This is a genomic window from Paraburkholderia sp. C35, assembly GCF_003121405.1.
GTDB lineage: Bacteria > Pseudomonadota > Gammaproteobacteria > Burkholderiales > Burkholderiaceae > Paraburkholderia.
In genome coordinates, this window is record NZ_QBUY01000013.1 from 56,505 (window position 1) to 114,175 (window position 57,671).

Genomic DNA, 57,671 nt, shown 5'->3' on the forward strand with positions numbered 1-57,671 from the left:
CGTTGCCCGTGTCGGCGCCATTCCATTCGTCGCTGCTCAAGCCCGCGTCGGATCAGCTGCGCGAGTATCTGGCGAGCGTCGATGTGCAGGTGCCGTCCATTCCCGTCATCAACAACGTCGATGTCGCCATCGTCAACGAACCGGCCGGTATCAAGGACGCACTGGTGCGTCAGGCAGCAGGTGCCGTGCGCTGGGTCGAATGCGTGCAGTCGATCGCGCAGCAGGGCGTGACCAATGTGATCGAATGCGGTCCGGGCAAGGTGCTGGCGGGTCTGACCAAGCGTATCGACGGCAATCTGGTCGGCGCGTCGATCGTCGATCCCGCTTCGCTCGATGAAGTGCTGAAAGTCGTCACGGCTTAAACGTCTATCTGACAGCAGCAAAGAATCAAACAGCCCTGCGTGAACGGGGCATTGTGGAAAGCAACGATGGAAAAGACTCTCGACAAACAGATTGCGATCGTGACGGGTGCCTCGCGTGGCATCGGTCGGGCAATCGCGATCGAACTCGCGCGTCAGGGCGCGATGGTGATCGGCACGGCAACCAGCGAAAGCGGCGCGAACGCCATTACGGAAGCGTTCAAGGCTGAAGGCCTGAACGGCCGTGGCGCGGTGCTCAACGTCAACGACGCGGCTGCGGCTGAAGCGCTGATCGATGGCACCGTGAAGGAATTCGGCGGGCTCAACGTGCTGGTGAATAACGCCGGCATCACGCAAGACCAATTGGCCATGCGCATGAAGGACGACGACTGGGACGCTGTCATCGACACGAACCTGAAGTCTGTGTTCCGTCTGTCGCGCGCCGTGCTGCGCCCGATGATGAAGGCGCGTGGCGGCCGCATCATCAACATCCCGTCGGTGGTCGGTTCTGCGGGCAATCCGGGTCAGGCGAACTACGCTGCAGCGAAAGCGGGCGTGGCGGGCATGACGCGTGCACTGGCTCGTGAAATCGGCAGCCGCGGCATTACCGTGAACTGCGTCGCGCCGGGCTTCATCGACACCGACATGACGAAGACGCTGCCCGAAGAACAGCAGACGGCACTGAAGACGCAGATTCCGCTCGGCCGTCTGGGCAGCCCGGAAGATATCGCACACGCCGTAACGTTCCTCGCATCGCCGCAGGCCGGTTATATCACCGGCACGACGCTGCACGTGAACGGCGGCATGTACATGTCGTAATCAAATTCGGTTACTATCCGCGCCGCGATGCCTTTCGAAGCGTGGATTGACTGGCTTTACAGCAACCAAGTGCGTCGCTTTTTTACAGATGCAAACCTGATAAAATGCGCGCACCTGTATTTATGAACTTTTTTCCCTTGGAGGGGTAATGGACAATATCGAACAGCGCGTCAAGAAGATCGTTGCGGAACAACTCGGTGTTGCCGAAGCGGAAATCAAGAACGAAGCATCGTTCGTGAACGACCTCGGCGCTGACTCGCTCGACACGGTCGAGCTGGTGATGGCTCTCGAAGACGAATTCGGCATGGAAATTCCGGATGAAGAAGCCGAGAAGATCACGACGGTTCAGCAAGCGATCGACTACGCTCGCGCTAACGTCAAGGCCTAAGGTCATTCGCGCCTGCCTGGTTGCTTCGGCTGCTGCGCAATACGCAGCGTCCGTCGTGCCGGCAGCCCTGTCGCGCCGTCTGTCGGTGCAAACAGGGCAGGCGTCAATGCTGATGCGCATGCGCGCAAGCCTGACGGCGTCGTTCAAGGCGCAACGGCCGATGCAGCAGATATCGGCTCTTTCGCCATTGCGCTTACTGGTGCATATCCCGGCGTTTTCGCCAGTGCACTGGTCAGCGTATTCGTCAGCGCCCTGGTCAGCGCGTTCGTCAGGTTAAACAGCCACAGGGCACACAGGGCACTTTCCTGTGCGCTGCTGTGGCTTTTGTTTTGTCATCTATGGAAAAGGGGTTACCGTGAGCCGTCGTCGTGTTGTTGTTACAGGCCTGGGGCTTATTTCGCCTGTTGGCAATAATGTTGCCGACGGCTGGGCCAATCTGGTCGCCGGCAAGTCTGGCATCGCCAACATCACGAAGTTCGACGCGTCGAACTTCTCCACGCGTTTCGCCGGCGAGGTGAAGGGCTTCAATATCGAGGACTACATCCCCGCCAAGGAAGCGCGCCACATGGATACGTTTATCCATTACGGCGTGGCAGCCGGCATCCAGGCGATGCGGGATAGCGGCCTCGAAATCACCGACGAGAACTCGGAGCGTGTTGGCGTGGTCGTCGGCTCGGGCATCGGCGGTCTGCCGATGATCGAAGTCACGCAGACGGAACTGCTGAATCGCGGCCCGCGCCGTATTTCGCCGTTCTTCGTGCCGGCATCGATCATCAACATGATCTCCGGCCATCTCTCCATCAAGTTCGGTCTTAAAGGCCCGAACCTGTCGATGGTGACGGCGTGTACGACGGGCCTGCACTGTATCGGCGAGGCTTCGCGTCTGATCGAATACGGCGACTGCGACGTCATGATCGCGGGCGGCGCGGAATCGACGGTGTCGCCGCTGGGCATCGGCGGCTTCGCGGCGGCGCGTGCACTGTCGCAGCGTAACGACGATCCTTCGACGGCGAGCCGTCCGTGGGACAAGGACCGCGACGGTTTCGTGCTGGGCGAGGGCGCGGGCGTGATGGTGCTCGAAGAGTACGAACACGCAAAGGCACGCGGCGCGAAGATCTACGCGGAAGTGGGCGGCTACGGCATGAGCGGCGACGCTTACCATATGACGGCTCCGCTGGAAGACGGCGACGGCGCACGCCGCTGCATGATCGCGGCGCTGAAGAACGCCGGTGTGAACGCTGATGCGGTGAACTACCTGAACGCGCACGGCACCTCGACGCCGCTCGGCGACCTCGCGGAAACCCCGGGCATCAAGCGCGCATTCGGCGATCACTCGAAGAAAATCGTCGTGAACTCGACGAAGTCGATGACGGGCCACCTGCTGGGTGGCGCGGGCGGGCTGGAGTCGGTGTTCACGGTGCTGGCCGTGCATCATCAGGTGTCGCCGCCGACCATCAACATCTTCAACCAGGATCCGGAATGCGATCTCGACTACTGCGCAAACACGGCGCGGGAGATGAAGATCGACGTCGCGCTGAAGAACTCGTTCGGGTTCGGCGGCACGAACGGCACGCTGGTTTTCAAGCGCGCCTGAGCCTTTGACGGCGGCATCACAGCAGCCGGCCCCGCCGGCATCCGCTTCCGATACCGCACTGAACGGCGGACCCTCGCAGCGCATCGCGCTGCGGCGGTCCGCCGCGTTGTATCTGGCGGCTGCGTTTTTCATTGTGATTGCCGTCGCGGCCGTTTGCATGACGCTCGGACCCCGAATTGGCGCGGTCCCGACTGTGGCATGTGGAGCGGCCGTGTGCGCGTTGCTGGCGATGGCAGCCGTCCGTCATGCGCACAATCTGCCGGGCACCCTTAAAATCGGGCCGGAAGGCCTGTCGGTGTGGAGCAAGGCGGGAATATTACGCGCTCAGGGCCGTATTACGGGGTGCAGCCAGTGGAGCGGCAGCGCGTTGATGGTGTGGGGCGAGGAGGATGGCGGCAGGTTGCATCGGCTCCTGATCATGGCCGACATGCTCGAGCGTGGCGTTTTTCGCGAGCTCGCCGTGCTCGCCAGACGCAGTGCGCACGCCTGAGCGGCTTGCCTGGCGCGGCGGCGAGCCTTGACTGTAAAGACTGTAACGGCTGTTACGCGCGTAACGTGTCGCGTTGAAGGGGACGCTACAATGGTGCCCCGCTACACGCGCAAAAGTTAACGGATTTATCAGGTGAGCGAAAAAGAAATAGATCAGGTGCTGGTTGAACGCGTCCAGAACGGCGACAAGGCTGCGTTCGAGCTTCTGGTCTCCAAGTACCACCGCAAGATCATCCGCCTGATCTCGCGCCTCGTGCGGGATCCCGCCGAGGTCGAGGATGTGGCCCAGGATGCCTTCATCAAGGCATACCGGGCGCTGCCCCAATTTCGCGGAGAATCCGCGTTCTATACGTGGTTGTACCGGATTGCCGTCAATACGGCCAAGAATTACCTTGCCACCCAGGGTCGGCGCGCACCCACTTCGACGGAAGCAGATGCTGAAGAAGCGGAAACTTTCTCGGATGCCGACCAACTAAGGGATATCAACACGCCTGAGTCGATGTTGATGAGCAAACAGATCGCAGAGACGGTCAATGCTGCGATGGCGGTTTTACCGGAAGAGCTGCGCACCGCCATAACTCTTCGTGAAATTGAAGGTCTGAGCTACGAGGAAATCGCTGAAATGATGGGTTGCCCGATCGGCACCGTCAGATCAAGAATTTTCCGCGCTCGCGAAGCCATTGCGGCAAAATTGCGTCCGCTGCTTGACACACCTGAGGGCAAGCGCTGGTAGCAGCTGTTGGAAGCAGCGGCCAGCCGGCCTCACGGACGGCGGCGCAGTCTCTGGGTCAAGTGGTGTCACAACGGGGTGTCTGTAAAGATGGGGAGCATCATGGGGTCGGTTTCGATGCCAATGCAAACAAATGCGCAAGCAAGCTCGCAAGCCGAGCGTCTGTCTGCTTTTGTCGACGGCGAACTGCTCGACGGCGAGCATCCGAACACAATTCTGGCCGCGATGGGTCATGAAGAGCGCACCAGCTGGTCGTGCTATCACCTGATCGGCGACGCGCTGCGTTCCGACGATCTGGCTGTTAGCCCTGCCACGAGCAGTGCGTTTCTGGCGGGTTTTTCGGCACGCTTCGAAAGCGAAGCGCATGTGCTGGCGCCGGCGTCGATACCTGCCACGCGCCGTCTGCTTGCGTTGCGCCGCCGGGTGATTCCGGCGTTCGCCGTGGCAGCCGCGGCCGCTACGCTCACGTGGATCGTCATGCCGCAGCTGTCGGGCGTGGGCACGGGCGCGAGCGTATCGCAGGTCGCATCGGTCGCACCTGCGGATTCGCTGCAGCGCGTGGCCATGGCGTCGATGCCTGCCGCGACCACGGCGCAAGCCAATACGTCGGACGGCAACATCATTCGCGACGCGAGCCTTGATCAATATCTGGAAGCGCATCAGCAGTTCGGTCTTCAGCCCGTCGTTTCGGGTTCGATGCCGATGCTCCGCGCGGCCTCACTGACTACGCAGGGCCACTAGTCTGATGCAGAGTCTGCGGTTCAATAAAACGACCATCTGGGGGCGGCTGCCGGCATTTCTGTTCTGTGCAGCCGTGATGTTATCCGCCACGTCGCGCGCCTTCGCGCAAACCGACGACTCTGCCACCCGGCGCAGTGCGTCGGAGCTGCTGAACCGGATCCATCAGGCTGCGCAGCAGCAGAACTACGAAGGCGCGTTCGTCTACCAGCGCGGCGACTTTGTCCAGTCCTCGCGTATTGCCCATTACACGACGCGTAGCGACGGCGAATTCGAATCGCTGGAAAGTCTTGACGGCAAGCCGCGCAAGATGCTGCGCCATAACGACGAGCTTTATACGTTCGTGCCCGAGCGGCATCTCTGTGTCGTCGAGAAGCGCCAGAACAAGGATTCGTTCCCGGCGTTGCTGTCGGCGAGCGGCGACCAGGTGCTGACGGTCTATGAGCCGAAAATGCTTGGCACGGACCGCGTTGCCGGTATCGACAGCCAGGTCATCGAGCTCGACCCGAAGGACGCGAACCGTTTCGCCTACAAACTGTGGGCCGACGCCAAGACTGGATTGCTGCTGCGCGCGCAGACGCTCGATCCAAGCGGTCAGGTGCTCGAGCAGATGTCGTTTTCGCAGATTCGCATCGGTGTTCCCGTCGACAAGACGCCGATCGCCACGGGCATCAAGAATACGGCGGGCTGGACCGTGGTTCGTCCGCCTGTCGAGCCGGTCGATATGGAAGCGCAGGGCTGGCAGATCACGTCGCCCGTGGCCGGTGTCCACAAGATTCCCGAACTGCGCCGGCCGATGGCCGCGCATGATCCGGCCAATCCGCCTATTCCCGTCGACCAGAGGGTGTTCTCGGACGGACTGGCTGCAATCTCGATTTTTGTCGAGCCGGTCGAGAAGAGCACGCGCAAGGAAGGCGCGGGAAGCAGCGGTGCAACCCACGTGCTGGTTAAGCGCCGTGGCGATTTCTGGATCACGTTGCTCGGGGAAGTGCCTCAGACCACGTTGCAGCAATTTGCGGCTGCCATAGAATACAAGCCTTCCAGGTAATCCTTCGGTTCCCTACGACATGACGATTCTTTCGGTGCGCAAATTCTTCGCGGCCGCAGTTCTGGTGGCTTGTCTGCCGCTCGCGCCGCATACGGCGTCGGCGGCGCCTGCTGCCAATCTGCCTGATTTCACCGATCTGGTCGACAAGGTCGGACCAGCCGTCGTCAACATCCGCACGACGGCCAAGGTCTCCAATTCCACCCGCGGCCTGCCGCCGGGCATGGACGACGGCGACATGTCGGAGTTTTTCCGGCGATTCTTTGGCATTCCTATGCCGAACTCGCCGCAATCGCCTGGTACGCCGAATTCGCCGCGTGGCGGTGGTGGCGGTGGTGGCAGCGACCAGGATCAGTCGCCCGACAGCGGTGGCGGCGACACCGAACAGAATAGCGGCGTCGGCTCGGGCTTCATCCTGTCGTCGGACGGCTACGTGATGACGAATGCGCACGTGATCGACGACGCCGACACCATCTACGTCACGCTCACTGACAAGCGCGAGTTCAAAGCCAAGCTGATCGGCGTCGACGACCGCACGGACGTAGCCGTCGTGAAGATCAATGCGGCCAATCTGCCGACGGTGCAGATCGGCGATTCGAACAAGGTGCGCGTCGGCGAATGGGTTGTTGCGATCGGTTCGCCGTTCGGGCTGGAGAATACGGTGACGGCAGGCATCGTCAGCGCCAAGGGGCGCGATACGGGCGACTATCTGCCGTTCATCCAGACCGACGTGGCGGTGAATCCGGGCAACTCGGGCGGGCCGCTGATCAACATGCAGGGCGAGGTGATCGGCATCAATTCGCAGATCTACAGCCGCACGGGCGGTTTCATGGGTATCTCGTTCGCGATTCCCATCGACGAAGCGATGCGGGTGGCCGATCAGCTGAAGACCTCGGGCAAGGTCACGCGCGGCCGGATTGCCGTCGCGATCGGCGAGGTCACGAAGGACGTAGCCGATTCGCTTGGCTTGCCGAAGGCGCAGGGCGCGCTCGTCAGTAGCGTCGAGCCGGGCGGTCCCGCGGACAAGGCTGGCGTGCAACCGGGCGACATCATCCTGAAGTTCAACGGCCATAACGTCGATACGGCAACCGATCTGCCGCGCATGGTCGGCGACACGAAGCCGGGCACCAAGGCGACCATCACGCTGTGGCGCAAGGGTCAAACGCGTGACGTCCCCGTGACGGTGGCCGAAATGCAGCCTGAAAAGACCGCCAAGGCCGATCAGAAGAAGGCACCGACGCCGAAGCCGCGTGCATCGAATGCGCTGGGCGTGGCCGTCAGCGATATTCCGGCTGACCAGATGAAGTCGCTGAAGCTGCACAACGGTGTGCAGGTCGACGCCGTCGACGGTCCGGCGGCACGTGTGGGCCTGCAGCGCGGCGACATCATCCTGCGCGTCGGCGACACCGACATCACGAGCGCGAAGCAGTTCGAAGACGTCACGTCGCATCTCGACGCGTCGAAAATGGTGGCACTGCTGGTCCGTCGCGGCGAGAACACGCAGTTCGTGCCGATCCGGCCGCGCGCGACGAAGTAAGCGACGTGGCTGACGTGGCGACATCACTCACGCTCTACGGACGCGCGTGGTGTCACCTGTGCGATGACATGCGCGCTGCGCTCGAGCCTTTGCTGGCCGAGTTCGGCGCGCACCTCGAAGTGATCGACATCGACGCCGACCCTGAACTCGAAGCACGCTACAACGACTGGGTTCCTGTGCTGGTCCACGCGGGCGTCGAGCTATGCCATTACCACCTCGATGAAGCACGAGTGCGGGCGACGCTGACGGCGTACCGCGCATCGCCACAGCGTTGAGCAAAACGGGCGCATCGGCCGTTACAGCAAGGCTGCAGCAGGTGGCCGCCAGGCACGAATGACTCCCGGCCACCGCAAGTCCCGCCCGGCGACCCCCTTTTCGGCTAAAATAGATAGGTTTTTCACTTACTTACAAGGCGTGCTCCGCTATCGTCAGAGCGCGCCTTTTTCGCTTGATCGGCACTGAATGGATCATATTCGTAACTTTTCGATCATTGCGCACATCGACCATGGCAAGTCGACGCTCGCCGATCGCATCATCCAGATTTGCGGCGGTCTCTCGGACCGCGAGATGGAAGCACAGGTTCTCGACTCGATGGATCTCGAGCGCGAGCGCGGCATCACCATCAAGGCACAAACGGCCGCACTGTCGTACCGTGCGCGCGACGGCAAGATCTACAACCTGAACATGATCGACACGCCAGGGCACGTCGACTTCTCGTACGAAGTCAGCCGTTCGCTGTCCGCGTGTGAGGGTGCGCTGCTGGTCGTCGACGCGAGTCAGGGCGTCGAGGCGCAGACGGTCGCGAACTGCTATACGGCCATCGAGCTGGGCGTCGAAGTGGTGCCCGTGCTCAACAAGATCGATCTGCCGGCCGCGAATCCTGAGAACGCAATCTCCGAGATTGAAGACGTGATCGGTATCGACGCGACCGACGCCACGCATTGCAGCGCGAAGACGGGCCTCGGCGTTCAGGACGTGCTCGAGTCGCTGATCGCGAAAGTGCCGCCGCCCAAGGGCAACGCGGACGAGCCGCTGCAGGCGCTGATCATCGATTCCTGGTTCGACAACTATGTCGGCGTCGTGATGCTGGTGCGTATCGTCAACGGCACGCTGCGTCCGAAGGACAAGATCCGCATGATGGCGACGGGTGCGGAATATCCCGTCGAACACGTCGGTGTGTTCACGCCGAAGTCGAAGAATCTCGAGTCGCTGTCCGCAGGGCAGGTGGGCTTCATCATCGCCGGCATCAAGGAACTGACGGCGGCGAAGGTGGGCGACACCGTCACGACGGTGAAGAACCCCGCGCCGGAACCGCTGCCGGGCTTCAAGGAAGTGAAGCCGCAGGTGTTCGCCGGTCTCTACCCCGTCGAAGCCAACCAGTACGACGCACTGCGCGAATCGCTGGAAAAACTCAAGCTCAACGATGCCTCGCTGATGTACGAGCCGGAAGTGTCTCAGGCACTCGGCTTTGGCTTCCGTTGCGGCTTCCTGGGTCTGCTGCACATGGAGATCGTCCAGGAACGTCTCGAACGCGAGTTCGACATGGACCTGATCACCACGGCGCCGACCGTGGTCTACGAAGTCGTGCAGCGCGACGGCACGACCATCATGGTCGAGAACCCGGCCAAGATGCCGGACCCGTCGAAGATCGAAGAAGTGCGCGAGCCGATCGTCACCGTGAACCTGTACATGCCGCAAGACTATGTCGGCGCGGTGATCACGTTGTGTACGCAAAAGCGCGGCTCGCAGATCAACATGCAATACCACGGCCGCCAGGTTCAGCTCACGTACGAAATCCCGATGGGCGAAATCGTGCTCGACTTCTTCGATCGTCTGAAGTCGGTGTCGCGCGGCTATGCGTCGATGGACTACGAGTTCAAGGAATATCGCGCGTCGGACGTGGTGAAGGTCGACATGCTGATCAACGGCGACAAGGTCGATGCACTGTCCGTCATCGTGCACCGTTCGCAGAGCCAGTACCGCGGCCGCGAAGTCGCTGCAAAGATGCGCGAGATCATTCCGCGCCAGATGTACGACGTGGCGATTCAGGCGACCATCGGCGCGCACATCATTGCACGCGAGAACATCAAAGCACTTCGTAAGAACGTTCTGGCAAAGTGCTACGGCGGTGACATTACGCGTAAGAAGAAGCTGTTGGAGAAGCAGAAAGAAGGTAAGACGCGAATGAAGCAGGTGGGTTCAGTTGAGATCCCGCAAGAGGCTTTCCTCGCGATTCTGCGCGTCGAAGACAAATAAGACTAAGAACTGGAACCCTATGAATTTTGCGCTGATTCTTTTTGTGCTCGTGATCATCACGGGCGTGGCATGGGTCGCGGACAAACTGGTTTTCCTGCCAAAACGGCGCCGCGCGGCAGCAGCCGCCGTCGCCGAGATCGACAATCAGCAGGCACGTGTTGGCGAGCGCTTCGCTGATGAAAACGCGCCCGCCACGCGCGCGCGTCTGCGTGACGAGAAACTGCGTCAGCCATGGTGGCTCGAATACACAGCCAGCTTCTTCCCGGTGATTCTCGTCGTGTTCGTGGTGCGTTCGTTCGTGGTCGAGCCGTTCAAGATTCCGTCGGGTTCGATGGTGCCGACGCTGCTGGTCGGTGATATCATCCTCGTGAACAAGTTCGACTATGGTATCCGTCTGCCCATCACCAATACGAAGGTGACGGAAGGGCGTCCGCTGGAGCGTGGTGATGTCGTCGTGTTCCGCTATCCGAAGGATGAATCGGTCGACTACATCAAGCGCGTGATCGGTCTGCCTGGTGACATCGTGTCGTACGAAGACAAGAAGCTCACGATCACCGGCAAGCCCGTGCCGGAGACACCGCTGCCCGATTACTTCGACGAAGAGCGCATCGGTTACGCGAAGCAGTTCGAGGAAGATCTCGACGGCCGCAAGAATCGCATTCTCAATAATCCGGCCGTGCCGCCGTTCATCGTCGGCGCTGAAGATTATCCTTATCGCGATAACTGCAAGTACGACGCGCGTGGTGTCACGTGCAAGGTGCCGCCGGGCAACTACTTCATGATGGGCGACAATCGCGACAACAGTGCCGACAGCCGCTATTGGGGCTTCGCGCCGGACAAGAACATCGTCGGTCGTGCGTTCTTCATCTGGATGAACTTCAGCAACCTGAAACGCATCGGTGGCTTCCACTGATTGCTGCACGCGCATCGACATCACGATGCGCAATGAACCCGCGCAACACGTCGCGTATCACACGCGACGTGTTATCACGCTACTTTAAGAACGCGCGGTAACGTCGCTACAACACGCTTTTTCGGCGCCGGGGCTGCGAGGCTCGCTCTCTCCGCCCCGTGATGCGCCCGCGTTATACTCTGCACATGCCCCTATCTCCGTTGGAAAGCCGTTTGCGCTACGAATTTCGCAATGCGGAATTGTTGCGCCAGGCTTTAACTCACCGCAGTCACAGTGCCACGCATAACGAACGGCTGGAATTTCTCGGCGATTCCGTTCTGAACTGCGCGGTGGCCGCGCTATTGTTCCAACGTTTCGGGAAACTGGACGAGGGTGATCTGTCCCGCGTTCGCGCCAATCTGGTCAAGCAGCAGTCGCTGTACGAGATTGCTCAGGCCCTGAATATTTCGGAAGGTCTGCGGCTCGGCGAAGGAGAGTTGCGCAGCGGCGGCTTCCGGCGTCCGTCGATTCTCGCGGACACGCTCGAAGCCATTCTGGGCGCGATCTTCCTCGATGGCGGCTTCGACGCCGCGCAGACGGTTATCAAGCGTCTGTACGTGCCGATTCTCGACCACATCGATCCGCGCACGCTGGGCAAGGACGCCAAGACGCTGCTGCAAGAATACCTGCAGGGCCACAAGATCCCACTGCCGACCTACACCGTTGTCGCAACACATGGTGCGGCGCACAATCAGCAGTTCGAAGTCGAATGCACGGTGCCCAAGCTGGACGTGAAGGTATCCGGATCGGGCGCGAGTCGTCGTGCGGCAGAACAGGCAGCGGCAAAGAAGGCACTGGACGAAGTGATGGCCGCCGCCCCGGCAATGGTCACCAAGCCGAAGCGCTCGAAGAGCGCGCGGGCGGCCAAGCAGGCGGAGCCGGAAATCGTGCCGGGCGTGACGGGCGTGCAGGCGGCGCTCGATTTGCGCGCCCCGGATAGCCGCCGTGCTGAGCGAGCCGAACGCGCGGAACGTGCATCGAGGGCCGCCGAGGCGAAGCCGTCGATGCCGGATCTGCCGTCCGCGGGTCAGGCAGCGGCCGCCGCGCCCGTCGCCGTGATTCGCGCGGCGCACGTCGAATACAGCCAGGAATCCACCGGCGGGGAAAAAGCCGAGCGCAGCGACAAGGGCGATCCACGCGCTGCACGTGCAACGGACAAACCGCTCGACAAGCCGGACGCCATGCTGAAGCTCGCAGAGCGACAAGGCCAGGACAAGCCGGAATCCGCAGTGCGGCCGCAGGACAAAGCCAGCGACAAGCCTGCAGACAAAACCGATACCAACAGCCGCGGCGCGGACAAAACCGCGCCCCGCGCCCGCGACGCCGCGCCCGGCGCGAACGCGGGCGATCTCGAACCCGGTGTCGCCGGCGCGGTGCAAACGCGCGTGGCCGACGCCGGTCATTGAACGCAATCCGACGTGGACGCGCCTGTCATGATGCGCGTCCGCACGAACCTGCCGTAGTAAGAATATGAACGCTCCCACTCCCACTGGTTTCCGCTGCGGCATGGTCGCGATCGTCGGTCGCCCGAATGTCGGCAAGTCGACGCTGATGAACGCACTGGTCGGCCAGAAAGTCAGCATCACGTCGCGCAAGGCGCAGACCACGCGCCACCGCATCACAGGCATCAACACGATCGACGACGCGCAGTACATCTTTGTCGATACACCTGGTTTCCAGACGCGTCACAGTACCGCGCTGAACCGCTCGCTGAATCGCGCGGTGACGTCGACTTTGTCATCCGTCGATGCCGTGCTGTTCGTGATCGAAGCCGGTCGCTTCGGTCCTGACGACCAGAAGGTGCTCGACCTGATTCCGAAGTCCGCACCGACGCTGCTGATCGCGAACAAGCTGGACCGCGTGACCGACAAGGACTCGCTGTTCCCGTTCATGCAGCAGATGAGCGCGTTGCGCGAATTCAAGGAAATCGTGCCGCTGTCGGCCAAGAATCCGGACGATATCAAGCGCCTGCTTGCTACCGTCAAGCCGTATCTGCCCGAAGGCCAGCCGATCTATGGCGAAGACGATCTGACCGATCGCAGCGAACGTTTCCTCGCCGCTGAAATCCTGCGCGAGAAAGTATTCCGCTGGACGGGCGACGAACTGCCGTACACCAGTACCGTGCTCATCGACAAGTTCGAGACGGAAGGGCGCCTGCGGCGCATCTTCGCGACCATTCTCGTCGAGCGCGATATGCACAAGGCCATGATCATCGGTCAGAAGGGCGCGAAGCTGAAGCAGATCAGCACGGAGGCGCGCCTCGACATGGAGAAGCTGTTCGACGGTCCCGTGTACCTCGAGACGTTCATCAAGGTGAAGAGCGGATGGGCCGACAACGAAGCCGGGCTGCGCGCCTATGGTTACGAGTGACGGCACAACCGACACCCAATCCGACGCGTGGATGACGCTGCCGAACGAAACCCACCCTGACGCCGAATCGGATGACGCGCCTGTTCACGACGAGCCACCGGCGTCGTTCGAGCCGCCACGGCGCGCGAAACCGGCGCGTCCTGCACGTTCGGGCAAACGCAGCGCGCCGCGTCAGGACGACGACTTTGGCGATGGCGGCGATCACGCCGAAGCCGCGCTGCGCAAGACTTCCGGGCGTCGTACGGCCTCGCGCGTGCCGCGTGCGCCTGTTTCGGACTTCCGCATTGCCGAGCAGCCTGCGTTCGTGCTGCACAGCTATCCCTATCGTGAAACCAGCCTGATCATCGACGTGCTGTCGCGCGATCACGGCCGCGTCGCGCTGGTCGCGAAGGGCGCGAAGCGTCCGCACTCCGCGCTGCGCGGCGTGCTGCAAACGTTCCAGCCGCTGTCGCTGGCGTGGTCCGGCAAATCGGAAATGCGCACGCTGACGGGCGCCGAATGGGTTGGCGGCATGTTGCCGCTCGCGGGCGATGCGTTGTTGTGCGGCTTCTACGTGAACGAATTGCTGGTCAAGTTTCTCGCACGCGAAGATCCGCATCCGCAACTGTTCCATCATTACGTCGTCACGCTAACGCGCCTTGCGCACGATGAACCGCCCGTGCAGGTGCTGCGTTCGTTCGAACGCGTGCTGCTGCGCGAAACCGGCTATGCGATGTCGCTCAATCGTACGGTGGCGCGCAAGGCGGTCGTGCCCGAAGGCCGTTACGTATTCGATCCCGAGCGCGGCGTGCGCGAAGCATCCAGCGACTATCCTTCGAACTGGCCCGTGATCAGCGGACAAACCTTGCTCGACATGGAACAGGACGATTACCATCGTGCGCAGACCGTCGCGCAAAGCAAGACGCTGATGCGCTTTTTGCTCAACACCTATCTGGGCGGCACGCCGCTCGCGACGCGCCAGATCCTGATCGACCTGCAGAACTTATGAGCTTCTTTCTGACTTCTCCGAATGTGATCGACCTTGGCGTGAATATCGATCACGTCGCGACGCTGCGCAACGTGCGTGGCACCTCGTATCCCGATCCGATCCGTGCCGCGCTGCAGGCAGAAGAAGCGGGCGCCGACGCGATCACGCTGCATCTGCGCGAAGACCGCCGTCATATCGTCGATGCCGACGTGCGCGCCTTGCGTCCGCAACTGAAAACACGCATGAATCTCGAATGCGCGGTGACGCAGGAAATGCTCGAAATCGCCTGCGAAGTGCAGCCGCACGATACGTGTCTCGTGCCGGAAAAGCGCGAGGAATTGACCACGGAAGGCGGTCTCGATGTCGTCGGACATTTCGAAGCCGTGCGCGCCGCATGCAAGCAGCTCGCGGACGTGGGCTCGCGTGTGTCGCTCTTCATCGACGCCGACGAAGCGCAGATTCGCGCCGCGCATGAAGCGGGCGCGCCGGTGATCGAATTGCACACGGGCGCCTACGCCGAAGCACACGACGCGAGCGAACAGCAGCGCGAGTACGAACGCATCGTGCGCGGCGTGGAGCTCGGTGTATCGCTGGGATTGAAGGTCAATGCGGGCCACGGTCTGCATTACACCAACGTCCAGCAGATCGCGGCGATCGAAGGCATCGTGGAATTGAACATCGGCCACGCGATTGTCGCGCATGCGATCTTCGCCGGTTGGGACAATGCCGTGCGCGAGATGAAGGCGATCATGGTGGCCGCGCGTCTCGCGGCGCACGCCTGACCACGTAAGGCCTACCACACACTCAACGTATCTCACGGATAACGGCGGCACGCGTATGGCGATCTACGGCATCGGCACCGACATCGTTCAGGTCAGCCGCGTAGCGGCAGTGATGGAGCGCACCAACGGGCGCTTCGCCGAGAAAGTGCTCGGCCCGGACGAGCTGCGCATCTATCACGCACGCAACGCCCGTTCGCAGGTGCGTGGCATCGCGTTTCTGGCCACGCGCTTTTCGGTGAAGGAAGCGTTCTCGAAAGCGATCGGTCTCGGCATGCGCTGGCCGATGACGTGGCGCGCGCTGCAAACGCTGAACGAACCGAGCGGCCGCCCAATGTGCGTTGCATCGGGCGAACTGGCCGACTGGCTTACGGAGCGCGGCATCACTTCGCGGGTGACCTTGTCCGATGAGCGTGATTACGCAGTGTCGTTCGTGATCGCCGAGACGCCTGACGCTTCGACCTGATCCTTCCAGCACAACGGCGGCGCGCGCCTGAAAGCCGCGCCGCGCTCTTCCCATTTTTTCTCGAACCCGATGAAACTGACTCCTGGTCCGGTGATGCTCGACGTCGTCGGCAAAACCCTGAACGCCGACGATGAACACCGCCTCGCGCATCCGATGACGGGCGGCGTGATCCTGTTCGCGCGTCACTTCGAAAGCCGCGCGCAACTCGTGGCGCTGACGGACGCGATCCGCGCGATTCGTGCAGATCTGCTGATCGCCGTCGATCACGAAGGCGGCCGCGTGCAGCGCTTTCGCACCGACGGCTTCACGGTGCTGCCCGCCATGGGCAAGCTCGGCGCGTTGTGGGATCAGGACGTGCTGCGCGCGACCAAGGTCACGACGGCGGTTGGCTATGTGCTGGCGTCCGAACTGCGCGCGTGCGGCATCGATATGAGCTTTACGCCCGTGCTCGATCTGAACTACGGTCATTCGCAGGTGATCGGCGATCGCGCGTTTCACCGCGATCCACGCGTGGTGACGATGCTCGCCAAGAGCCTCAATCACGGTCTCGCGCTCGCCGGCATGGCGAACTGCGGCAAGCATTTTCCGGGGCATGGTTTTGCGACGGCAGATTCGCACGTCGCCGTTCCTGTCGACGAACGCACGCTCGATGAGATCCTCGCTGAAGATGTCGCGCCGTATGACTGGCTCGGCATGTCGCTGGCTTCGGTGCTGCCGGGACACGTGATCTATCCGAAGATCGACAGCAAGCCGGCGGGTTTCTCGCGCATCTGGATTCAGGACATTCTGCGCACGAAGCTCGGCTTCGAAGGTGCGATCTTCAGCGATGACCTTTCCATGGAAGCGGCGCGTCAGGGTGGCACGCTGACGCAGGCGGCAACAGCGGCGCTCGAAGCGGGCATCGACATGGTGCTGATCTGCAATCAGCCCGACGAGGCCGGCAAGGTGCTCGACGCGCTGCGCTTCATGCCTTCCGAGGAATCCAGGCAGCGACTGGAACGGATGCGCCCGCGCGGCGAGGCGTTGTCGTGGGCGGACCTGCAAGTCGAGCCGCAATACCAGCAGGCGCAGGCATTGTTGCGCGAGACGTTCGCGGGCTAAAGCCACGCGACCGCCGCAAACAAAAAGGACGGGTCTCGAAAGAACCCGTCCTTTTTTACGACGCCTGGCTTCAGTTCAGCCGCATGCGCTGCAGCTTGTTGTACAGCGTCTTCGGGCTGATGCCGAGCAGCGATGCCGCGCGGTGCCGCGTGCCGCCAACGGCATCGAGCGTCGCGCGAATCAGCATTTCTTCGACGTCGGCGAGCGGCGTGCCGACGGTCACCTGCACGCGGCCGCCGTTCAGATCGCGTCCGCCTGCGCCGTTGGCTTCGTCGGCGCGCAACGTTTCCAGCACGTCGCCGGAAGCGTGATACGCGCGCCGCACGCGATCCTGCAATTCGCGCACGTTGCCCGGCCATTCGTACGCGAGACACTCGCGGAAGAAATTCGGCCCGATCAGCTTGGTGGCATCGGCGACGCCGCGTGCATTTGCTTCGTCGTTCAGTTCGTCGACGAGTGCCTGCGCGAACAGGGCAGGGTCGTCGCCGCGCTCGCGCAGCGGCGGCAACGATAGCGCCGCGGCTTCGAGCCTGAGGCCGAGATCCTGATGCAGCGTGCCTTCGGCGACGGCCGCGCGCGGTGCCTTGCGCGTCGACGCGATCAGGCGGAAATCGGTTGCCACCTGGTTCGTGCCGCCGACACGCATGAAGGTCTGCGAATCGAGCGCACTCAGCAGTGCTTCCTGCTGCGGACGCGGCAGCATCGTGATCTCGTCGATGAAGAGCGTACCGCCGCTGGCCTGCTCGAACAGGCCCGGTTCACGCTGCTCGGCGCCGCCGAACGCGCCGCGCTCATGGCCGAACAGCAGGCTGTCGAGCGGCCGGCCACCGGCGATAGCCTGCGCCGAACGGCAATCGAGCACGACGAACGGACCTTTGCGACGTCGGCTCATCTCGTGCAGCGTGCGCGCGGCGACTTCCTTGCCGGTGCCCGCTTCGCCAGAAATCAGCACGGCCGCTTCCGTCGGCGCGATGTGCTCGATCGAATCGTAGATATGCTGGATCGCACCGCTGCGGCCGATCATCGGCCCAAAGCGACCCATGCGGCGCAGCTTCGCGCGCAGCGTCTGGACTTCCTCCGTCAGCTCGTAAGGACGCGGAATGCGCGCCAGCAGGCTGCGCAGACGGGGAATGTTGACGGGCTTGAGCAGATAGTCCCAGATGCCGTGGCGCAGGCCTTCGATCGCGCTCTCGACGGTCGCATTGCCCGTCATCACGATCACGGGCAGGGCGCCGCCGGGCGGTTGCGCAGGCAGATGCTGGAGCAGGTCGAGTCCGCTGCCGTCTGGCAGGTTCAGGTCGACCAGCACGACGTCAGGGATAAAGCGTGTCAGGGCTGCGCGCGCTTCGGAAAGCGTGATCGCGGTGTCGACGGAGAAACCGTCGGCGGCGAGAATCGCGGACAGGCCTGACAGGCTGTTGGGATCGTCTTCGACAATCAGGGCATGTGGCATAACGAGCGCAACTGTTCGTTGGACGGATGCCCGATGCGCGGCTCGCCGGAGGCGGCGCCGCGCGCGCGGGCGCTTGATGGATGGGCTGGGCGGCCGGTGATCCCGGCGCGGTGCGCCTGGATGCGATGCGCCGGATCGATCAGAAGTCCCGGTTATGGTCGAAGAATCGGCGCACTTCGAGTTCCGCTTCGTCCCGGGTTCTGCCGTAGCGTTCCTGGATCAGGCCCGCCAGCTTGTCGGCGCGGCCTTCTGCCTTGGTCAGTTCGTCGTCGGTGAGTTCGCCCCACGCAGTCTTCGCTTTGCCGATCATCTGTTTCCACTTGCCTTCAGCGATATCGTTGTTCATGGCACACCTCCCGTGTATTCCGAATGAACGAAAGCCTCATAGGCCTGAACAGTTCGAGAAGCAGAAGTTGTGCCACATCAATTTATCTTGAAAATACAACGTGAGCACGGACTGAAAAACGGGACTCCAGCCGCCGACCTGGCAAAATTGCATGAGTGGCCGGTAAAGTTTTCCACCACCATACACGGTCGCGAAAAAAAGAAAAAGCGCCCCGGAGGGCGCTTTTTAATTCAAAAACCCTGAATTGACTCAGGGCTTAAGACGAATGTGCTACAACGCGATTCAAATTTATGCGCGGCTGCGGTATTCGTTGGTACGCGTATCGATTTCGATCTTGTCGCCGATATTGCAGAAGAGGGGCACTTGCAGTTCGAAACCGGTGTTCAGCTTGGCCGTCTTCAGCACCTTGCCCGACGACGTGTCGCCCTTGACAGCCGGTTCCGTGTAGATGATTTCGCGGACCAGCGTGGTCGGCAGTTCGACCGAGATCGCCTTCTCGTTGTAGAACACGACTTCGCAAGCCATGCCGTCTTCGAGGTAGTTCAGCGCGTCGCCCATCATTTCGGCTTCGACTTCGAACTGGTTGTAGTCGGCGTCCATGAACACGTACATCGGGTCAGCGAAGTACGAGTACGTGACTTCCTTGCGATCCAGCATGACGACGTCGAACTTGTCGTCGGCCTTGTACACGCTTTCCATGCCTGCGCCCGTCAGCAGGTTCTTGAACTTCATCTTGACGACGGCCGAGTTACGGCCCGACTTGTTGTATTCGGCCTTCTGCACGACCATCGCGTCGGGGCCGATCATCACCACGTTGCCGGTGCGGAGTTCTTGAGCGATCTTCATAAAACTGTCCTGTACGAAATAAGGTGCATCAACTTGTGCTCAACGGCATACGGCGCAAGCGGGTTCGGCGCCCGGCGCGCGTCCGACGTTCCTTCGGTGATCCGACGGTCGGTCAAAGCTGGATTGCGCGGTGAGCGGGGCCGGTGCTTGCCGGAACTGCGCCGATGCTGCTCAGGGCGGGTTCCGTGCTCGTCCGTCTGCTTCTTTTACCCGAAGCGGGCGCGTACGCGTGTGACACTGACTGACATGGCCATCGAAGCGGAAGAGTTGATTCGCTACCGGCTATGCCGTCGTGCCGCGCTTGCGGCGTCGGCCGTTGGATAACCGCTTATTTTAACTGACTTTTTGCGAATACGGCGAGATTTCCGGCGAGATCGCCGATCGACGCCAGTTCGTGTGACCAGCCGGCTGCGCGCGCGTCGAGTAGCGGGCGATGACGCTGCAGATCGGCCCAATCGGGCGTGCCGTTGCCATTCCACGCGTGCCAGAAGCGGCCGAGCGCATCACGGGCTGCATCGGGCAGGCCCTGCGCGTAGTGGGCAAGCGCGGCGTCGAGCTTCGGCAGATGAGCGTCGTCGGCTTGCGGATAGATGTGCCAGACGAACGGCCGCGCGGCCCACTGAGCACGCACGAACGAGTCCTCGCCGCGCACGAAGTTGATGTCGCTTGCCCACAGCAGTTCGTCGTAGCCGGGCTGATCGGTGAACGACAGCGCGTGCGCGCGCAGACTGCCGCGCGATGCATGCGTGCCCGCCGCAAACAACGGCAAGCCGAAAAATCGCGCGACCGCGCCCGAAATGCGGCCTTCGGGCACCAGCAGCACGATTTCTTCGCCGGCGTCGCGCCATTGTTCGAGCAGGCTGTCGACAGCCGGGTTTTCGTACGCGAACAGCGAGACAACGGTGGCGTCTTTCGAAGGCGGCGCGCCGCCCGTTTTCGCTAGCCACCATGAGGCGCGTGCATCGGGCGATGTTTCGAATGCCGCGCGGCGTGCATCCAGATCGCGCTCTTTCAACACGCCGCCCGTTCCCTTGCCGAGACCCGGAAAGAAGAAGGTTTTATTCAGTGCGTAACGTGGATGCGGCGAAGGCCGCAAATGGAAATCCGCGACCCAGTCCTCGCCGCTCAGATATTCGAGGTTGAACCAGACGGGCGCAGGCTCGCGCCGCGCCATCGCTTCGATATACACGTGCGGCAACTCGCACGCGAACGCTTCGATCACGACATCGGCGACTTCGAGCGTATCGCCCGCATGCGCCGGCTCGTGCCAATGCTCGACGACGATCTCGCCGACCGTCTGCCGCGCGCGCTTCACATCGACGGATGGATTGAGCTTCTGGAATGCATGCAGATCGTCGACGAACAGGCGCACCTGCCAGCCATGCTCGCTCGCGAGCTGGCGCGCGAGCCGCCAGCAGACGCCGATGTCGCCGAAGTTGTCGATCACCGCGCAGAAAATATCGCAGGCGATGGCTGACGGTTGCGGCGCTTGAGTGGAAGCGGTGGACATGATGGCGGCGCCTGGGTTCGGGCGCGGTCGGAATGTTCTAAACTGGCGATTCTAAAGCACTTCACCCACATCACGCGCCGTGCGTCCACGGTGCTTTATCCGATTCTGCATGACCCGATCCGATCCCTCTCACGCAGCCGGTTCCGTCGCGAAATCAGGTGCGCCCGCAGCCGGTACGCCCGCAGCCGCTGCCGAAGATTTCGACCCGAAGAAAGTGCTGCGCCAGTTGCCGCACATGCCGGGTGTTTATCGCTACTACGACGCGCAGGGCGCGGTGCTGTACGTGGGCAAGGCGCGCGATCTGAAGAAGCGCGTGTCGAGCTATTTCACCAAGACGCTGCTGTCGCCGCGCATCGCAATGATGGTGTCGCGGATCGCGAAGATCGAGACGACGGTCACGCGCTCTGAAGCGGAAGCGTTGTTGCTAGAGAACAATCTCATCAAGGCTTTGGCGCCGCGCTACAACATTCTGTTTCGTGACGACAAGTCGTATCCGTATCTGAAGCTGACGGGTCATCAATTCCCGCGCATGGCGTACTACCGTGGTTCGGTCGACAAGAAGAATCAGTATTTCGGACCGTTCCCGAGCGCGTGGGCAGTGCGCGAGAGCATTCAGATCCTGCAGCGTGTGTTCCAGTTGCGCACCTGCGAAGACTCCGTGTTCAACAACCGGACGCGGCCCTGTCTGCTGCATCAGATCGGTCGATGCACGGCGCCGTGCGTCGGCGCGGTTACCGAAGAAGACTACGCACGCGACGTGTCCAATGCGTCGCGTTTTCTGCTCGGACGCCAGTCGGAAGTGATGAAGGAACTCGAGCAGAAGATGCACGCATTCGCAGGCGAACTGAAGTTCGAGCAGGCCGCGGCTGTGCGCAATCAGATGAGTTCGCTATCGACCGTATTGCATCAGCAGGCGATCGAAGTGGGCGGCGACAGCGACGTCGATATTCTCGCCGTGGTCGCGCTGGGCGGGCGCGTGTGCGTGAATCTCGCCATGGTGCGCGGCGGCCGTCATCTTGGCGACAAGGCTTATTTCCCGACGCATGTCGAAAGCGCGTTGACGGCGGAAGAGGGCGGTCTCGACGATGGCGACGCGATCACGTCTGCGCAGGCGGCGGCCTTGATCGATGTCGAAGCGGAACTGGGTGAAGAGCCGGATGAAGTGGTGAGTGTCGACGAAGCTGGATTAGCGGAAGAGGTCGACGAGGGCGAAGAAGCTGCATCTGCGCAGGAAGCCGATGCAGCGGAACAGGGCGAACCGGCCGCAAGTCGTCCGCGCCGCACGCACGGCATCGAATCCGAAGTGCTCGAAGCGTTCATTGCGCAGCATTATCTCGGCAATCGCGTGCCGCCCGTGCTGGTGGTCAGCCACGCGCCCGCGAGCCGCGAACTCGTCGATCTGCTGATCGAACAGGCGGGCCACAAGGTCACGCTGCTGCGTCAGCCGCAAGGCCAGAAGCGCGCGTGGCTCGCGATGGCGGAGCAGAACGCGAAGATTGCGCTCGCGCGGCTGTTGTCGGAGCAGGGCTCGCAGCAATCGCGCACGCGTGCGCTCGCCGATACGCTGTCGCTCGAATTCGAGGATCTCGCGCATCTGCGCATCGAATGCTTCGACATCAGTCACACGATGGGCGAAGCGACGCAGGCGTCGTGTGTGGTTTATCACCATCACAAGATGCAGTCGTCGGAATACCGGCGCTACAACATCACAGGCATCACGCCCGGCGACGATTACGCCGCCATGCGCCAGGTGCTGACGCGCCGCTACGAGAAGATGGTCGCCCAGGCCGCCGCGAACGCGAACGACGAAGCGGCCGACCTGCAGCCCGAAGCTGCCGCCGATCCCGCGGCTGCCGTGGAAGGCGCGGAACCCGTGGCCGCGGGCGGATTGCTGCCGAATATCGTGCTGATCGACGGCGGCAAGGGACAGGTCGAGATTGCGCGCCAGGTCTTCAACGAACTCGGACTCGATCTCAGCATGCTGGTTGGCGTCGCGAAAGGCGAAGGGCGCAAGGTCGGGCTGGAAACGCTGGTGTTCGCCGATGGCCGGCCGTCGCTGGAGCTCGGCAAGGAAAGCGCGGCGCTGATGCTGGTCGCGCAGATCCGCGACGAAGCGCACCGTTTCGCGCTCACCGGGATGCGCGCCAAGCGCGGCAAGACGCGGCAGACGTCGCGCCTCGAAGAGCTGGAAGGCGTCGGCGCGAAGCGGCGTCAGCGGCTGCTGGCGCGCTTCGGCGGCTTGCGCGGCGTGGTGGCGGCGAGCATCGACGATCTGGCCAGTGTCGAAGGCATTTCGCGTGCGCTCGCCGAGCAGATTTATCGTCAGTTGCATTGATACGCGTATTCGGCGTCGCGCGTGGCACGCGCCGTGCGCGGTGGGCGCCTGCGAACGCCGGCGCATGTCGTGTGTCGGGGTGTCGCCGGGCCGTTGCTTGTGGCTCGCCCGGTGAACCGGCACAATTGCATCTCTTATCTCAGAACGTAGCGCCTGCCCCATGCCGTTTAATTTTCCGATCTTCCTGACGTGGCTGCGGATCGTGCTGATTCCGCTCGTCGTGGGCGTGTTCTATCTGCCGGACATGATGATGAGCCCGGCGCACCGCAATCTCGCTGCGGCGACCATTTTCATTCTGGCCGCGCGCACCGACTGGTTCGATGGCTTTCTCGCGCGCAAGTGGAATCAGACCTCCTCGTTCGGCGCGTTTCTCGAACCCGTCGCCGACAAGCTGATGGTGACGGCTGCGCTGCTCGTGCTCGTGCAGTTGACGCGCATCGATTCGGCGATTGCGCTGGTGATCGTCGGCCGCGAGATTGCGATTTCGGCGCTGCGTGAGTGGATGGCGCAGATCGGCGCGTCGAAGAGCGTCGCGGTGAATTCGCTCGGCAAGTTCAAGACGGCCTGCCAGATGACGGCGATTCCGATGCTGCTTTTTTACGGCCCACTGTCGTTCGGTGTGTTTTCCATCGATACGCGCGTATGGGGCTTGTGGCTCATCTATCTCGCCGCGTTCCTCACCATCTGGTCGATGCTGTACTACATGAAACTCGCGTGGCCGCAGATCCGCGAACGGGGCGGCATGGCGTGAAGAACACGCGCGAGTAGAAGGGCACAGCGAGGGCACAGCGAAGACACAACGAGGGCGCGACTAATTTTTTCAAACTCTCGTACAAAAGGGGTTGACACGATTCTGAGGCTTCGACATAATCTCGCTTCTCCAGTGCACGCACTAACAAACAGCGCGAAACACTGGGGAAGCAGCAGAAGCAAAACGCGGGAGTAGCTCAGTTGGTAGAGCGCAACCTTGCCAAGGTTGAGGTCGCGAGTTCGAGACTCGTCTCCCGCTCCAGATTCTTGAAGCAGCGTTTTGTGGCAGTAATCAGCAGGACGTTGTGAAGCAGTAAAGCGCAGGTTAATGCGGGAGTAGCTCAGTTGGTAGAGCGCAACCTTGCCAAGGTTGAGGTCGCGAGTTCGAGACTCGTCTCCCGCTCCAAACACAGGGGGAAGCAACGCTTCCCTTTTTGTTTGATGCTTCGCAAGAAGCGTTGAGCAAAGGTGATCCTGAAGTCGAACGGTTCAGGTCATCGCACAAAATCTGCGAACCGTTGCATACGCAACAGAATACGGTTCAGCAGTCCGCTTGTGGCGCGATAGCAAAGCGGTTATGCAGCGGCCTGCAAAGCCGTTTAGACCGGTTCGACTCCGGTTCGCGCCTCCAGAAGCAAAGAAAAGCCCCGCTATGTCGGGGCTTTTCTTTTTTCAGCGTATGGTTTCACGCAAGAGCAACGTCAACGTCACAACCGGGCAACAACGTATGCAAACCAAAGAGACGCTTACCATCGACTGGCGCTGGAAGACATTCGGCGATCTGACCAACGTCGAGGTCTACGACATGCTCGCGGCGCGAGCGACCGTTTTTGTGATCGAGCAGAACTGTCTGTATGGCGATATCGACGGTCTCGATCTCGATGCATGGCATCTGTTCGCGTACGGTGCGGCGTCATCGCCGGATGCACGCGCGAAACTGGCGGGCTATCTGCGCGTGCTGTTGCCCGATGCGGACGACACCGATATCCGCATCGGCCGCGTGCTGACCACCGCCGATTTCCGCGGCCTGGGTCTGGGCCGCGCGATGCTCGACACCACGCTCGGCCATATTCGTGCGCAGTGGCCCGGCACGCCGATCCGTCTGCATGCGCAGGCGCATCTGCAGGCCTTCTATGGCGCGTTCGGCTTCGAGCCGGTATCGGATGTGCATGTGGAAGACGGCATCCCTCACGTCTGGATGCGTTCCGCCTGAGCATCGCCGCGATTCAACGGCGGCTCAGCGGTCAGCGGTCAGCGGTGGACGATCAACGGTCGGCGTGTGCGGCGACGCGGGCAACAGCTGGCGCTGCCCCACGCGCATGCCGCTCGTCGCGCAAACGCGCTCGCGCGGACAGACGCATCCAGTGACGCAGCGCTAGGATCGCGCCGATAACGCTCATCATCGAGCCAGGAATCCATAGCAACAGACCGCCGATCTGCTGATCGCGCATCGGGCTAAGCCAGGTGAACGCGCGCCCGCAGATCGAGTAGACGGGATACAGCTCGCGCGGTGAGAAGAAGATGAACGCGCCCAGCACGATCTGCGGCGGAATTGCCGCAATCACCACCAGAACGCGCTTGCCGGGCGACAGCCGCGCGGGCGGAGCGGGCCGCGAATCGAGCACGAGCCACCAGAACATCAGCCCGTCGATCACCATGCTCCAGTTCATCACGCGATACAGCCGCCAGTCGAGCATCGCGATGAAATGAATCGGCGAGAGCAGCCAGAAATAGATCAGTCCAACGAACAGAATCACGGCGACGACGGGATGAAACAGCACGTCGAGCGTCGCGCGGACCCAGCGCGTCTGTAGCGCGGGCCGCATGAAACGCTGCCGCCACGCGAACGGAATGCCCGCGCGCAGCGCCGCGCCCGGATACGACAGCGCAATGAAGAACGGCCCGAGATGATGCAGCACCAGATGCTGCGCGCGATGCATGAAGAACTCATGCTCGAAGAAATAATCGAGCCGCGTATGCAGCGCGACGTAGAGCGCGCCGAGGCCGAACCAGAACGAGATCTGCCGCGCCAGCGACACCTTCGCCTTGCGCACGCCGCGCGCGAACAGTAACGCGGCGAGGAGTATCGCGATCACGACCGTCGGCGACGGCTCCCAGGGTTCGAGCCAGTAGAGCAGGTTCATCGCGAGCACCGAGGCAGATTCATCGCAGACACGGGAAAAGTTTCATCGTGGTCAGCAACGCTGGTCCACGCACCACTTACTTCGTCTGCGACGGCGGCTTCACCGCAAATGGTGCATCGACCGTTTCACCGTCCGAGAACTGCAGCTTCAGATGCACCGTGTCGCCTGGCGCGATCTTGCGCTTCGCTTCTTCGAGCATCACGTGATACCCGCCCGGTGCAATCGACGCCTGACCGTGCGCCGGCACCGTCAGCTTGTCGACCATCACCATCTTCTGCGTCGAGCCGTTCGATACCGTCTGATGCAGCATCGCCATGCCGTAATCGGCACTCGAGATGTCGACGAGATCGACGGGCTTGTCGCTCGAATTGGTCAGCGTGACGTAGGCTGCGGCGGGCAGATTGTTCGGCAGCCAGCGCACCCATGCGTTCTGCACGCCGATCGCCTGCTTGCTGTCGGCGGCGTGTGCCGCGATGCTGCCCGTGGCGGCGAGTGCGACTACCGCCGCGCAGACCAGCGTGTGAAGCCTCGAAAACGTTTTGATTTGTTGTGTCATGGCGAACCTGTGAGAAATCAGGAGTGGTCTTCAATGATACGGCGCACGTCCGTGGCGATGACGTCGGGCGAGTCGTGGTCCGTGGCGAGCAGGCGCGCGCGATTCTTTGCGTCGAAGATGTAGACGGCCGAGCTATGCGTCACTTCATAGTTGCCGTTCGGGTCGCGCTTTTCCATCTGATACGCGACGCGATAGTGCCTCGCCATGTCCTCGATCTGCGCATCCGTGCCCGTGAGGCCTTGAGCATGCTGTGCGTCGAATGCGTCGACATAGTCGTGCAATGCCTTCGGCGTGTCGCGCGCGGGATCGACGGTGACGAACAGAATGCGCACCTTTTGCGCGTCGGGCCCGAGCTTGCCGATCACCTGCATCAGACGTCCCATCGTTTCCGGGCAGACGTCCGGGCAATGCGTGTAGCCGAAATAGACCAGCGATACGCGTCCTTTGAACGAGTCCGCTGCGACGCGTTGGCCGTTATCGGCTGTCAGCGTGAAATCGAGATCGGGTAGATGGCCGCTGACGTCCGTCAGTTGCCACGGCTCGCCGCGATGTGTGCAGCCCGCGCCGGCAAGCGCCGCGCACAGCATCACGCCCAGCGCTGAAAGGCGCCGTCGCGTGGCAACGGGCAGGGCGATGGGATGAAGTTCGGACACCAGTGCTTTCGGGAACAAAGGCAGTTTCGACGACTCGATTCAATAAGGGGCGCTAATGGGAGCGCCACATGAGACACAGATCGCGCCTCACGACTGGCAAGACTCGATGGCGTCCGATGGTATGCAACATTCGCGCTCACCATCCCGGCGCGCCGTTGCGACTCTATCGCAATTTATGGCGTGTCGTTGTACCGTGGACTTATGACGGGAAAAGCGAGTCAATTTGCCGCATCGCGTTGAAAGGCGGCTGAAGCCGGATCGAGCGGAATTGTCATTTCGTTTTGATGGACGGCGGCGTGAAACGCCCGTCAGCGCTGGGTGAAAACTTACTTTCTCGAAAAAACGACCGATGCGCGGTAAGATGCGCACACTTTTCCGGCTGCAAGCGGCTGAGAGGCAACGTACACCGATGCAAGCACTTCCGGCTTTTCTGTCTCCCGCAGAGACCGCATTTTTCTTCGATTTCGACGGCACACTCGTCGATCTGGCACCCACGCCCGACGGCGTGCTGGTTCAACCCGAGGCGATCGCCTTGCTCGCCGAATTGCGGCGTCTGACCAACGGCGCCGTGGCGATCGTGTCGGGACGCGGCATCGACAGCATCGACCAGTTTCTCGGCATGCCCGATATGCCCATCGCCGGCCTGCACGGCGCCGAGCGGCGCGACGCGAACGGCGATACGCAGCGTATCGGCTTCAACGACGAGCGTCTGTTGCGCATGGAGCAGGTGCTCGCCGAAGTGGTCAATGCGAATCCCGGCATGCTGCTCGAAATCAAGGGCGCGGCGCTTGCGCTGCACTATCGCAATGCACCCGACCGCGAACCCGTGGCGCGCGAGGCGACCACGCGCCTTGTCGCGGACTATCCTGACGCCTACGTGCTGCAACCCGGCAAGATGGTCTATGAAATCAAGCCGAAGGACGTTGATAAAGGTCGCGCGCTGCGAGCTTTTCTGAACGAACCGCCATTCACGGGCCGCACGCCCGTATTCGCCGGCGACGATCTGACCGACGAAAAAGGCTTCGTCGTCGTCAACGAAAAGGGCGGGCTGTCGATCAAGGTCGGTGGCGGCGACACGATCGCGCGTTCGCGCATCGGCTCGGTCAGTGCGCTGCTCGCGTGGCTGTCGGAAATCGTCGCGGCGGCGCGCAACGCATGAGGGCGTCTCTCACTCCGTGTCCGGCTCCCGTTCAGCAAGGAAACCTCGCGCCATGAGCCGATTGATCATCGTATCGAACCGCGTCGCGCCGATTTCGGAAGGCGGGCCTGCCGCGGGCGGTCTGGCCGTCGGCGTGTATGACGCACTGAAGGAAACGGGCGGCATGTGGTTCGGCTGGAGCGGCGAGGTGCTCGGTTCCGGCCAGCCGCAGATCAAGCTCGAAGAGCACGGCCCGGTGACCTTCGCGACCATCGGCCTCGTGCGCCGCGATTACGACCAGTATTACCGTGGTTTCTCGAACGCGACGTTGTGGCCGGCGTTCCACTATCGGCCCGATCTGCTGCAGTTCGACCGGCATGATTTCGAAGGCTATTGCCGCGTCAACACCTGGCTCGCGCAACAACTCGTGCCGCTGCTGCGCGAAGACGACGTCATCTGGGTTCACGACTACCATCTGATCCCGTTCGCGCAGGCGCTGCGCGCAGCGGGTGTGAAGAACCGCATCGGCTTCTTTTTGCACATTCCTTTTCCGGCCTCGCAGGTGTTGCTGGCGGTGCCGCCGCATCGCGCGCTGGTCGAGGCGCTCTGTTCGTTCGATCTGCTCGGCTTTCAGACCAGGCCCGATCTGCGTGCGTTCTGCGATTACATCGTCAACGAGGCGGACGGCACCGTCGAGTCCTCGCCGCACGGGCCGACCATCGTGCGCGCGTTCGGCCTCACGTTGCGCGCGGCGGCCTACCCGATCGGCGTGTATCCCGACGAGATCGCCGAACTGGCCAAAGCAGGCGAGAGCGACAAGCCGGTGCGCACGATCGAAGCGACGCTGCATGCGCGCAAGCTGATCATGGCCGTCGACCGGCTCGATTATTCGAAGGGACTGGTCGAGCGCTTTCGCGCGTTCGAGCGGCTGCTCGAACATTCGCCCGCCTATCGCGACAAGGTGTCGTTCCTGCAGATTGCGCCGCCCACACGTTCCGATCTGCACGCATATCAGGAAATCCGTCTGCAACTGGAAGGCGAATCGGGCCGCATCAATGGCCGATTCGCGGAACTCGACTGGACGCCGATCCGCTATATCCATCGGCAGTACGAGCGGCCCGTGCTCGCGGCGCTGTTTCGCACCGCGCATGTCGGCTACGTGACGCCGTTGCGCGACGGCATGAATCTCGTCGCGAAAGAGTATGTGTCGGCGCAAGACCCGGAAGATCCCGGCGTGCTGGTGCTGTCGCGTTTCGCGGGCGCCGCGCAGGAACTGACGGGCGCGCTGATCGTCAATCCCGTCGATATCGACGGGATGGCCGATGCACTCGGCACTGCGCTGTCGATGCCGCTCGCCGAGCGCAAGGCGCGTTACGACGACATGATGGCGCAGCTGCGCGAGAACAACGTGTCCGTGTGGCGCGACAACTTCATGCGCGACCTGCAGCAGAAGCAGGGCGCGCAGGCGCAAGTCGAGAACGAAGCTACCGAGGGATGACTTCCCTCACGCATAAAAAAAGCCGCTCCAGAGCGGCTTTTTTTATTGTTCGAACAGTTCAGTTCGAAGCGCGCATCACGCGACGTGCTGCTCATCGAGCTTCTTGCCGCCGCCGACATGCAGCGTCGAGTGCTTGCCGAACTGCTTCGACAGCAGATCGCGATAGAGGCCAGGACGATTGCGCAGTTCTTCGGGACTGCCGTCGTCGATGACCTTGCCTGCGCTCATCACGATGATGCGGTCGAAGTTGTGCAGCGTCGACAGCCGGTGCGCAATCGCGATCACCGTACGGCCCACCATCAGCCGGTCGAGTGCCTTCTGGATCGCTTCTTCCGACGCGCTGTCGAGCGCGGAAGTCGCTTCGTCGAGCAGCAGGATCGGCGCATTCTTGAGGATTGCGCGCGCGATCGCGATGCGCTGCCGCTGACCGCCCGACAACTTCACGCCACGGTCGCCGACGATCGTATCGAAACCTTCCGGCATCGCTTCGATAAAGTCCGTGCAGCGCGCTTCGCGTGCGGCGGCGAGCACTTCGTCGCGGGTTGCCTCAGGCCGGCCGTACGCGATGTTGTCGTAGACCGAGCGATGGAACAGCGAGATATCTTGCGGCACCAGCGCGATCGAATGGCGCAGGCTGTCCTGCGAGATCGCCGAGATCTCCTGGCCGTCGATCAGGATCTGTCCGCCCTGTGTCTCGTAGAAACGCTGCAGCAGCGCCAGCACGGGCGACTTGCCCGCGCCCGACTTGCCGATCAGGCCGACACGCTGGCCAGCGGGAATGTCGAGATCGAAGTGATCGAGGATCGGGCGACGCTTCGGATACGCAAAGGTCACCTTGTCGAACGTTACGCGGCCGCCTTGCGGTACGAGTTCGGAGGCATCGTTGTGGTCGGGCATGCCGTGCGGCTCGAGCAGCGTCTTCACGGCTTCCGCCAGACGGGCGATGTGCTGCGTCACATCGACCAGCGCGACGGCGAGGTCGCGCGTGCCGTGCAGGATGGTGAAGCCGAGCGAACTGACCAGCACGATGTCGCCCGAGGTCGCCTTGCCCTGATCCCACAGCCACAGCGCCCAGCCGAGCAGCCCGGCCGACAGCAGCGCTGTGATGACCGCGTGCAGCAGACGCAGCTTTTCCAGATACAGCAGGCTTTGCTGGCGCGCGACCATTTCCGACTTCACGGTCGCGCCGAAGCGCTTCTGTTCGCGGAAGGTCATGCCGAATGCACGTACCAGCGCCATATTGCCGATCACATCGACGAGTTCGCCGTCGACAGCTGCCGCCTTCGACGCAAAATTGTGATGCCGGGCCGAGCCGCGGCCCGCGAGCTTGAACAGCACGACGGAGAGAATGGCCGAGCAGGTCAGCAGGCCGAGCGCCATCAGCGGGTTGACGGTCACGATCATCACGATCGCGCCCACCACGGCGATACACGGCGGCAGCACGTTCCACGCGGTGGTGTTTTCGGCCGTGTAGACGGCGTTGGACGTCGCGGTGATCCGGCTGGCCAGCGTGCCCGGCTGCTTTTCGGCGTAATAGGTGGGCGAATGGCCCGTCAGATACTGGAAGAGGTCTTTGCGCAGGTCCCCCGTGACGGCCACGAAGGTGTGCGCGGCGACCCAGCCGCCGACGCGCCACAACAGATTGTCGGCGGCGATCAGACCGACGAGGATCGCGAACGCGCCCCACAACGGCCCCGGATGATGACGGCCTTCGCCGAGCACGTCGATCAGATGCTTGATCGCGTACTGCGAGGCGAGTGCACAGCCCACGGCCGCAAACACGCTGCCCAGCACGATCAGATGAGCGACCGGATGGCGGCGAATAAAGCGGAAGAGGAACGCGAGCGGCCGGTTTGCATAGCTCGCGAGCTTTGCGTTATGGGCGTTTCGCTGGGCGATGGTCAGATGTTCCAATTGTTCGTTCGTTTGGTCGGTCGGTTTGTGACGGTCTGAAATCGGGGTTAAGCCGTGCAACGGTTGTGCCTGGAAATACGGCGCGTTACACCAGCGTAGGCCCCGCATTGTAAACATGCAAAAGCCATTTCGCATGGCGATACGGCCAAAGGGGGCGCGATTATTTTCGCGACAACTTGCCGGTAAGGTTTCCCAGGCTTGACCCGCCTGCGGCCAAGTGGTTCACGTGAGTGACCTTCAATTTCAAGATATAATTACAGATTGCATACGAGCCGGCGAGTCGGCGCTCTTTAACGAGACCACTTTCGCGTACGCGTCATCGCAGATGACGACGAACGGCTTCCGGCGCCAGCGCCGATGCAGGGCATCCAATGTAAAACGCCTTGAGAAAACAAGGGTTTGCAGAGTGTTTCGCGTTTGTAACAACGTAAAGACTTTGAAATGTTGGAGCCGGTCCGCCAGGCAGGCATTGATAATGCATGCTCGGTCGCGTCAGGAAATAACTGACAGTTTGTCAACGTCCGGACACGAGCCGCGTTTAAGGCTTGAGCACAGACTTTGACATTGACCAAGCTGGCGTCTTACCAAGCGATCCATCGCAGGAATTTCTCGAAAGAATCAGGCTCGTGTCTGGTGCAGCGTAGGGCTGCATATCGAACCGGGCGCCCTGGCGAGCAAGCGAAGTCGCTTTTTCCAAACTGCAGTCTTTTTGCCTGATTTTTTACGAGGAGTTCTTCATTATGCGAATCGCTCAAATCGCTCCCTTGCACGAGGCGGTTCCTCCCAAGCTCTACGGCGGCACGGAACGTGTCGTGTCGAACCTGACGGAGGCGCTGGTCGAGCTGGGACACGACGTGACGCTTTTTGCGAGCGGCGATTCGCAAACCTCGGCAAAGCTGGAAGCATTCTGGCCGCAGGCACTGCGCCTCGACCCGACGATCCGCGACGTGATGGCGCCGCACATGCTGCTGCTGGAAGAAGTGCGCCGCCGCGCGGACGAATTCGACGTGCTGCATTTCCACATCGATTACTACCCGTTCTCGCTGTTCGCACGCCAGGAAGTGCCGTTCCTGACGACCATGCACGGCCGTCTCGACCTGCCCGAACTGCAGCCGATCTTCAACACCTTCAACGACGTGCCCGTCGTGTCGATCTCGGACAACCAGCGCCAGCCGCTGCCGCAGGCGCACTGGCTGTCGACGGTGTACCACGGCCTGCCGGAAAACGTGCTTACGCCGATCCCCGACGTAGAGCCGGGCTACCTCGCATTCCTCGGCCGTGTTTCGCCGGAGAAGGGTCTTGACCGCGCGATCCGCATCGCTGGCCAGGCAGGCATGAAGCTGAAGGTCGCTGCCAAGATCGACAAGGCCGACCGCGCCTACTACGAAGAAGTCATCAAGCCGCTGATGGCGCTGCCGCACGTCGAGTACATCGGCGAAATCGGCGAAGCCGACAAGCGTGAGTTCCTCGGCAACGCGCACGCACTCGTGTTCCCGATCGACTGGCCGGAGCCTTTCGGTCTGGTGATGATCGAGGCGATGGCTTGCGGCACGCCCGTGATCGCGTTCAACCGCGGCTCGGTGCCGGAAGTGATCGAAAACGGCGTGTCGGGCTTCGTCGTCGAAGACGAAATCAGCGCGGTCGCCGCGCTCAAGCGTCTCGACCAGCTGCCGCGTGCGAAGGTTCGCAAGGCATTCGAAGACCGCTTCACGTCGAAGGTGATGGCGCAGAACTACCTGAAGACCTACGAAGAACTGCTGCACGCCAAGCGCCGCACGGTGCTGCGCGAAGTCAACGCAGGCTGATCTGGTCGCCAGCATCGCCAGCCGCGCAGGACGGTAAAACGTCCTCGTGCGGCACTGACGGTGAGCTAACAACGCCCCGCATGTGTCGAACATGCGGGGCGTTGTTGCATTTGCGCCGCACACGGGCGCCCAACGCGCGTCGAATGTGTCGAAAGTGTGCGTTCGCCGCCCGGCAACCGTGAGACGAATCGGTAATATCCCTATAATGGCCGTGCCGCAAATCCGGTGCAGCCGGTCAAGACGAGGAGAGTGCTTTGGCGAGAACGAAACAGACGCGTGCGAGCGCGGCGCCCGGCGCCGGCACGATGTTCGCGCTTCGCGCCATCGGTCTCGTGATACTGGCTCGCTGGCTTTTCTCGATGGGCGAGATGGACCCGCTCACCGCCTTGCAGGCCATGGCATCGTCGCCGTGGGCGTGCATCAATCTCGTTTTCCTGTTTCTTCTGATCTTCCTGCCGGGCGCCAAGGCGCGCGCCGAGCGGCCGTTCCATCCGTTGCCGCAATGGCTGCGGCAGGCGCTGCGGCTGTTCGCGTTTCTAGGATTGCTGTTCGCGGTCTGGTCGGTGGGTGCGTTCGTGTGGGCGGCGGGTTGGCGGCGTGCGTTCAGTGCGGTCGCCGCGACCAACGGCTGGCTGCTTGCGGCACCGACGCTGTATGCCGTGGTCGTGTGGATCTGCCGGCCGCGCGCGTTGTGGCGCACGAATATCGCTGCGCGCCGTTTCGCGATCGGCCGTTTTGCCATATCCATCGATACCGTCACGCGCACGGCCATCGTCTGGGCGGAGAGCCGCAAACTCGGCCAGTACGACGCGCGCGAGCTTGCGCTGCGCTGGCATGACGGGACGCAACGCGCAGCGGGCGCAATGCGGGCGTCGCAGGCCGTCGATCTGTCGGGCGCGCAAGCGGCCACCGTGCCGCCGATCCCGAACGGACACGCGACACTCGAGCGCGCGGGTGTGGGCGGCTTGCTACGGCGTCCCAGGATCGAACTGACGTGGGATTCGCCCGCTGCCGCCGGTCACAATCGACAGACCGTCTTCAGGACGCCGCTTTCGACGGAAGGCGACCGTGTCGCGGCGCGCGCGCTCGACGCGAACCTGCGCCAGGCCTGACGTCGTTCTCCGTGCGCGGTGCCTGCGTGCCGCGCGCGCGTGGTTCCACACGGTTCTGAAGCGCCAACCGCCTTGCATCGAACGGGAGATGTTCATGCTGATCCGCTGGTTACTGGCCGCGATTCATCTGCTGGGTTACGGATTTGCGCTCGCCGCGATCGTCGGACGCACGCGCGGTCTGCGCCGTCTGTCGGGTCCGGCGGGGTTACAGCGTGTGTTTGCCGCGGACAGCGTCTGGGGCATCACGGCTGTCGTGATGATCGTGACGGGGCTGATGCGCGCGTTCGGCGGCTTCGAAAAGGGTGCCGATTACTACCTGCATGAGCCGCTCTTTCACATCAAGATGGCCGCGCTCGTGCTGATCCTCGCGCTCGAAATCGCACCGATGATGACCTTGATCCGTTGGCGTGCGGCCATGCGCAGCGGCGAGACGCCCGATCTTTCCCGTGCGCGCCGTATGGCGCGCATCGGGCATTGGCAGGGCATTCTGCTGGTGGTGATGGTGCTGGCCGCGTCGGGCATGGCGCGCGGCATCGGGGCGGGCGCGGCGTGAGGTTGCGTGCCCGTTGGCGGTCAGTCAGAAGCGAGTCATGTTCAGCGCGGCGCGATACGGCACCATTGCCACGCAAGCACGCCTTTGCCGATGCCGGCTTCGTAGGGCGTGCATGACGATGCATCGAAGCTGAACCCGGCTCGCTCGAATGCAGCGGCAGCATCGGCGGCGAGCTGGCGATTGCGCGCCGCGAGATCGCAGCGGTCGTCGGCACGCAGGCCCAGATGGCATTGCTCGGACGCATCGCGCGGCGTTTCGACGGCGGCATGCAGTCGCAGCTTCGATACCGCCCAGTTCAGCGCATGACAGCCGCCCGCCGAGCGGGTCAGCCCGAGCGTCGCGGCGACGTCGTTGATGTTGTTCACGCTGTCCTCGCGCCAGTTGTGCGCGCCGTCGATCAACGCGAACGACGGGCCGCCGCGCTCGCGTGCGAATGCCACGACGCGCGCACGAAATGCATCGCTGGCGGGGAAGCTGCTGTCGATTTGCGTGAACGCGACCGTATCGGGAAAGCGCGTCGCGATCCATGCCCAGCCTGTCGTCGTGCTCCTGATAACAACCGTCGTGCGTTCCGGCTGGGCAAGCGGCGGAAGGTGCGCGTGATAGAGCGGATCGGCCCAGCCTTCATGGCCCCACGTGCGCGCGCCGCCCGTCACCACGACGACCGTGGCCGCGATCAGCAGCCACTTCGACGCGCGCCGCGCCACGCGGGCGGGCAGCAGCCGGTCGAGCAGCAGCACCAGCACCATCGGCGCCAGCATTTCGATGGGAACGATATAGCGGTAGATGCTGAACAGCTTCATCCACACGACAAAGCCGAGCACGACGAACAGCACCACAAAGCGCTGCTTCGGTTCGAGCGCGGCGCGAGCTTGCGGCTTGAAGCGTACGGTTGCACGAACGAGTGCCCACCACACGAACACGACGTAGACGATTGGCCAGATGATCTGGCGAATCGGCGTCTCGCCGACGCGCTTCGAATCTGCCGCGATGATGAACGGCCACAGCAGTGTTTCGGCGAGATTGCGCGGCAGCCAGCGCGTGTCGGCCTGGGCGGCGGGAATCGTGAGCGGATTCGGAAAGAACTTGCCGAACTGCGGATAGAGCGGATTACCGAACTGTTGCCACAGATGCAGCATCCAGAAGCCCGTCGTCGTGGCCATGCCGAGCAGCACGCCGACGCCGAACAGAAACGCAATGCGCACGCGCACCGTCAACGCGCCGGGATAGCTCAGCAGGCTCACGCACAGCGCGACGGCGAACAGCGCGTTGGTCAGCTTGAGGCCGGTGGCGAACCCAACCAGCAGGCCGCTCGCGATCGACGCGGCGACCGCGCGCGCGGTGAATTCGCCAAGGCGTTGCCAGTTCGAGAGCGCGATGAGCAGGCCGCCCAGCACGAGCAATGCGGTTGTGTCGTCGCCCATCGAGTTGCCGAGTCCCGACAGAAAGTTGGCCGTGAGGCACCCGGCTGCGGCGATGAGGACAGGCAGGCGGTATCGTTCGTCATCCGATGTGGCGGGCCACACCTGGCGCGCAATCGCAACGATCAGCACGAACGTCGAGCCATGCAGCACGCCGAGCAGAAATCCGACGACGCGCGAAGGCAGATGCGTGTTCAACAGGTACAGCGCCGAGTCGAGCAGCGGATTGAAATACGTCTGCATGCCGGCGGGCGCGAGGTCGGTCTGCAGTTTGCCGTGCAGCCATGCGAACGGGTTGTACAGGTGGTAGTTGTAGAGATCCCAGTTCGCGTCCGCGCCGAGCATCAACGAGTACAGCCCGAACAGCAGTGGCACGATCACGCATGCGACTGTCATCGCGCGACGCGAGCGCAGATCGACAATGCGCGTGCGCGTTGTAGTCGACATCGCGCTGCTCTGAAGATCCGGCTTCGCGGAATGAGGCGTCACGAGCGGGCCTTGAAGACCCACAGTTTCGCGCTCACGAAGTTGACCGTCATGCCCGCGAGCGAGCCGACGGCAACGGCGATCAGCGGCAGCAAGCCGTTCTTCGGCAGCATCACGACGGTTGCGCTATACGCTGCGTAGTTGACGACGCCGCCACCGAGCATCGCGAACAGGTAATGCCACCATTCGGACCATGCCGACCGGTTGCTGCTTTCGACGAATGTGAAGCGTCGGTTGATCTGCCATGTCGACCATACGGCAGCAAGAAACGACACCGCGCGGCCGACGAAATAACCCGCGCCCAGCGCAAGCATGCCGTACAGCACGCCGGCATCGACCACGAGTCCGATGACGCCGGCGATGGCGAAACGCAGTAGTTCACGCTTCATTGGATGGCTCGTCCCGCTAGTGTCGCTGCCTCGTTGCAGCGGAAAGCCGGCACGGCCGGTCGAAGCGAATCGTAAAGAGGCATCGGACGATAAAGGAAGATGTTGACGGGCTGCGCAGGCGACGGTGATGGAGCGCACGCGAAGCGCGGCTATTTTATCGCACGCATCGGGCGTGGCCCGTTTGTTCGAGCCGGGTGTGGCGGCGATATGGACACGCACGCAGCAAAGCATGCATCGTGATCAGGACGGACCGGAAATGAAAAAGGCCCTCGGCTTTCGCCAGAGGGCCTTTATTCTTCGGGTTCTACATACCCATGAATCTGGTGGGTAGTACTGGGATCGAACCAGTGACCCCTGCCGTGTGAAGGCAGTGCTCTACCGCTGAGCTAACCACCCGAAGAGAGGCAGATTATGTCAGGCCTTTTAGACTTCGGCAAGTACTTTTTAAGCAATTTGCGCATCGGCTGATTCGGACGCGTTGTCGGCAGCGGGTTGGGTGCGCCACACGCTGGTTCCCTTTATCGATTTGTCGAGACCATCGAGCAGCGCTTCGTGCGCGGCGAGTTCGTCGTCCGTTGCCGTGAGCACCACGAGATCGAGCGTGTCGAGTTTCACGCGCTTCGTGCCGTTGGCTTCGTTTGCAGCCGCTTCGCCGATCATGTCGATCACGAGGCTTTCCTGGCCGCGCGTCATCGCCAGATAGACTTCAGCGAGCAGCTCCGAGTCGAGCAACGCGCCGTGCAGCGTACGGTGCGCGTTGCTGATGCCGAAGCGGTCGCAGAGCGCGTCGAGCGAATTGCGCTTGCCCGGGAACATCGACTTCGCGCGCACCAGCGTATCGATCACCTCGCCGCAATGGTCTTTGAACGACGGCAGGCCGAGCAGCGCGAATTCGGCTTCGAGGAAGCCGATATCGAACGGCGCGTTGTGAATGATGAGTTCCGCGTCCTTCACGAAGTCGCGCAGTTCATTGGCGATCTCGGCGAACTTGGGCTTGTCGCTCAGGAATTCGGTGGTCAGGCCGTGCACGGCCAGCGCGCCCGGATCGCTATCGCGCTCGGGATTGACGTAGAAGTGCAGGTTGTTGCCCGTCAGCCGACGGTTCACCAGTTCGACGCAACCGATTTCGATGATGCGGTCGCCGCTTCTCGCGTTCAGTCCTGTCGTTTCCGTTTCGAGAATGATTTGACGCATGTCGGTGTTGTCTGCCTGTGTGGATGCTTGAAGCGTGAAAAAGAATAAGGCTCTCTAAAGCCCGCCGCGAACGTGCAAAAAACGGCTCGCAAACAACTCAAAGCCCGGCCAGCGACGCGACGCCGCGATTGGCGAGCGCATCCGCGCGCTCGTTCTCCGGATGGCCCGCGTGGCCTTTGACCCAGCGCCATTCGAGTTCGTGTTGCTGCGTGAGCGCGTCGAGTCGCTTCCATAGGTCGGCGTTCTTGACGGGTGCCTTGGCCGCCGTCACCCAGCCTTTCTTTTTCCAGCCATGAATCCACTCGCTGATGCCTTTCTGCACGTATTGCGAATCGGTGTGCACGACGGCCTTGCACGGACGCTTGAGCGCCTCGAGCGCAGCGATCACGGCCATCAGTTCCATGCGGTTGTTGGTCGTGTTCGCTTCGCCGCCGAACAGCTCTTTTTCCTGCGTGCCGAAACGCAGCAGCGCGCCCCAGCCGCCGGGGCCTGGATTACCCTTGCAGGCACCGTCGGTGAAAATTTCGATCAGATCAGAACTCATTTTGCCTTGTTGCGGGTGTTGGGCGTGGCAGCGGGCGCGAGGCCGGCGGCCAGCACGGGCTTCTTGACTTTCAGTGGACCCACCAGGCGCATGCCGCGCACGCGCTTGATGGCCGTGACCATGTACACGGCGCCGAAAATCGGCCACCAGCGGTCGCCGGCGGCTTCCATGAACTGATAGCGCGACAGCCATTTCTCGCCAACGAGGGGCGGACGATAGCAGCCGAAGCGCCCGCGTTCAAGGTCGAAACCGAGCAGCTTGATCCAGTCCTTGAGACGCGTAAACGCGATCAGGTCATGCGCCGCAGGCACGAACGGCCGCCCGGCGACCTTGCCGAACGACTGCCGCGCGCCCCACAGCGACAGCGAATTGAAGCCGAGAATGATCAGCTGACCCTCGGGCATCAGCACGCGCTCGGCTTCGCGCAGCAGCCTGTGCGGATCGCGGGTGAATTCCAGCGTGTGGGGCATCACGATCAGATCGACGCTTTGCGCTTCAAACGGCAGGTCGAGCAGGTCGCACCAGACGGCACTGCGTCCGGCCGGCGCGTGCCGCTCGGGCATGCCGCCCGCGATGCCGCGTGGAAAGGTATAGGGCGCGCTGGCGCCGCTCTCGGCGTCGAGCACGAGACCGCGGCAGGGCATGCGGTTCTCGCGCAGCGCGTCGAGTTGCGGCAGGCCCAGTTGCAGCGCGTGGTAGCCGAATACGTCGGACACGACGCGGTCGAGCTGCGCCTGCTCCCACTCCAGCACGTAGCGTCCGGGCGGGGAGGTGGTCCAGGCAGGCCAGTCTATAATCGATCGGTCAGACATGTTGAAGAATGCGTCGCCTATGAATTCGCTCGAGTACGTGCCCGTCCCGGCATTTGATGACAATTACATCTGGGTCGTTTCCGACGGCGCTCACGCCGTCGTCGTCGATCCGGGCGACGCCGCCCCGGTGAAGGCTTATCTGGCAAAACGGGGATGGCGGCTGAGCGCTATTTTACTCACGCACCATCATGCCGACCACGTCGGCGGAGTGGCCGATCTGCTGGATGGCCAGCTTGTGCCCGTCTACGGCCCCGCCGGAGAAGCGATTGCCCATCTCACGCAGCGTCTGAAGCAGGGCGACGAGGTGCACATCGCGGCGCCCGCGCTCGATTTCACGATACTCGACGTGCCCGGCCATACGAGTGGGCACATCGCGTACTTCCAGGCAGCCGATCCGCGCGGCACGCCGCACGTGTTCTGCGGCGACACGCTGTTCGCGTGCGGCTGCGGCCGGCTGTTCGAAGGCACGCCCGCGCAGATGCTCAAGTCGCTCGACGCGCTTGCCGCGTTGCCCGGCGCAACGGAAGTGCACTGCGCGCACGAATACACGCTGTCGAACATCCGCTTCGCGCTTGCCTGCGAACCGGGCAATCGGGATTTGCAAGCGTGGCGCGACGAAGCAACCGATCTGCGCGCCCGCCACGTGCCGACATTGCCCACCACGATCGCTCACGAACGCGCCGTCAACCCGTTCCTGCGCGCGGGCGAGCCGTCCGTTCAGGCAACGCTCGCCGAGCAGTTGCATGAATCGGTGCCGGATCGCCTGGCCGCGTTTACATTGATGCGAGAGTGGAAGAACAGGTTCCGCTAACCGGGTAAAGCATGGGGCTATGCTCATCCGAATCGTAGAAACAAACGCCAAGCCTCAGATTTGGCTACGTTTTTCACATTTTTCTGATTGACGTAAAGGGCGCACTTTCGTACTATCGGCTGCAAATTCCAGCCCCTTTGGAAGCCGAGACGTTCATGAGATTTATCTTTTGCGCGTTGTTGGTCCTGACGCTCGCCGCTTGCGCGAGCCAGGGGCCAGCAACGAATAGCCTTTCCACCGCTTCCAATCCTGCTAGCCAGCAAGCCGTAGCCGACGCCCTTCGCAAGACTGCCACCGCCAAAGAAACCATCAATGTCGACCAGGGTTCGGTCGATCAGTTGACGAGCGCGGACAGCGATCTCTGGGGCCGTATCCGCCGTGGTTTTCAGATGCCCGACCTGCAAAGCGACCTCGTCGACATGCAGGCGAACTGGTATGCACAGCGCCCGGACTACGTCCAGCGCATGACCGAACGGTCGCAGAAATACCTGTACCACATCGTCGAGGAACTCGAAGCACGTCATATGCCGACGGAACTGGCGCTGCTGCCGTTCATCGAGTCCGCGTATAACCCGCAGGCGTTGTCCGTGGCGAAGGCGGCGGGCATGTGGCAGTTCGTGCCGGGCACGGGCCGCACCTACAACCTCAAGCAGAACATGTGGCAGGACGAGCGCCGTGACGTGCTCGCGTCCACCAGCGCTGCGCTCGACTATCTGTCGCGTCTGCACGATATGTTCGGCGACTGGTACTTGGCGCTCGCCGCGTACAACTGGGGCGAGGGCAACGTGCAGCGCGCCATCGCGCGCAACGAAGCGGCGGGTCTGCCTACCGACTACCAAAGCCTGCGCATGCCGATGGAAACGCGCAACTACGTGCCCAAGCTGCAGGCCGTCAAGAACCTCGTGATGAACCCGCAGGTTTTCGGTCTCACGCTGCGGTCCATTCCGAATCACCCGTACTTCGTCACGGTCACGACGTCGCATGACATCGACGTCGATACGGCGGCGAAGCTCGCGAACATGACGCCGGACGAATTCCGCTCGCTGAATCCATCGTTCAAGAAGCCGGTCATTCTCGGCGCGACGCAACCGCAGATCCTGCAGCCGTTCGACAATGCCAGCGCGTTCGAACGCAATCTGAAGTCGTACACGGGTTCGCTGTCGTCGTGGACAACTTATACCGTCACGGAGCGCTCGCGCCCGGCGGCGATCGCCGAAAAAATCGGCGTCGAGCCCGACACGCTGATGGCCGTCAACAAGATTCCGGCCGGTATGCGCCTGAAGCCGGGTTCGACGATCGTCGTGCCGCGCGCCGATGACGACGACGAAGACATCAGCGCCGACGTCGCCGAAGGCGCTGTGCTGGCGATGGAACCGGACGTGCCCGACACGCGCAAGATGCTGATCCGCGTGCGCCGCAAGCAGTCGATGGCGATGATCGCCGACCGTTACGATGTGTCGATCGGCCAGTTGAAAGCCTGGAACCGCACGAAGCGCGACATGGTCATGCCGGGTCAGGTGGTCGTGCTGCACGTGCCCGTTGGCAAAGCGATGCCGAGCGAGCCGGGTCCGCAGAAACTGGCGACGGTGCCCGTGGGCGGCGGCGTCGAAAAGGCGAGCGCCGAGGTCGCAGCCACGCGTTCCGAATCGCGCTACGATAAGAAGCGAGGCCGCGGCCACACTGGCGTGGTGAAGGTGTCGGAACCCGTCGGCAAAACGCCTGCCGCAAAAGGCAAGGTGACGAAGGTTTCGGCGCAGTCGGCCGGCAAGGCGTCGAAGGCTGAAACTGGTAGCCGCCCTAAGGTCTCGGCCAACGCGAAGAAGGGCAAGTAAACAACAGCGGCTCTTCCGAGGATGACCGAACATGCGTTGCGGGGGCAGCGCATGAAGTGCGCTCCGATCTCTCCTCGATTTCCTTGACGCCGTCACTATCTGGTGACGGCGTTTTTCATTTCTGCCGACGCTTCCGTCCCGCGCGTTTGCATCCGGGAGTCCGCACGCGGCACGCGGTCTTGCACCACGATGGACACGATTAGGCTATCGTTCAGCCTCAGGCCTGTCTGGCCAGCTTGCTGACGCATCATGTTCTCCACGCCGCTCCGCGTTTTTCTGCTGTTCTCCGCCGGTTACTTCGTTTCGTACGTGTTCCGTGGCGTGAATCTCGGCTTTGCGCCGCTGATCACGCATGAACTCGGCCTGACGGCTGCCGATCTCGGCCTTTTGACCAGTCTGTACTTTCTCGGTTTCGCTGGCGCGCAATTGCCCGCAGGCGTGCTGCTCGATCATTTCGGCGCGCGTCGCGTGACGGCGGGCATGCTGATTTTTGCGGCCATCGGCATTGGCGTGTTCGGGACCGCGCACGGCGTCGGCACGATGATGGTGGGGCGGCTGCTGATTGGCGTCGGTGTGTCGGTGTGCCTGGGTGGAGCTTTCAAGGCGCTTGCCCAGCATTTCCCGGCGGCACGTTTGCCGCTGATCAACGGGCTGGTGATGGCTGTAGGCGGGTTGGGCGGCGTCGTGGTCGGCTCGCCGCTGACGTGGCTGCTGACCTTCGCAAGCTGGCGCGCCGTGTGTTTCGGGCTGGTCGTGCTGACGCTCGTCGTCTCCGCGATGCTGTGGGCGTTCGCGCCGGAGCAGACAGAGACGCGTCATCAGGCCAGTCTCGTCAGCCAGTTCAAGGGCACGTGGCACATCCTTCGCAGCGCAGCGTTCTGGAAGATCGCTTCGTTTTCGGTCGTCACGCAGGGCGTGTTCTACGCGATGCAGTCGCTGTGGGTCGGTGCGTGGCTGCGCGACGTGTCGGGTTTCCAGTCGCATGAGGCGGCTGCGCTGGTGTCCGTGCTGGGTTTCGCGATGATGGCCGGCTGCGTGGGTTTCGGCGCAGCGGCGCGCAGCATGGAGCGGCGCGGCGTGTCGCTGTATGCGTTTTGCGGCGTCGGCATGGCGCTGTTCGTCGTCACGCAATTGCTGATCATGCTGCGCGCGCCGCTGCCCGCGGGTCTGCTGTGGGCGGCTTACGGGATTTTCGGCGGCGTCGGCATCCTGAGCTATGCAGTGCTGGCGCGCCATTTCCCGCCGCATCTGATCGGCCGCGCGAACACGACGCTGACGCTGATCATCTTCCTGTTGATCTTCGGCTTTCAGATTGGCGTGGGCGCCGTGCTCTCGCGCTGGACGCCTACCGACGGTCACTATCCGCCTGCGGCGCATCTCACGGCGTGGGGCATTCTGGTCGCGCTGCAACTGGCGAGCGCCGTCTGGTACGCGCTGCCGAGCCGCGTGCTGGCCAAAAGCCCGTCATCGTCGATGCATGCCGAGCATCAGCCGTAAGCAACCGGCCGTATCCTGAATTTGCGTAAAAGGGGCGGCGCAGCCCCGCTGTGTAACGAGCCTGCCGGGGATGAGCGTCCTTCAGCAGCGCCCTCGTCCCGCCATCGCCCATCTCGGATTTGGAGAGAAGGGCCATTTCAGGCTATAATTTCAAGGTTTGAGCTTATCAACCCGCACCCTAGCGCCTACCTCTCCCACACCGTTCATCCGCCGCGTTTCGTTGTAGTCCCGGTTGTTTTTCATGCGTGAAATCTCCCGGCTACCGTCGCCCGGCCCGCAACCCGCCAGTTCGCCTACACGATGGGCCAACTGCCAGATCCGCGGCGCCAGATGCGACTTCCCGCGAACAGCGACAACGCGAGCGAGCCTGCGCGCGCATCATTGATGCGCCAGACGCGGCCCGCACGGATAGACAGGTCGGCAACAGGGTGTTCCCCCAAGGAGTCTCCCGTGTTGCCGTCATTTTCTCCCGCTCTGCTCGCGCTCGCCGACGGCACGGTCTTTCGTGGTTACTCGATCGGCGCGCCCGGTCATACGATCGGTGAAGTCGTTTTCAACACGGCCATCACCGGCTATCAGGAAATCCTGACCGACCCCAGCTACGCGCGCCAGATCGTCACGCTGACGTATCCGCACATCGGCAACGTCGGCGTGAATGCCGAAGATGTCGAAGCCACGAAAGTCCATGCCGCCGGCCTGATCATCCGTGATCTGCCTGTTCTCGCATCCAATTTCCGCATGGAGCGCACGCTCCCCGATTACCTGAAGGCCGAAGGCGTGGTCGCCATCGCCGGTATCGACACCCGCAAGCTGACGCGCGTTCTGCGTGACAAGGGCGCGCAGAACGGCGCGATTCTCGCAGGCTCAGATGACGAAGCGAAGGCAATCGAACTCGCGCGTTCGTTCCCCGGTCTCGCGGGCATGGACCTCGCGAAAGTCGTGTCGACGCAAAAGCCGTACGAATGGAAGCAGACGGAATGGCGTCTGGGCAGCGGCTACGGCATGCAAAACACGCCGCGCTACCGTGTGGTCGCGTTCGACTTCGGCGTGAAGTACAACATTCTCCGCATGCTGGCCGAACGCGGCTGCCAGGTCACAGTGCTGCCGGCGCAAGCCACGGCCGCTGACGCACTGGCGCTCAATCCTGATGGCGTGTTCCTGTCGAACGGTCCTGGCGATCCGGAACCGTGCGATTACGCCATCGCCGCCACGCGCGAATTCATCGAACGCGGCATTCCGACGTTCGGCATCTGCCTTGGCCATCAGATCATGGGTCTCGCCGTCGGCGCGAAGACGATGAAGATGAAGACGGGTCACCACGGTGCGAATCACCCCGTGAAGGATCTCGACGACGGCCGCGTGGTCATCACGTCGCAAAACCACGGCTTCGCAGTCGACGCCGACACGCTGCCCGCCAACGCGAAGGTCACGCACGTGTCGCTGTTCGACGGCACGCTGCAAGGCTTCGCGCTGACGGACAAGCCGGCGTTCTGCTTCCAGGGTCACCCGGAAGCGTCGCCGGGTCCGCACGACGTCGCCTATCTGTTCGATCGCTTCACGGCGTTGATGGACACGGCGAAGGGCAACAAGTCGGCAGCGGCATAAGCAGGCGCTCGTAACAGCAGCGACGGAAAAGGCGCGCCCCGCGACGCCGTTCGATCACGGTCCGAACAGACCGCCTCGAACGGCACACCGCCAGCGCGCCAACAGTAAGAACTCAGGAATACATTAGCGAGAGCGTTATGCCCAAGCGGACAGACATTAAGAGCATTCTCATTATCGGCGCGGGTCCGATCATCATCGGCCAGGCGTGCGAGTTCGATTACTCGGGCGCGCAGGCGTGCAAGGCGCTGCGTGAAGAAGGCTACAAGGTCATTCTCGTCAACAGCAATCCCGCGACGATCATGACCGACCCGAACACGGCCGACGTCACCTACATCGAGCCGATCACGTGGGAAGTGGTCGAACGCATCATCGCGAAGGAGCGCCCGGACGCGATCCTGCCGACGATGGGCGGCCAGACGGCGCTGAACTGCGCGCTCGATCTGCATCACCACGGCGTGCTCACGAAGTACAACGTCGAGCTGATCGGCGCATCGCCGGAAGCCATCGACAAGGCCGAAGATCGCCAGAAGTTCAAGGACGCGATGACGAAGATCGGCCTTGGCTCGGCGAAGTCGGGTATCGCGCATTCGATGGAAGAAGCGATGGCCGTGCACGCGGAAATCGCGGCGTTCACGGGCGGCGGCGGTTATCCGATCGTGATCCGTCCGTCGTTCACGCTCGGCGGTTCGGGCGGCGGTATTGCGTACAACCGGGAAGAATTCGAAGAGATCTGCAAGCGCGGTCTCGATCTGTCGCCGACGCGCGAACTGCTGATCGAAGAATCGCTGCTCGGCTGGAAAGAGTACGAGATGGAAGTGGTCCGCGACAAAAAGGACAACTGCATCATCGTCTGCTCGATCGAAAACCTCGACCCGATGGGCATCCACACGGGCGACTCGATCACGGTCGCACCCGCACAGACGCTCACCGACAAGGAATATCAGATCCTGCGTAACGCATCGCTCGCGGTGCTGCGCGAGATCGGCGTGGATACGGGCGGTTCGAACGTCCAGTTCTCGATCAATCCCGTCGATGGCCGGATGATCGTGATCGAAATGAACCCGCGTGTGTCGCGCTCGTCGGCGCTGGCATCGAAGGCAACGGGCTTCCCGATCGCCAAGGTCGCGGCGAAGCTGGCCGTCGGCTACACGCTGGACGAACTGAAGAACGAAATCACGGGCGGTCAGACGCCGGCTTCGTTCGAACCGACCATCGACTACGTCGTCACGAAGATTCCGCGTTTCGCGTTCGAGAAGTTCCGCGAAGCCGATCCGCGTCTGACCACGCAGATGAAGTCGGTTGGCGAAGTGATGGCCATCGGCCGCACGTTCCAGGAATCGTTCCAGAAAGCGCTGCGCGGTCTGGAAGTCGGCGTCGACGGTCTGGACGAAAAGACCACCAGCCGCGACGAAGTGATCCGCGAGATCGGCGAAGCCGGTCCGGATCGTATCTGGTACGTCGGCGATGCATTCCGCCTTGGCCTGACGCAACAGGAAATCTTCGAAGAAACGGCGATCGACCCGTGGTTCCTCGCGCAGATCGAAGAGATCATCCGCAAGGAAAAGGCGCTGGAAGGCCGCACGCTCGCGAGCCTGACGAAGGAAGAACTCAAGTATCTGAAGCAGAGCGGTTTCTCGGATCGCCGTCTGGGCAAGCTGCTCGGCGTGACGGGTCCGGACGTGCGCAAGCGCCGTATCGAACTGAACGTTCGCCCGGTCTACAAGCGCGTCGACACCTGCGCTGCCGAGTTTGCAACGAAGACGGCCTACATGTACTCGACCTACGAGGAAGAGTGCGAAGCCAACCCGACCACGAACAAGAAGATCATGGTGCTCGGCGGCGGCCCGAACCGGATCGGCCAGGGCATCGAGTTCGACTACTGCTGCGTGCACGCCGCGCTCGCGATGCGCGAAGACGGCTACGAAACGATCATGGTCAACTGCAACCCTGAGACCGTTTCGACCGACTACGACACGTCCGACCGTCTGTACTTCGAGCCGCTGACGCTCGAAGACGTGCTTGAAATCGTCGACAAGGAAAAGCCGCTCGGCGTGATCGTTCAGTACGGCGGTCAGACGCCGCTGAAGCTCGCGCTCGATCTCGAAGCGAACGGTGTGCCGATCGTCGGCACGTCGCCGGACATGATCGACGCAGCGGAAGACCGCGAGCGTTTCCAGAAGCTGCTGCAGGACCTCGGTCTGCGCCAGCCGCCGAACCGCACCGCGCGTGCCGAAGACGAAGCGCTCAAGCTTGCCGACGAAATCGGCTATCCGCTGGTCGTGCGTCCTTCGTACGTGCTGGGCGGCCGCGCGATGGAAATCGTCCACGAGCCGCGCGACCTCGAACGCTATATGCGCGAGGCCGTGAAGGTATCGAACGATTCGCCCGTGCTGCTCGACCGCTTCCTGAACGACGCGATCGAATGCGATGTGGATTGCATCTCGGACGGCGATAACGTGTTTATCGGCGGCGTGATGGAGCACATCGAACAGGCAGGCGTCCACTCGGGCGATTCGGCTTGTTCGCTGCCGCCGTACTCGCTGTCGAATGAAACCGTCACGGAACTGAAGCGTCAGACGGGCGCGATGGCAAAGGCGCTGAACGTGGTCGGCCTGATGAACGGGCAGTTCGCGATCCAGCAGGTGCCGCAGGCCGACGGCTCGAAGAAGGACGTCATCTACGTGCTGGAAGTGAATCCGCGCGCATCGCGTACGGTGCCGTACGTGTCGAAGGCGACCAGCTTGCCGCTCGCGAAGATCGCGGCGCGCGCCATGGTCGGCCAGAAGCTCGTGCAGCAAGGCGTGACGAAAGAAGTGATCCCGCCGTACTTCAGCGTGAAGGAAGCGGTGTTCCCGTTCGTCAAGTTCCCGGCTGTCGATCCCGTCCTCGGACCTGAAATGCGTTCGACAGGCGAAGTGATGGGCGTGGGCCAGACGTTCGGCGAAGCGCTCTTCAAGTCGCAGCTCGCGGCGGGTTCGCGTCTGCCGGAATCGGGCACGGTGCTGCTGACGGTGATGGACGCTGACAAGCCGAAGGCCGTCGAAGTCGCGCGCATGCTGCACGAACTCGGCTATCCGCTCGTGGCCACCAAGGGCACGGCGGCCGCGATCGAAGCGGCGGGCGTTCCCGTGAAGGTCGTCAACAAGGTGAAGGACGGCCGTCCGCACATCGTCGACATGATCAAGAACGGCGAGATCGCGCTGGTGTTCACGACAGTCGACGAAACGCGTGCCGCTATCGCCGATTCGCGTTCGATTCGCATGAGCGCGCAGGCGCAGAAGGTCACGTACTACACGACGATGTCGGGCGCGCGTGCCGCCGTTGAAGGTTTGCGTTATCTGAAGGACCTGGAAGTCTATGATTTACAAGGACTCCATGCTCGCCTAAACTAAGGCTTCAGATTTCTGTCAAAGACGTAAGTGCCGCGGTTAAGCGGCGTCCCTAAGGTGTCAGATCGGGCTTCGCGCCACGTCTGGCCACCATACGGGATGCACTTAACCGCGGTGATTTTTTTTGTGGCTGTCTTTTGCCAAAGAGTTGTTTATGAGCACTATTCCATTGACGAAGCGCGGCGCAGATCAGTTGCGCGACGAATTGCAGCGTTTGAAATCGGTTGAGCGTCCTGCCGTCATCAATTCCATCGCGGAAGCGCGTGCCCAGGGCGATCTCTCGGATAACGCCGAGTACGACGCTGCGAAAGAAAAGCAGGGCTTTATCGAAGGCCGCATCGCCGACATCGAGTCGAAGCTGGCGGCTGCGCAGATCATCGATCCGTCCGCGCTCGACGCGGAAGGCCGCGTCGTGTTCGCTGCAACGGTCGACCTGGAAGATCTCGATTCGGGTGATTCGGTTACCTATCAGATCGTCGGCGACGACGAAGCCGATCTCGAGCGCGGCCTCATCTCCGTCAGCTCGCCGATCGCGCGGGCGCTGATCGGCAAGTCGGAAGGCGACGTCGCGGCGGTGCAGGCACCGAGCGGCGTGCGCGAGTACGAAATCATCGCGGTTCGCTACGTCTGAGGCGGCTGCCGTGTCGACCATGCCGCATCGCCTGTTCCGTCTGCTGACGGTTGTGTGGGTCGGTAGCCTGCTGACCATTGGCTACGCTGTTGCGCCCGTGCTTTTCACGTCGCTCGACCGTGTGACGGCGGGCGCCGTCGCGGCACAGCTGTTTCGCATTGAAGGCGTGATCGGTGTGGTGTGCGGCGTGTTGCTGCTCGCGTTGTGCAACGTGATGGTGCGGCGCGGTGGCGACGCATACAGGCGTCTGCGCTGGCTGGTGGCCGGTATGCTGGTGTGCGTGCTGGTCGGCTATTTTGCGCTGCAGCCGTTTATGAATGCATTGCGCATCGCCGCGCAGGAAGCCGGTACGGACGTTGGTCATTCCGTGTATGCGAGCCGCTTTGGCATGCTGCATGGCGTGTCGAGCGTGTTCTACCTGATCGAAAGCCTGCTTGGGATCGTGCTCGCCTGGAAGCTGCCGGCGGGCGCCGGTCTTGCCATCGAGCAGGGCGCGTCGCGCGTCGCGGGGCGGACGGCGGGGTGATATGCCGATGCTGAGCACGCGAATTGCCGTTATATCCGGCGCAAGTTTCGCGTGTGGCTGAGGCGTCGCTGCTCATCGCAACAAGCGGACATGACGCGGCGTTCAGCGTTCTCTCCGAAAGGCGCGACTCGACGAAATGTCTGCCGCGCCGCTTCCGTGCTTACTTCGACGTCTGATGCGAGCGCTTCGCGCTCGTCTGACGCTTCTTCGCCTTCTTGATGTTGCCGCCCGCGGTGACGCGTTCATTGCCGCGCACCACCAGTTTTTGCGCCTTCGGCTTGCGCATCGGATTTTCCGACGGCTTGACGACCTTCACGACGCGCGGCGCACGGCCCTTGTTCGACGGTTCATCGCCCATTGCTTCGCGCGCGCTCGGCAACGTGCCGCGTTTGGCCTTCGCCGCGACAGGTGCGCGTTCGGTGGCGACCTTTTCGGGCTTCCAGATAACCAGCAGCTAGCCGATATGCTGGATCGGCGCGGCACTGAGCCGGTCGCAGATTTCGTCATAAATGGCGACACGCTCTTCGCGTTCGTCGCCGAACACGCGGATCTTGATCAGCTGATGTGCTTTCAGGTGGACCTTGATTTCGGCCAGCACGGCGTCGGTCAGCCCTTCGGCGCCGACGAGCACGACCGGCTTGAGCGCGTGAGCCTGGGAGCGCAGATCGGCGCGTTGTTCGGAGGAAACTTTGAGGGCTGGCATGAGAAGTGGAAGACTCGACTAAAATGGCGGCGCCCGCGAGCAGGGATCGGTGGTCCGGAAAACCGGCAATCCGGCGAAACAACAGGCGGCGCGCGAGAAAATAGAAACTGCGATGAATACAGCGCCAGGCCGGGTGCGACAAGCGATGGCGGCGCGGACTGCAAGCAGAACCACGAGCGCGGATGACGGCCTTTGGCTGCAGCCGCGCGAATTAAACGCGTATTATCCGCTAAAAGCGCTGCATTACGTAGCAAGAGTTCAACGTTTAATGGCAAAAAACAAGTTCAACACGTCGTGGCTGCACGACCATATCAACGATCCGTACGTGAAAATGGCGCAACGGGAGGGCTATCGCGCCCGCGCCGCCTACAAGCTGAAGGAAATCGACGAACAGGACAAGCTGATCCGTCCCGGACAGGTCGTCGTCGATCTCGGCGCGGCGCCCGGCAGCTGGAGCCAGTACGTGCGCAACAAGCTGGCGCAGGGCAAGAACCGCGACACGCAGCGCGAAGGCGGCGTTGACGGCACGATCATCGCGCTCGACCTGCTGCCGATGGAGCCCATCGCCGACGTTCACTTCATCCAGGGCGACTTCCGCGAGGACAGCGTGCTGGAGCAGCTCGAAGAAGTTGTCGGAGAGCGCGACGTGGACCTTGTAATTTCGGATATGGCGCCCAACCTGTCGGGAGTGGCGGTGGCGGACGCCGCGCGGATCGAGCATGTGTGCGATCTCGCGTTGGAGTTTTCGCAAAACCACCTGAAACCTGATGGTGCCCTTTTAGTCAAATGCTTTCACGGCAGCGGTTACAGCCAGATTGTCGAAAAGTTCAAGCACCAGTTCAAAACGGTGGCTGCACGCAAGCCGAAGGCGTCCCGGGACAAGTCGTCCGAGACGTTCATTCTCGGCAGGCACCTGAAGCGGCCCCGTTGAGCAGGGTGCAGTGAAATGTGAGCCCGCATTTCCGGGGGAGCTGGAAAATAAGAGCGCTGAGGTTGCGCGGCACGCTATTTATGCGGTAGCGAATGCTTATGGCAGGGGTCTGCGGACTGGATTAGAATGCCTGAGTGGTGCCGCAAGGCAAATGTAGGCGCTTGTCTATGAGTGAAGGAGTGGTGCTTTGAACAACAACATGTTTTCGAAAGCAGCAGTGTGGCTGGTTATCGCACTGGTGCTGTTTACGGTGTTCAAGCAGTTCGACAAGCCCCGTGTCCAGGAAGGCGTTTCCTATTCGCAGTTCATGGACGACGCGAAAAGCGGCAAGGTCAAGAGCGTGATCGTTCAGGGGCGCAACCTCACGGTGACGCCGGCTGATGGTCAAAAGTATCAGATCGTGTCGCCGGGCGACATCTGGATGGTCGGCGACCTGATGAAGTATGGCGTGCAGGTCAGCGGCAAGGCTGATGACGAGCCGAATGCGCTGGTGTCCGCGCTGTATTACCTCGGGCCAACCATGCTGATTATCGGGTTCTGGTTCTACATGATGAGACAGATGCAGGGAGGCGGGAAAGGCGGTGCCTTCTCGTTCGGTAAATCCCGTGCGCGTCTGATCGATGAGAACAACAACGCCATCAATTTCTCGGACGTCGCGGGCTGCGACGAGGCGAAGGAAGAAGTGTCCGAACTGGTCGACTTCCTGCGCGATCCGCAGAAGTTCCAGAAGCTGGGTGGTCGCATTCCGCGCGGCGTGCTGCTGGTCGGCCCGCCGGGAACCGGTAAGACGCTGCTGGCACGTGCTATCGCCGGTGAAGCGAAGGTGCCGTTCTTCAGCATCTCGGGTTCGGACTTCGTTGAAATGTTCGTGGGTGTCGGTGCCGCTCGCGTGCGCGACATGTTCGAACAGGCCAAGAAGCATGCGCCTTGCATCGTGTTCATCGACGAAATCGACGCGGTTGGCCGTCATCGTGGCGCCGGCATGGGCGGCGGTAACGACGAACGCGAACAGACGCTGAACCAGATGCTCGTCGAAATGGACGGCTTCGAGGCGAACTCGGGCGTGATCGTGATCGCTGCGACGAACCGTTCGGACGTGCTGGACAAGGCGCTGCTGCGTCCGGGCCGTTTCGACCGTCAGGTGTATGTCGGTCTGCCGGATATCCGTGGCCGTGAGCACATCATGAAGGTGCACCTGCGTAAGGTGCCGATCGCGAACGACGTGGATGCAGCGGTGATCGCACGCGGCACGCCGGGCTTCTCGGGCGCTGATCTGGCGAACCTCGTGAACGAAGCGGCGCTGTTCGCTGCACGTCGCGGCAAGCGCATCGTCGAAATGCAGGATTTCGAAGACGCGAAGGACAAGATCTTCATGGGTCCGGAGCGCAAGTCGGCCGTGATCCGCGAAGACGCGAAGCGCGCGACGGCGTACCACGAGTCGGGCCATGCGGTGATCGCGAAGCTGTTGCCGAAGGCTGACCCGGTGCACAAGGTCACGATCATCCCGCGCGGCCGTGCGCTGGGCGTGACGTGGCAGTTGCCGGAGCACGACAACGAAACGTACTCGAAGGATTACCTGCTGGATCGTCTGGCTATCCTGTTCGGCGGCCGGGTTGCGGAAGAACTGTTCCTGAACCTGATCAGCACGGGCGCATCGGACGACTTCAACAAGGCAACCTCGACCGCACGTGCGATGGTCGCGCGTTTCGGCATGACGGACGCACTGGGACCGATGGTCTACGTCGACGACGAGAACGATCAAGGGCCGTTTGGCCGTGGCTTCACGCGCACGATCTCGGAAGCGACGCAGCAGAAGGTGGATGCCGAAATCCGCCGCGTGCTGGACGAGCAGTACAACCTCGCACGACGTCTGCTCGACGAGAACCGAGACAAGGTCGAAGCGATGACAGCCGCGCTGATGGAGTGGGAAACGATCGACGCCGATCAGATCAACGACATCATGGCTGGCCGTCCGCCGCGCTCGCCGAAGAGCTCGCCGTCGCCGGGCGATGCGTCGGGTGGCAGCAGTCCGGGCACGGAAGTCAAGCCGGGCAGCGCGACCGCGCCGGCTACCTGATAATCGGTTAAAGGTGTTTTACGGGCCGGTGTGTTTTCACACCGGCCCGTTTTCATTTCTAATGCTGCTCGGCTCGCGATTCAGTTTTTTCGCTGTTCTTCCTAATCCCTCGTCTGCGACTTACGCCTCTTCTCGTGTCAAACGTCGATTCCCCGCTTTATCCGATTCCTGAACCGATGCAATGCGGCCGGTTCTCCCTGACCTTTGAACGTCCGTTGGTCATGGGCATTCTCAATGTCACGCCTGATTCGTTTTCCGATGGCGGAAGTTACGTCGATCCGGCCGAGGCACGGCGGCAGGCCGAGCGCATGCTGACGGAAGGCGCCGACATCATCGACATCGGCGGCGAGTCGACGCGGCCCGGTGCGCCCCCCGTCCCCCTCGACGAAGAGTTGAAGCGCGTCATTCCACTGGTCGAGGAGCTAGTCAAAGCGAATATTCTCGTCTCCGTCGACACCTATAAGCCTGAAGTTATGCGCCATGCGCTGGCGGCCGGCGCTGATCTGATCAATGATATCTGGGGGTTCCGGATGCCCGGCGCGATCGACGCCGTGAAGGACAGTCAGTGCGGGCTGTGCGTGATGCACATGCTCGGCGAGCCGCAGACCATGCAGGTCGGCGAGCCGGCTTATGACGATGTCGTCGCCGACGTCCGAGCCTTTCTTGATGAACGTGTCAACACAATGATAAAGGCCGGTGTTGCAAAAAATCGCATTAGCGTCGATCCAGGCTTCGGCTTCGGTAAGACCGTCGAGCATAATTACGCGCTGCTCGCACACTTGCCTAAGACTGCACCGGTCGTCGGCAGGCCGTTGCCGATTCTGGCCGGCATGTCGCGCAAATCGATGCTGGGTGCTGTCGTGAACCGGCCGGCGCCGCAGCGTGTTGCGGCGAGCGTCGCAGCGGCGGTGTGTGCGGCTGAACGGGGCGCGGCAATGATCCGCGTGCATGACGTAGAGCAGACGGTGGATGCACTGAAAGTATGGGCGGCTACGCGAGACGCAGCGCGCAGCGCCTGATCTCCACGCTTGGGAGGAAAATTCAAACATGGCACGTCGATATTTCGGAACAGATGGGATTCGTGGCAAGGTCGGTGAAGGTCCGATCACGCCTGATTTTGTGCTGCGCCTCGGCTACGCAGCCGGCAAGGTGCTCGCGGGCGCCGACACATGGGCGAAGACGGGCAGCCGGCCGACTGTGCTGATCGGCAAGGACACGCGTGTGTCGGGCTACATGCTCGAAGCCGCGCTGGAATCGGGTTTCTCGGCAGCAGGCGTCGATGTGATGCTGGCTGGCCCGATGCCGACGCCCGGCGTCGCGTATCTCACGCGCGCGCTGCGTCTTGCGGCGGGCGTCGTGATCAGCGCGTCGCACAACCCGTACTACGACAACGGCATCAAGTTCTTCTCCGCCGACGGCAACAAACTGCCCGACGAAGTCGAACTGCAGATCGAGGAGCAACTGGACAAGCCGCTCGAATGCGCGCCGTCCGAACGCCTCGGCAAGGCTCGACGCCTCGACGACGCGGCTGGCCGCTACATCGAGTTCTGCAAGAGCACGTTCCCGCAGACGTTCGATCTGCGCGGCATGAAGCTGGTCGTCGATTGCGCGCATGGCGCCGCGTACGACGTCGCGCCGAAGGTGTTCCACGAACTCGGCGCGGACGTGATCACGATCGGCGTCTCGCCGAACGGCTTCAACATCAACGACGCCGTTGGCGCAACGGCACCCGACGCGCTGGTGCGGGCCGTGCGCGCGAACAAGGCCGATCTCGGTATTGCGCTCGATGGCGACGCCGACCGTCTGCAGATCGTCGATGCCAACGGCCGGCTCTATAACGGCGACGAGCTGCTGTACGTGCTGGTGCAGGACCGTATCGCGACGCAAGGCAAGGTCGACGGGGCGGTCGGCACGCTGATGACCAACATGGCCGTCGAAGTCGCGCTGAAGAAGGTGGGCGTGAAGTTCGTGCGCGCTGCCGTCGGCGATCGCTACGTGCTGGAGCAACTGCGCGAGCATGGCTGGGAACTGGGCGCGGAAGGCTCGGGCCACATCCTGTCGCTGGATCGCCATTCGACGGGCGACGGCATCGTCTCGGCGCTGCTGGTGCTGGCAGCCGTCAAGCGCAGCGGCCGTTCACTTGAACAGCTGCTCGAAGCCGTCAAGCTGTTCCCGCAAAAGCTGATCAACGTCCGCATGCAGCCGGGCGCGGACTGGAAGGGCAGCGATGCCATCCGTCGCGCGATCAGCGAGGCCGAAGGCGCACTCGACGGCAGCGGCCGTGTGCTGATCCGTGCATCAGGCACCGAGCCGGTTCTGCGCGTGATGGTCGAGGCAGCGCACGAGAACGACGCCGTGCACCACGCTGAAACAATCGCCGCCGTGGTCAAAGAGGCGACGACCTGATTCGCGACAGAATCGTTTCGACCAGAAGGGCGGCGCATGCCGCCCTTTTTTACGTCTGCCGGGTGCGGCGCAACGCCGCACCACCTTCGGGCAGGCACGAAAGCCCGCAAACGTTGGCATTCAGCCAATTTCGAGCGCAAAGCCGCCGATCCACCGCGCATCTGCTGCTGCAGTAGAAACCCTGACATAGCGCCTTTCATCGCCGTAATAGAAATGTCACATCAAGTTCACGGATAGTCATGTGACTGTCACAATGGGCCACTATTCTTCGCGGTGTCGTTGCACACGCTCACAACCACGGAGAAAACATGAAACTGATGCAAACCGCGTTCGCTGGCATGGCTGGCGCTCTCTTTGCGATCGCAGCGCAAGCCGCCGACATCACCGGCGCGGGCAGCACCTTTGCAGCACCGATCTACACGAAGTGGGCAGATGCTTACCAGAAGACGGGCGGCGGCAAGGTCAACTATCAAGGCATCGGCTCGTCGGGCGGTATCAAGCAGATCGTCGCGAAGACGGTTGATTTCGCAGGCTCGGACGCTCCCCTGAAGGACGACGAACTGGCGAAGGAAGGCCTGTTCCAGTTCCCGACGGTGGTCGGCGGCGTGGTGCCCGTGATCAACGTGCCGGGCGTCAAGGCTGGTGAAGTCACGCTGTCGGGTGAAGTCCTCGGCGACATCTACCTCGGCAAGATCAAGAAGTGGAATGACCCGGCAATCGAAGCGCTGAACCCGAAGGTCAAGCTGCCGGATACGGACATCGCCGTGGTTCGCCGCGCCGACGGTTCGGGCACGTCGTTCATCTGGACGAACTACCTGTCGAAGGTCAACCCGGAATGGAAGTCGAAGATCGGCGAAGGTTCGACGGTCAACTGGCCGACGGGTACGGGCGGCAAGGGTAACGACGGCGTCGCAGCATTCGTGCAACGTCTGCCGGGCGCAATCGGCTACGTCGAGTGGGCGTACGCGAAGCAAAACCACATGACGTTCGTCGACATGAAGAACTCGTCGGGCACGGTGGTCGAGCCGAAGACGGAAACCTTCAAGGCAGCGGCAGCGGGCGCAGACTGGTCGAAGTCGTTCTACCAGATCCTGACGAACGAGCCGGGCAAGAACGCAGGGCCGATCGTCGGCGCGACGTTCGTGCTGCTGCACACGACGCAAGAGAAGGGTCCGCAAGGCGCGGAAACGCTGAAGTTCTTCGACTGGGCGTTC

Annotated in this window: 51 protein-coding genes, 4 tRNA genes and 1 pseudogene (2 of these 56 cut by a window edge); 41 read left to right on the forward strand and 15 right to left on the reverse strand. The window is 62.3% G+C overall.

Features of this window, described 5'->3' with window-relative positions; translation table 11 throughout:
* The 18 genes from fabD to nagZ form a co-directional block, all read left to right on the forward strand.
* A protein-coding gene (gene fabD / locus DK391_RS11200; protein WP_109478073.1) for an ACP S-malonyltransferase crosses the window boundary here: on the forward strand, positions 1-362 show its 3' portion. It extends 571 nt beyond the left edge of the window; only the last 362 of its 933 coding nucleotides appear in the window; its start codon lies off the left edge, out of view; its stop codon occupies positions 360-362.
* A 66-nt stretch (positions 363-428) separates the two neighbouring features.
* Positions 429-1,178: a 3-oxoacyl-ACP reductase FabG gene (gene fabG / locus DK391_RS11205; RefSeq protein ID WP_109478074.1), complete on the forward strand. Its 750-nt coding sequence runs from the start codon at positions 429-431 to the stop codon at positions 1,176-1,178.
* A gap of 148 nt (positions 1,179-1,326) precedes the next feature.
* Positions 1,327-1,566, forward strand: coding sequence for an acyl carrier protein (gene acpP, locus DK391_RS11210; RefSeq protein WP_004197638.1), 240 nt, complete (start codon positions 1,327-1,329; stop codon positions 1,564-1,566).
* Between the two features lie 355 nt (positions 1,567-1,921).
* Positions 1,922-3,160, forward strand: a complete 1,239-nt coding sequence (gene fabF / locus DK391_RS11215; RefSeq protein WP_109478075.1) for a beta-ketoacyl-ACP synthase II — start codon at positions 1,922-1,924, stop codon at positions 3,158-3,160.
* Positions 3,161-3,164: 4 nt separating this feature from the next.
* Positions 3,165-3,650 (forward strand): protein YgfX, encoded by a 486-nt coding sequence (locus DK391_RS45705; protein WP_343225416.1) that lies wholly within the window; start codon positions 3,165-3,167, stop codon positions 3,648-3,650.
* 132 nt (positions 3,651-3,782) lie between these two features.
* Entirely contained in the window at positions 3,783-4,382 is a 600-nt protein-coding gene (gene rpoE, locus DK391_RS11225; protein ID WP_012400242.1) for an RNA polymerase sigma factor RpoE, read from the forward strand.
* Between the two features lie 99 nt (positions 4,383-4,481).
* Positions 4,482-5,120, forward strand: coding sequence for a sigma-E factor negative regulatory protein (locus DK391_RS11230; RefSeq protein ID WP_109478076.1), 639 nt, complete (start codon positions 4,482-4,484; stop codon positions 5,118-5,120).
* 4 nt (positions 5,121-5,124) lie between these two features.
* Positions 5,125-6,165 carry a MucB/RseB C-terminal domain-containing protein gene (locus tag DK391_RS11235; protein ID WP_109478077.1) on the forward strand — a complete coding sequence of 347 codons (1,041 nt, stop codon included), beginning with the start codon at positions 5,125-5,127 and terminating at the stop codon, positions 6,163-6,165.
* 19 nt (positions 6,166-6,184) lie between these two features.
* Positions 6,185-7,699 carry a DegQ family serine endoprotease gene (locus DK391_RS11240; RefSeq protein ID WP_109478078.1) on the forward strand — a complete coding sequence of 505 codons (1,515 nt, stop codon included), beginning with the start codon at positions 6,185-6,187 and terminating at the stop codon, positions 7,697-7,699.
* A 14-nt stretch (positions 7,700-7,713) separates the two neighbouring features.
* The gene (locus DK391_RS11245; RefSeq protein WP_275426816.1) at positions 7,714-7,974 is read left to right on the forward strand and encodes a glutaredoxin family protein; all 261 of its coding nucleotides are present in this window, start codon (positions 7,714-7,716) and stop codon (positions 7,972-7,974) included.
* Positions 7,975-8,161: 187 nt separating this feature from the next.
* Complete coding sequence (gene lepA / locus DK391_RS11250) at positions 8,162-9,955, forward strand: translation elongation factor 4 (RefSeq protein WP_109478080.1); 1,794 nt, start codon at positions 8,162-8,164, stop codon at positions 9,953-9,955.
* A gap of 19 nt (positions 9,956-9,974) precedes the next feature.
* Complete coding sequence (gene lepB / locus DK391_RS11255) at positions 9,975-10,868, forward strand: signal peptidase I (RefSeq protein WP_109478081.1); 894 nt, start codon at positions 9,975-9,977, stop codon at positions 10,866-10,868.
* 185 nt (positions 10,869-11,053) lie between these two features.
* Positions 11,054-12,313, forward strand: a complete 1,260-nt coding sequence (gene rnc / locus DK391_RS11260) for a ribonuclease III (protein WP_109478082.1) — start codon at positions 11,054-11,056, stop codon at positions 12,311-12,313.
* A gap of 64 nt (positions 12,314-12,377) precedes the next feature.
* The gene (gene era / locus DK391_RS11265) at positions 12,378-13,277 is read left to right on the forward strand and encodes a GTPase Era (protein ID WP_109478083.1); all 900 of its coding nucleotides are present in this window, start codon (positions 12,378-12,380) and stop codon (positions 13,275-13,277) included.
* A complete protein-coding gene (gene recO / locus DK391_RS11270; RefSeq protein WP_109478084.1) occupies positions 13,264-14,265 on the forward strand; it encodes a DNA repair protein RecO in 1,002 nt (333 codons plus the stop codon). Before era ends, recO begins: the two co-directional genes overlap by 14 nt.
* Positions 14,262-15,026, forward strand: coding sequence for a pyridoxine 5'-phosphate synthase (gene pdxJ / locus DK391_RS11275; protein WP_109478085.1), 765 nt, complete (start codon positions 14,262-14,264; stop codon positions 15,024-15,026). The genes recO and pdxJ overlap by 4 nt, the downstream gene beginning before the upstream one ends.
* A 55-nt stretch (positions 15,027-15,081) precedes the next feature.
* Positions 15,082-15,489: a holo-ACP synthase gene (gene acpS, locus DK391_RS11280; protein ID WP_109478086.1), complete on the forward strand. Its 408-nt coding sequence runs from the start codon at positions 15,082-15,084 to the stop codon at positions 15,487-15,489.
* Between the two features lie 69 nt (positions 15,490-15,558).
* Positions 15,559-16,590: a beta-N-acetylhexosaminidase gene (gene nagZ, locus DK391_RS11285; RefSeq protein WP_109478087.1), complete on the forward strand. Its 1,032-nt coding sequence runs from the start codon at positions 15,559-15,561 to the stop codon at positions 16,588-16,590.
* 70 nt (positions 16,591-16,660) lie between these two features.
* On the opposite strand, the gene DK391_RS11290 is transcribed toward nagZ, so the two are convergent.
* The 4 genes from DK391_RS11290 to earP all read right to left on the reverse strand — a co-directional run bounded on the left by DK391_RS11290 (position 16,661) and on the right by earP (position 20,745).
* Positions 16,661-18,043, reverse strand: coding sequence for a sigma-54 dependent transcriptional regulator (locus DK391_RS11290; RefSeq protein WP_109478088.1), 1,383 nt, complete (start codon positions 18,041-18,043; stop codon positions 16,661-16,663).
* 139 nt (positions 18,044-18,182) lie between these two features.
* Complete coding sequence (locus DK391_RS11295) at positions 18,183-18,389, reverse strand: CsbD family protein (protein WP_109478089.1); 207 nt, start codon at positions 18,387-18,389, stop codon at positions 18,183-18,185.
* 288 nt (positions 18,390-18,677) lie between these two features.
* The gene (gene efp / locus DK391_RS11300) at positions 18,678-19,235 is read right to left on the reverse strand and encodes an elongation factor P (RefSeq protein WP_109478090.1); all 558 of its coding nucleotides are present in this window, start codon (positions 19,233-19,235) and stop codon (positions 18,678-18,680) included.
* A gap of 328 nt (positions 19,236-19,563) precedes the next feature.
* Entirely contained in the window at positions 19,564-20,745 is a 1,182-nt protein-coding gene (gene earP, locus DK391_RS11305; protein WP_109478091.1) for an elongation factor P maturation arginine rhamnosyltransferase EarP, read from the reverse strand.
* A 109-nt stretch (positions 20,746-20,854) separates the two neighbouring features.
* On the opposite strand from earP, the gene uvrC reads away from it, so the two are divergent.
* From uvrC to DK391_RS11335, 6 genes are all read left to right on the forward strand, one after another.
* Entirely contained in the window at positions 20,855-23,080 is a 2,226-nt protein-coding gene (gene uvrC, locus DK391_RS11310; protein ID WP_109478092.1) for an excinuclease ABC subunit UvrC, read from the forward strand.
* A gap of 160 nt (positions 23,081-23,240) precedes the next feature.
* Positions 23,241-23,831 (forward strand): CDP-diacylglycerol--glycerol-3-phosphate 3-phosphatidyltransferase, encoded by a 591-nt coding sequence (gene pgsA, locus DK391_RS11315; RefSeq protein WP_109478093.1) that lies wholly within the window; start codon positions 23,241-23,243, stop codon positions 23,829-23,831.
* 185 nt (positions 23,832-24,016) lie between these two features.
* Positions 24,017-24,092, forward strand: a tRNA-Gly gene (locus DK391_RS11320).
* Positions 24,093-24,160: 68 nt separating this feature from the next.
* Positions 24,161-24,236 (forward strand) — tRNA-Gly (locus tag DK391_RS11325).
* Positions 24,237-24,387: 151 nt separating this feature from the next.
* A tRNA-Cys gene (locus DK391_RS11330) sits at positions 24,388-24,461 on the forward strand.
* Positions 24,462-24,557: 96 nt separating this feature from the next.
* A complete protein-coding gene (locus tag DK391_RS11335; RefSeq protein ID WP_109478136.1) occupies positions 24,558-25,043 on the forward strand; it encodes a GNAT family N-acetyltransferase in 486 nt (161 codons plus the stop codon).
* 52 nt (positions 25,044-25,095) lie between these two features.
* On the opposite strand, the gene DK391_RS11340 is transcribed toward DK391_RS11335, so the two are convergent.
* From DK391_RS11340 to DK391_RS11350, 3 genes are all read right to left on the reverse strand, one after another.
* Positions 25,096-25,974 carry a cytochrome c oxidase assembly protein gene (locus tag DK391_RS11340; RefSeq protein WP_109478137.1) on the reverse strand — a complete coding sequence of 293 codons (879 nt, stop codon included), beginning with the start codon at positions 25,972-25,974 and terminating at the stop codon, positions 25,096-25,098.
* 76 nt (positions 25,975-26,050) lie between these two features.
* A complete protein-coding gene (locus DK391_RS11345; RefSeq protein WP_109478094.1) occupies positions 26,051-26,530 on the reverse strand; it encodes a copper chaperone PCu(A)C in 480 nt (159 codons plus the stop codon).
* Between the two features lie 17 nt (positions 26,531-26,547).
* On the reverse strand, positions 26,548-27,117 hold the full coding sequence (locus DK391_RS11350) for an SCO family protein (RefSeq protein ID WP_109478138.1): 570 nt from the start codon (positions 27,115-27,117) through the stop codon (positions 26,548-26,550).
* A gap of 475 nt (positions 27,118-27,592) precedes the next feature.
* Between DK391_RS11350 and otsB the strand changes: the two genes are divergently transcribed.
* Complete coding sequence (gene otsB / locus DK391_RS11355) at positions 27,593-28,342, forward strand: trehalose-phosphatase (protein WP_109478139.1); 750 nt, start codon at positions 27,593-27,595, stop codon at positions 28,340-28,342.
* 52 nt (positions 28,343-28,394) lie between these two features.
* Positions 28,395-29,819 carry an alpha,alpha-trehalose-phosphate synthase (UDP-forming) gene (otsA, locus tag DK391_RS11360; protein ID WP_109478095.1) on the forward strand — a complete coding sequence of 475 codons (1,425 nt, stop codon included), beginning with the start codon at positions 28,395-28,397 and terminating at the stop codon, positions 29,817-29,819.
* Positions 29,820-29,894: 75 nt separating this feature from the next.
* On the opposite strand, the gene DK391_RS11365 is transcribed toward otsA, so the two are convergent.
* Positions 29,895-31,733 (reverse strand): ABC transporter ATP-binding protein, encoded by a 1,839-nt coding sequence (locus DK391_RS11365; protein ID WP_109478096.1) that lies wholly within the window; start codon positions 31,731-31,733, stop codon positions 29,895-29,897.
* 740 nt (positions 31,734-32,473) lie between these two features.
* On the opposite strand from DK391_RS11365, the gene DK391_RS11370 reads away from it, so the two are divergent.
* The 3 genes from DK391_RS11370 (at position 32,474) to DK391_RS11380 (ending at position 35,203) form a co-directional block, all read left to right on the forward strand.
* Positions 32,474-33,538: a glycosyltransferase family 4 protein gene (locus DK391_RS11370; RefSeq protein ID WP_109478097.1), complete on the forward strand. Its 1,065-nt coding sequence runs from the start codon at positions 32,474-32,476 to the stop codon at positions 33,536-33,538.
* 254 nt (positions 33,539-33,792) lie between these two features.
* Entirely contained in the window at positions 33,793-34,650 is an 858-nt protein-coding gene (locus tag DK391_RS11375; protein WP_109478098.1) for a hypothetical protein, read from the forward strand.
* Between the two features lie 94 nt (positions 34,651-34,744).
* The gene (locus DK391_RS11380; RefSeq protein ID WP_109478140.1) at positions 34,745-35,203 is read left to right on the forward strand and encodes a DUF2214 family protein; all 459 of its coding nucleotides are present in this window, start codon (positions 34,745-34,747) and stop codon (positions 35,201-35,203) included.
* A gap of 41 nt (positions 35,204-35,244) precedes the next feature.
* Here the strand turns inward: DK391_RS11380 and DK391_RS11385 are convergent, their stop codons facing one another.
* The 6 genes from DK391_RS11385 to DK391_RS11410 form a co-directional block, all read right to left on the reverse strand.
* Positions 35,245-37,071, reverse strand: coding sequence for a glycosyltransferase 87 family protein (locus DK391_RS11385; protein ID WP_109478141.1), 1,827 nt, complete (start codon positions 37,069-37,071; stop codon positions 35,245-35,247).
* A 38-nt stretch (positions 37,072-37,109) separates the two neighbouring features.
* The gene (locus DK391_RS11390; protein ID WP_109478099.1) at positions 37,110-37,499 is read right to left on the reverse strand and encodes a GtrA family protein; all 390 of its coding nucleotides are present in this window, start codon (positions 37,497-37,499) and stop codon (positions 37,110-37,112) included.
* A gap of 321 nt (positions 37,500-37,820) precedes the next feature.
* Positions 37,821-37,895: transfer RNA gene (locus DK391_RS11395), tRNA-Val, on the reverse strand.
* Between the two features lie 48 nt (positions 37,896-37,943).
* Complete coding sequence (dnaQ, locus tag DK391_RS11400; RefSeq protein ID WP_109478100.1) at positions 37,944-38,693, reverse strand: DNA polymerase III subunit epsilon; 750 nt, start codon at positions 38,691-38,693, stop codon at positions 37,944-37,946.
* A 97-nt stretch (positions 38,694-38,790) separates the two neighbouring features.
* The gene (rnhA, locus tag DK391_RS11405; protein ID WP_109478101.1) at positions 38,791-39,237 is read right to left on the reverse strand and encodes a ribonuclease HI; all 447 of its coding nucleotides are present in this window, start codon (positions 39,235-39,237) and stop codon (positions 38,791-38,793) included.
* Positions 39,234-40,049: a class I SAM-dependent methyltransferase gene (locus DK391_RS11410; protein ID WP_109478102.1), complete on the reverse strand. Its 816-nt coding sequence runs from the start codon at positions 40,047-40,049 to the stop codon at positions 39,234-39,236. The genes rnhA and DK391_RS11410 overlap by 4 nt, the downstream gene beginning before the upstream one ends.
* Positions 40,050-40,068: 19 nt before the next feature.
* On the opposite strand from DK391_RS11410, the gene gloB reads away from it, so the two are divergent.
* The 7 genes from gloB to DK391_RS11445 all read left to right on the forward strand — a co-directional run bounded on the left by gloB (position 40,069) and on the right by DK391_RS11445 (position 50,340).
* Positions 40,069-40,860 carry a hydroxyacylglutathione hydrolase gene (gene gloB / locus DK391_RS11415; RefSeq protein ID WP_109478142.1) on the forward strand — a complete coding sequence of 264 codons (792 nt, stop codon included), beginning with the start codon at positions 40,069-40,071 and terminating at the stop codon, positions 40,858-40,860.
* Between the two features lie 155 nt (positions 40,861-41,015).
* Positions 41,016-42,692: a transglycosylase SLT domain-containing protein gene (locus DK391_RS11420; RefSeq protein WP_109478103.1), complete on the forward strand. Its 1,677-nt coding sequence runs from the start codon at positions 41,016-41,018 to the stop codon at positions 42,690-42,692.
* Positions 42,693-42,941: 249 nt separating this feature from the next.
* Positions 42,942-44,189 carry an MFS transporter gene (locus DK391_RS11425; protein ID WP_109478104.1) on the forward strand — a complete coding sequence of 416 codons (1,248 nt, stop codon included), beginning with the start codon at positions 42,942-42,944 and terminating at the stop codon, positions 44,187-44,189.
* Positions 44,190-44,639: 450 nt separating this feature from the next.
* Positions 44,640-45,794: a glutamine-hydrolyzing carbamoyl-phosphate synthase small subunit gene (gene carA, locus DK391_RS11430; protein WP_109478105.1), complete on the forward strand. Its 1,155-nt coding sequence runs from the start codon at positions 44,640-44,642 to the stop codon at positions 45,792-45,794.
* A 137-nt stretch (positions 45,795-45,931) separates the two neighbouring features.
* The gene (gene carB / locus DK391_RS11435; protein WP_109478106.1) at positions 45,932-49,186 is read left to right on the forward strand and encodes a carbamoyl-phosphate synthase large subunit; all 3,255 of its coding nucleotides are present in this window, start codon (positions 45,932-45,934) and stop codon (positions 49,184-49,186) included.
* Between the two features lie 151 nt (positions 49,187-49,337).
* On the forward strand, positions 49,338-49,814 hold the full coding sequence (gene greA, locus DK391_RS11440; protein ID WP_109478107.1) for a transcription elongation factor GreA: 477 nt from the start codon (positions 49,338-49,340) through the stop codon (positions 49,812-49,814).
* A gap of 19 nt (positions 49,815-49,833) precedes the next feature.
* Entirely contained in the window at positions 49,834-50,340 is a 507-nt protein-coding gene (locus tag DK391_RS11445; RefSeq protein WP_109478108.1) for a DUF4149 domain-containing protein, read from the forward strand.
* Positions 50,341-50,500: 160 nt separating this feature from the next.
* Here the strand turns inward: DK391_RS11445 and DK391_RS11450 are convergent.
* Positions 50,501-51,043 (reverse strand): annotated as a pseudogene (locus tag DK391_RS11450) (YhbY family RNA-binding protein).
* A 268-nt stretch (positions 51,044-51,311) separates the two neighbouring features.
* Here DK391_RS11450 and DK391_RS11455 point away from each other — a divergent pair.
* The 5 genes from DK391_RS11455 to pstS form a co-directional block, all read left to right on the forward strand.
* Positions 51,312-51,974 carry an RlmE family RNA methyltransferase gene (locus DK391_RS11455; protein WP_109478109.1) on the forward strand — a complete coding sequence of 221 codons (663 nt, stop codon included), beginning with the start codon at positions 51,312-51,314 and terminating at the stop codon, positions 51,972-51,974.
* Positions 51,975-52,161: 187 nt separating this feature from the next.
* Positions 52,162-54,051 (forward strand): ATP-dependent zinc metalloprotease FtsH, encoded by a 1,890-nt coding sequence (ftsH, locus tag DK391_RS11460; RefSeq protein ID WP_109478110.1) that lies wholly within the window; start codon positions 52,162-52,164, stop codon positions 54,049-54,051.
* 134 nt (positions 54,052-54,185) lie between these two features.
* Positions 54,186-55,070: a dihydropteroate synthase gene (gene folP / locus DK391_RS11465; protein ID WP_109478111.1), complete on the forward strand. Its 885-nt coding sequence runs from the start codon at positions 54,186-54,188 to the stop codon at positions 55,068-55,070.
* A gap of 28 nt (positions 55,071-55,098) precedes the next feature.
* Complete coding sequence (gene glmM / locus DK391_RS11470; RefSeq protein ID WP_109478112.1) at positions 55,099-56,457, forward strand: phosphoglucosamine mutase; 1,359 nt, start codon at positions 55,099-55,101, stop codon at positions 56,455-56,457.
* 308 nt (positions 56,458-56,765) lie between these two features.
* On the forward strand, positions 56,766-57,671 hold the 5' portion of the coding sequence (gene pstS, locus DK391_RS11475) for a phosphate ABC transporter substrate-binding protein PstS (RefSeq protein ID WP_109478113.1). Its footprint extends 126 nt past the window's final position; only the first 906 of its 1,032 coding nucleotides appear in the window; it begins with the start codon at positions 56,766-56,768; its stop codon lies beyond the right edge, outside the window.

What these genes read in the sequence shown, in the direction of transcription:
- fabG (WP_109478074.1), top strand. Translation starts at nt 429, where the DNA reads ATGGAAAAGACTCTCGACAAACAGATTGCGATCGTGACGGGTGCCTCG.
- acpP (WP_004197638.1), top strand. Translation starts at nt 1,327, where the DNA reads ATGGACAATATCGAACAGCGCGTCAAGAAGATCGTTGCGGAACAACTC.
- DK391_RS11230 (WP_109478076.1), top strand. Translation starts at nt 4,482, where the DNA reads ATGGGGTCGGTTTCGATGCCAATGCAAACAAATGCGCAAGCAAGCTCG.
- DK391_RS11235 (WP_109478077.1), top strand. Translation starts at nt 5,125, where the DNA reads ATGCAGAGTCTGCGGTTCAATAAAACGACCATCTGGGGGCGGCTGCCG.
- DK391_RS11240 (WP_109478078.1), top strand. Translation starts at nt 6,185, where the DNA reads ATGACGATTCTTTCGGTGCGCAAATTCTTCGCGGCCGCAGTTCTGGTG.
- lepA (WP_109478080.1), top strand. Translation starts at nt 8,162, where the DNA reads ATGGATCATATTCGTAACTTTTCGATCATTGCGCACATCGACCATGGC.
- lepB (WP_109478081.1), top strand. Translation starts at nt 9,975, where the DNA reads ATGAATTTTGCGCTGATTCTTTTTGTGCTCGTGATCATCACGGGCGTG.
- rnc (WP_109478082.1), top strand. Translation starts at nt 11,054, where the DNA reads ATGCCCCTATCTCCGTTGGAAAGCCGTTTGCGCTACGAATTTCGCAAT.
- era (WP_109478083.1), top strand. Translation starts at nt 12,378, where the DNA reads ATGAACGCTCCCACTCCCACTGGTTTCCGCTGCGGCATGGTCGCGATC.
- recO (WP_109478084.1), top strand. Translation starts at nt 13,264, where the DNA reads ATGGTTACGAGTGACGGCACAACCGACACCCAATCCGACGCGTGGATG.
- pdxJ (WP_109478085.1), top strand. Translation starts at nt 14,262, where the DNA reads ATGAGCTTCTTTCTGACTTCTCCGAATGTGATCGACCTTGGCGTGAAT.
- acpS (WP_109478086.1), top strand. Translation starts at nt 15,082, where the DNA reads ATGGCGATCTACGGCATCGGCACCGACATCGTTCAGGTCAGCCGCGTA.
- nagZ (WP_109478087.1), top strand. Translation starts at nt 15,559, where the DNA reads ATGAAACTGACTCCTGGTCCGGTGATGCTCGACGTCGTCGGCAAAACC.
- DK391_RS11290 (WP_109478088.1), bottom strand. Translation starts at nt 18,043, where the DNA reads ATGCCACATGCCCTGATTGTCGAAGACGATCCCAACAGCCTGTCAGGC.
- DK391_RS11295 (WP_109478089.1), bottom strand. Translation starts at nt 18,389, where the DNA reads ATGAACAACGATATCGCTGAAGGCAAGTGGAAACAGATGATCGGCAAA.
- efp (WP_109478090.1), bottom strand. Translation starts at nt 19,235, where the DNA reads ATGAAGATCGCTCAAGAACTCCGCACCGGCAACGTGGTGATGATCGGC.
- earP (WP_109478091.1), bottom strand. Translation starts at nt 20,745, where the DNA reads ATGTCCACCGCTTCCACTCAAGCGCCGCAACCGTCAGCCATCGCCTGC.
- uvrC (WP_109478092.1), top strand. Translation starts at nt 20,855, where the DNA reads ATGACCCGATCCGATCCCTCTCACGCAGCCGGTTCCGTCGCGAAATCA.
- pgsA (WP_109478093.1), top strand. Translation starts at nt 23,241, where the DNA reads ATGCCGTTTAATTTTCCGATCTTCCTGACGTGGCTGCGGATCGTGCTG.
- DK391_RS11335 (WP_109478136.1), top strand. Translation starts at nt 24,558, where the DNA reads ATGCAAACCAAAGAGACGCTTACCATCGACTGGCGCTGGAAGACATTC.
- DK391_RS11340 (WP_109478137.1), bottom strand. Translation starts at nt 25,974, where the DNA reads ATGAACCTGCTCTACTGGCTCGAACCCTGGGAGCCGTCGCCGACGGTC.
- DK391_RS11345 (WP_109478094.1), bottom strand. Translation starts at nt 26,530, where the DNA reads ATGACACAACAAATCAAAACGTTTTCGAGGCTTCACACGCTGGTCTGC.
- DK391_RS11350 (WP_109478138.1), bottom strand. Translation starts at nt 27,117, where the DNA reads ATGCTGTGCGCGGCGCTTGCCGGCGCGGGCTGCACACATCGCGGCGAG.
- otsB (WP_109478139.1), top strand. Translation starts at nt 27,593, where the DNA reads ATGCAAGCACTTCCGGCTTTTCTGTCTCCCGCAGAGACCGCATTTTTC.
- otsA (WP_109478095.1), top strand. Translation starts at nt 28,395, where the DNA reads ATGAGCCGATTGATCATCGTATCGAACCGCGTCGCGCCGATTTCGGAA.
- DK391_RS11370 (WP_109478097.1), top strand. Translation starts at nt 32,474, where the DNA reads ATGCGAATCGCTCAAATCGCTCCCTTGCACGAGGCGGTTCCTCCCAAG.
- DK391_RS11380 (WP_109478140.1), top strand. Translation starts at nt 34,745, where the DNA reads ATGCTGATCCGCTGGTTACTGGCCGCGATTCATCTGCTGGGTTACGGA.
- DK391_RS11385 (WP_109478141.1), bottom strand. Translation starts at nt 37,071, where the DNA reads ATGTCGACTACAACGCGCACGCGCATTGTCGATCTGCGCTCGCGTCGC.
- DK391_RS11390 (WP_109478099.1), bottom strand. Translation starts at nt 37,499, where the DNA reads ATGAAGCGTGAACTACTGCGTTTCGCCATCGCCGGCGTCATCGGACTC.
- dnaQ (WP_109478100.1), bottom strand. Translation starts at nt 38,693, where the DNA reads ATGCGTCAAATCATTCTCGAAACGGAAACGACAGGACTGAACGCGAGA.
- rnhA (WP_109478101.1), bottom strand. Translation starts at nt 39,237, where the DNA reads ATGAGTTCTGATCTGATCGAAATTTTCACCGACGGTGCCTGCAAGGGT.
- DK391_RS11410 (WP_109478102.1), bottom strand. Translation starts at nt 40,049, where the DNA reads ATGTCTGACCGATCGATTATAGACTGGCCTGCCTGGACCACCTCCCCG.
- gloB (WP_109478142.1), top strand. Translation starts at nt 40,069, where the DNA reads ATGAATTCGCTCGAGTACGTGCCCGTCCCGGCATTTGATGACAATTAC.
- DK391_RS11420 (WP_109478103.1), top strand. Translation starts at nt 41,016, where the DNA reads ATGAGATTTATCTTTTGCGCGTTGTTGGTCCTGACGCTCGCCGCTTGC.
- DK391_RS11425 (WP_109478104.1), top strand. Translation starts at nt 42,942, where the DNA reads ATGTTCTCCACGCCGCTCCGCGTTTTTCTGCTGTTCTCCGCCGGTTAC.
- carB (WP_109478106.1), top strand. Translation starts at nt 45,932, where the DNA reads ATGCCCAAGCGGACAGACATTAAGAGCATTCTCATTATCGGCGCGGGT.
- greA (WP_109478107.1), top strand. Translation starts at nt 49,338, where the DNA reads ATGAGCACTATTCCATTGACGAAGCGCGGCGCAGATCAGTTGCGCGAC.
- DK391_RS11445 (WP_109478108.1), top strand. Translation starts at nt 49,834, where the DNA reads ATGCCGCATCGCCTGTTCCGTCTGCTGACGGTTGTGTGGGTCGGTAGC.
- DK391_RS11455 (WP_109478109.1), top strand. Translation starts at nt 51,312, where the DNA reads ATGGCAAAAAACAAGTTCAACACGTCGTGGCTGCACGACCATATCAAC.
- glmM (WP_109478112.1), top strand. Translation starts at nt 55,099, where the DNA reads ATGGCACGTCGATATTTCGGAACAGATGGGATTCGTGGCAAGGTCGGT.